General features: G+C 62.8%; 43 protein-coding genes and 1 pseudogene (1 of these 44 running past the window's edge). 34 read left to right on the top strand and 10 right to left on the bottom strand.

What is annotated here, in order from left to right:
* Positions 1-564 carry the 5' portion of a GntR family transcriptional regulator gene (locus tag HMPREF3056_RS05590; protein WP_141759846.1) on the bottom strand. Its footprint begins 168 nt before the window's first position, so the window shows 564 of its 732 coding nt (coding positions 1-564); the start codon lies at positions 562-564; the stop codon falls past the left edge of the window.
* Between the two features lie 66 nt (positions 565-630).
* Between HMPREF3056_RS05590 and serS the strand changes: the two genes are divergently transcribed.
* The 8 genes from serS (at position 631) to HMPREF3056_RS05555 (ending at position 10,381) form a co-directional block, all read left to right on the top strand.
* Positions 631-1,893, top strand: a complete 1,263-nt coding sequence (gene serS / locus HMPREF3056_RS05585; protein WP_070517750.1) for a serine--tRNA ligase — start codon at positions 631-633, stop codon at positions 1,891-1,893.
* Positions 1,894-1,975: 82 nt separating this feature from the next.
* Positions 1,976-3,658: a lysophospholipid acyltransferase family protein gene (locus tag HMPREF3056_RS05580; protein ID WP_070754321.1), complete on the top strand. Its 1,683-nt coding sequence runs from the start codon at positions 1,976-1,978 to the stop codon at positions 3,656-3,658.
* Positions 3,659-3,826: 168 nt separating this feature from the next.
* Positions 3,827-4,021, top strand: coding sequence for a hypothetical protein (locus HMPREF3056_RS13450; protein ID WP_141745867.1), 195 nt, complete (start codon positions 3,827-3,829; stop codon positions 4,019-4,021).
* Positions 4,002-5,726: a glycerol-3-phosphate dehydrogenase/oxidase gene (locus HMPREF3056_RS05575; RefSeq protein WP_070510894.1), complete on the top strand. Its 1,725-nt coding sequence runs from the start codon at positions 4,002-4,004 to the stop codon at positions 5,724-5,726. The genes HMPREF3056_RS13450 and HMPREF3056_RS05575 overlap by 20 nt, the downstream gene beginning before the upstream one ends.
* 74 nt (positions 5,727-5,800) lie before the next feature.
* Complete coding sequence (locus tag HMPREF3056_RS05570) at positions 5,801-6,538, top strand: MIP/aquaporin family protein (RefSeq protein WP_070510896.1); 738 nt, start codon at positions 5,801-5,803, stop codon at positions 6,536-6,538.
* A gap of 36 nt (positions 6,539-6,574) precedes the next feature.
* Positions 6,575-8,122: a glycerol kinase GlpK gene (gene glpK, locus HMPREF3056_RS05565; protein ID WP_070510899.1), complete on the top strand. Its 1,548-nt coding sequence runs from the start codon at positions 6,575-6,577 to the stop codon at positions 8,120-8,122.
* A 189-nt stretch (positions 8,123-8,311) separates the two neighbouring features.
* Complete coding sequence (locus HMPREF3056_RS05560) at positions 8,312-9,157, top strand: Cof-type HAD-IIB family hydrolase (protein ID WP_070510901.1); 846 nt, start codon at positions 8,312-8,314, stop codon at positions 9,155-9,157.
* 123 nt (positions 9,158-9,280) lie between these two features.
* Positions 9,281-10,381: an HNH endonuclease signature motif containing protein gene (locus tag HMPREF3056_RS05555; RefSeq protein WP_070754325.1), complete on the top strand. Its 1,101-nt coding sequence runs from the start codon at positions 9,281-9,283 to the stop codon at positions 10,379-10,381.
* A 109-nt stretch (positions 10,382-10,490) separates the two neighbouring features.
* On the opposite strand, the gene HMPREF3056_RS05550 is transcribed toward HMPREF3056_RS05555, so the two are convergent.
* On the bottom strand, positions 10,491-12,437 hold the full coding sequence (locus HMPREF3056_RS05550; protein WP_070754320.1) for an N-acetylmuramoyl-L-alanine amidase: 1,947 nt from the start codon (positions 12,435-12,437) through the stop codon (positions 10,491-10,493).
* A 170-nt stretch (positions 12,438-12,607) separates the two neighbouring features.
* Between HMPREF3056_RS05550 and glf the strand changes: the two genes are divergently transcribed.
* The 18 genes from glf (at position 12,608) to HMPREF3056_RS05465 (ending at position 41,055) form a co-directional block, all read left to right on the top strand.
* Positions 12,608-13,804, top strand: coding sequence for a UDP-galactopyranose mutase (gene glf, locus HMPREF3056_RS05545; protein ID WP_070754319.1), 1,197 nt, complete (start codon positions 12,608-12,610; stop codon positions 13,802-13,804).
* An 80-nt stretch (positions 13,805-13,884) separates the two neighbouring features.
* Positions 13,885-14,082: a hypothetical protein gene (locus HMPREF3056_RS05540; protein ID WP_070754318.1), complete on the top strand. Its 198-nt coding sequence runs from the start codon at positions 13,885-13,887 to the stop codon at positions 14,080-14,082.
* 89 nt (positions 14,083-14,171) lie between these two features.
* A complete protein-coding gene (locus HMPREF3056_RS05535; RefSeq protein ID WP_070754317.1) occupies positions 14,172-14,780 on the top strand; it encodes a three-helix bundle dimerization domain-containing protein in 609 nt (202 codons plus the stop codon).
* A 407-nt stretch (positions 14,781-15,187) separates the two neighbouring features.
* Positions 15,188-17,140 (top strand): glycosyltransferase, encoded by a 1,953-nt coding sequence (locus HMPREF3056_RS05530; RefSeq protein ID WP_070545136.1) that lies wholly within the window; start codon positions 15,188-15,190, stop codon positions 17,138-17,140.
* A complete protein-coding gene (locus HMPREF3056_RS05525; RefSeq protein ID WP_070702726.1) occupies positions 17,130-17,657 on the top strand; it encodes a phosphatase PAP2 family protein in 528 nt (175 codons plus the stop codon). The genes HMPREF3056_RS05530 and HMPREF3056_RS05525 overlap by 11 nt, the downstream gene beginning before the upstream one ends.
* Positions 17,654-18,661, top strand: coding sequence for a decaprenyl-phosphate phosphoribosyltransferase (locus HMPREF3056_RS05520; RefSeq protein WP_070754316.1), 1,008 nt, complete (start codon positions 17,654-17,656; stop codon positions 18,659-18,661). Before HMPREF3056_RS05525 ends, HMPREF3056_RS05520 begins: the two co-directional genes overlap by 4 nt.
* Positions 18,662-18,672: 11 nt before the next feature.
* Positions 18,673-20,418 carry an arabinofuranosyltransferase AftB family protein gene (locus HMPREF3056_RS05515; RefSeq protein ID WP_070682249.1) on the top strand — a complete coding sequence of 582 codons (1,746 nt, stop codon included), beginning with the start codon at positions 18,673-18,675 and terminating at the stop codon, positions 20,416-20,418.
* 144 nt (positions 20,419-20,562) lie between these two features.
* Positions 20,563-21,594 (top strand): alpha/beta hydrolase, encoded by a 1,032-nt coding sequence (locus HMPREF3056_RS05510; RefSeq protein WP_175973789.1) that lies wholly within the window; start codon positions 20,563-20,565, stop codon positions 21,592-21,594.
* A gap of 295 nt (positions 21,595-21,889) precedes the next feature.
* A complete protein-coding gene (locus tag HMPREF3056_RS05505; protein WP_371441526.1) occupies positions 21,890-23,803 on the top strand; it encodes an alpha/beta hydrolase-fold protein in 1,914 nt (637 codons plus the stop codon).
* A gap of 8 nt (positions 23,804-23,811) precedes the next feature.
* Positions 23,812-24,330, top strand: a complete 519-nt coding sequence (locus tag HMPREF3056_RS05500; RefSeq protein WP_070754314.1) for a hypothetical protein — start codon at positions 23,812-23,814, stop codon at positions 24,328-24,330.
* Positions 24,331-24,396: 66 nt separating this feature from the next.
* Positions 24,397-25,329, top strand: coding sequence for a cutinase family protein (locus tag HMPREF3056_RS05495; RefSeq protein ID WP_049156975.1), 933 nt, complete (start codon positions 24,397-24,399; stop codon positions 25,327-25,329).
* A gap of 125 nt (positions 25,330-25,454) precedes the next feature.
* Positions 25,455-27,314: a FadD32-like long-chain-fatty-acid--AMP ligase gene (locus tag HMPREF3056_RS05490; RefSeq protein WP_070682258.1), complete on the top strand. Its 1,860-nt coding sequence runs from the start codon at positions 25,455-25,457 to the stop codon at positions 27,312-27,314.
* A 213-nt stretch (positions 27,315-27,527) separates the two neighbouring features.
* Complete coding sequence (locus HMPREF3056_RS05485; protein WP_070754313.1) at positions 27,528-32,327, top strand: type I polyketide synthase; 4,800 nt, start codon at positions 27,528-27,530, stop codon at positions 32,325-32,327.
* Positions 32,324-33,871 carry an acyl-CoA carboxylase subunit beta gene (locus HMPREF3056_RS05480; protein WP_371441525.1) on the top strand — a complete coding sequence of 516 codons (1,548 nt, stop codon included), beginning with the start codon at positions 32,324-32,326 and terminating at the stop codon, positions 33,869-33,871. The genes HMPREF3056_RS05485 and HMPREF3056_RS05480 overlap by 4 nt, the downstream gene beginning before the upstream one ends.
* A gap of 611 nt (positions 33,872-34,482) precedes the next feature.
* Complete coding sequence (locus tag HMPREF3056_RS13945; protein ID WP_080975128.1) at positions 34,483-34,791, top strand: DUF362 domain-containing protein; 309 nt, start codon at positions 34,483-34,485, stop codon at positions 34,789-34,791.
* 1,535 nt (positions 34,792-36,326) lie between these two features.
* The gene (locus HMPREF3056_RS05475; RefSeq protein WP_049156938.1) at positions 36,327-37,517 is read left to right on the top strand and encodes an MFS transporter; all 1,191 of its coding nucleotides are present in this window, start codon (positions 36,327-36,329) and stop codon (positions 37,515-37,517) included.
* A gap of 63 nt (positions 37,518-37,580) precedes the next feature.
* The gene (locus HMPREF3056_RS12990; RefSeq protein WP_168167372.1) at positions 37,581-39,935 is read left to right on the top strand and encodes an ATP-grasp domain-containing protein; all 2,355 of its coding nucleotides are present in this window, start codon (positions 37,581-37,583) and stop codon (positions 39,933-39,935) included.
* Between the two features lie 61 nt (positions 39,936-39,996).
* Complete coding sequence (locus tag HMPREF3056_RS05465; protein WP_168167371.1) at positions 39,997-41,055, top strand: ATP-grasp domain-containing protein; 1,059 nt, start codon at positions 39,997-39,999, stop codon at positions 41,053-41,055.
* Here the strand turns inward: HMPREF3056_RS05465 and HMPREF3056_RS05460 are convergent.
* The 5 genes from HMPREF3056_RS05460 to trmB are packed head-to-tail and all read right to left on the bottom strand — an operon-like array spanning position 41,052 to position 46,138.
* Positions 41,052-41,396 (bottom strand): DUF3054 domain-containing protein, encoded by a 345-nt coding sequence (locus tag HMPREF3056_RS05460; protein ID WP_070682275.1) that lies wholly within the window; start codon positions 41,394-41,396, stop codon positions 41,052-41,054. The genes HMPREF3056_RS05465 and HMPREF3056_RS05460 overlap by 4 nt on opposite strands.
* Positions 41,397-42,410 carry a lysylphosphatidylglycerol synthase transmembrane domain-containing protein gene (locus tag HMPREF3056_RS05455; RefSeq protein WP_070754312.1) on the bottom strand — a complete coding sequence of 338 codons (1,014 nt, stop codon included), beginning with the start codon at positions 42,408-42,410 and terminating at the stop codon, positions 41,397-41,399. It lies immediately after the preceding gene.
* The gene (locus HMPREF3056_RS05450; RefSeq protein WP_070754311.1) at positions 42,407-44,746 is read right to left on the bottom strand and encodes an MMPL family transporter; all 2,340 of its coding nucleotides are present in this window, start codon (positions 44,744-44,746) and stop codon (positions 42,407-42,409) included. The genes HMPREF3056_RS05455 and HMPREF3056_RS05450 overlap by 4 nt, the downstream gene beginning before the upstream one ends.
* A 7-nt stretch (positions 44,747-44,753) precedes the next feature.
* Positions 44,754-45,365 carry an NYN domain-containing protein gene (locus HMPREF3056_RS05445; RefSeq protein WP_070754310.1) on the bottom strand — a complete coding sequence of 204 codons (612 nt, stop codon included), beginning with the start codon at positions 45,363-45,365 and terminating at the stop codon, positions 44,754-44,756.
* Positions 45,365-46,138 (bottom strand): tRNA (guanosine(46)-N7)-methyltransferase TrmB, encoded by a 774-nt coding sequence (trmB, locus tag HMPREF3056_RS05440; RefSeq protein ID WP_070754309.1) that lies wholly within the window; start codon positions 46,136-46,138, stop codon positions 45,365-45,367. The genes HMPREF3056_RS05445 and trmB overlap by 1 nt, the downstream gene beginning before the upstream one ends.
* Positions 46,139-46,496: 358 nt before the next feature.
* Here trmB and HMPREF3056_RS05435 point away from each other — a divergent pair, with 358 nt between their 5' ends.
* From HMPREF3056_RS05435 to HMPREF3056_RS05415, 5 genes are all read left to right on the top strand, one after another.
* Positions 46,497-48,317, top strand: coding sequence for a phosphoenolpyruvate carboxykinase (GTP) (locus HMPREF3056_RS05435; RefSeq protein ID WP_049156952.1), 1,821 nt, complete (start codon positions 46,497-46,499; stop codon positions 48,315-48,317).
* A gap of 140 nt (positions 48,318-48,457) precedes the next feature.
* The gene (locus tag HMPREF3056_RS05430; protein ID WP_049156954.1) at positions 48,458-49,270 is read left to right on the top strand and encodes a class I SAM-dependent methyltransferase; all 813 of its coding nucleotides are present in this window, start codon (positions 48,458-48,460) and stop codon (positions 49,268-49,270) included.
* Positions 49,267-50,082, top strand: a complete 816-nt coding sequence (locus HMPREF3056_RS05425) for an MTB12 C-terminal domain-containing protein (protein ID WP_053089094.1) — start codon at positions 49,267-49,269, stop codon at positions 50,080-50,082. The genes HMPREF3056_RS05430 and HMPREF3056_RS05425 overlap by 4 nt, the downstream gene beginning before the upstream one ends.
* A 9-nt stretch (positions 50,083-50,091) precedes the next feature.
* Positions 50,092-50,829 (top strand): ABC transporter ATP-binding protein, encoded by a 738-nt coding sequence (locus HMPREF3056_RS05420; RefSeq protein WP_049156956.1) that lies wholly within the window; start codon positions 50,092-50,094, stop codon positions 50,827-50,829.
* The gene (locus HMPREF3056_RS05415; protein WP_049156979.1) at positions 50,826-51,587 is read left to right on the top strand and encodes a hypothetical protein; all 762 of its coding nucleotides are present in this window, start codon (positions 50,826-50,828) and stop codon (positions 51,585-51,587) included. Before HMPREF3056_RS05420 ends, HMPREF3056_RS05415 begins: the two co-directional genes overlap by 4 nt.
* A 14-nt stretch (positions 51,588-51,601) precedes the next feature.
* Here HMPREF3056_RS05415 and HMPREF3056_RS05410 read toward each other — a convergent pair whose 3' ends face one another.
* Entirely contained in the window at positions 51,602-52,357 is a 756-nt protein-coding gene (locus HMPREF3056_RS05410) for a class I SAM-dependent methyltransferase (RefSeq protein WP_049156958.1), read from the bottom strand.
* 24 nt (positions 52,358-52,381) lie between these two features.
* Between HMPREF3056_RS05410 and HMPREF3056_RS05405 the strand changes: the two genes are divergently transcribed.
* Positions 52,382-53,464 carry a glycosyltransferase family 4 protein gene (locus tag HMPREF3056_RS05405; protein ID WP_070754308.1) on the top strand — a complete coding sequence of 361 codons (1,083 nt, stop codon included), beginning with the start codon at positions 52,382-52,384 and terminating at the stop codon, positions 53,462-53,464.
* On the opposite strand, the gene HMPREF3056_RS05400 is transcribed toward HMPREF3056_RS05405, so the two are convergent.
* Complete coding sequence (locus HMPREF3056_RS05400) at positions 53,388-54,866, bottom strand: MmpA family trehalose lipid delivery protein (protein WP_070754307.1); 1,479 nt, start codon at positions 54,864-54,866, stop codon at positions 53,388-53,390. The two genes, HMPREF3056_RS05405 and HMPREF3056_RS05400, sit on opposite strands and share 77 nt — an antisense overlap.
* Before the next feature lie 6 nt (positions 54,867-54,872).
* The gene (locus HMPREF3056_RS05395) at positions 54,873-55,847 is read right to left on the bottom strand and encodes a PorA family protein (protein WP_070754306.1); all 975 of its coding nucleotides are present in this window, start codon (positions 55,845-55,847) and stop codon (positions 54,873-54,875) included.
* 53 nt (positions 55,848-55,900) lie between these two features.
* Between HMPREF3056_RS05395 and HMPREF3056_RS05390 the strand changes: the two genes are divergently transcribed.
* Positions 55,901-57,115 carry an acyltransferase family protein gene (locus HMPREF3056_RS05390; RefSeq protein WP_070754305.1) on the top strand — a complete coding sequence of 405 codons (1,215 nt, stop codon included), beginning with the start codon at positions 55,901-55,903 and terminating at the stop codon, positions 57,113-57,115.
* 258 nt (positions 57,116-57,373) lie between these two features.
* Positions 57,374-57,671, top strand: a pseudogene (locus HMPREF3056_RS05385) (transposase); the annotation flags it as partial.

Raw genomic sequence — 57,671 nt, 5'->3', positions numbered from 1 at the left:
GACGGCCGTGACCGTCTGCTCGGCCTCGGTGATGGGAACCTCGAAGGTGCTATCCAAAATCGCGTAGACGGAATTGTAGATGTCATTCTCCAGCAGCGACGGCGCAAAGGTGGAGTTGTACCAGCCATCGTCGATGGAATAGGGCTCGCCATCGCCTAAGCGCAGGCGCCGCAGGTGGGTATGGGCCACGGTGGTTTCCGTGCCGAAAAACTCGCAGACCTCACTGGGGGCGGTGCTGCGCTCGCCCAGCAGGATCCGCGAGGAAGCCTGTACCTTTTGGTAGCCCATCTCATCGGAAAAGGACGCCAGGTGGAGCCGGGAGACCAGTGGATTCGGAGCCACGAAGGTACCTTTACCGCGCACGCGGCGCAGGCGGCCCTCCGCCACCAAGTCACCAATGGCGCGGCGCACGGTGATGCGGGAGACGCCGTAAGTTTCCTCGAGAATGCGCTCGCCCGGGAGGATGTCACCAGGTTTGAGGGTGGTGCGGCAGAGCTCGGAGAGAATATCCCGCAGCTGAGCGTGCTTGGGCACGGGGCCGTCGGTAATAATGTGAGCTGCCATGTTATCCATGATAGCCAGCTGGTTATGACCAGCGCAAAGGTGTGGCCGTGCGCTAGACTATCCGGCGTGATTGATCTCAAATTTCTTCGCGAAAATCCCGATGTCGTCCGCGCCTCCCAGGTAAACCGTGGGGAGGATCCCTCTTTGGTGGACCAGCTGCTCGCTGCTGATGAACAGCGCCGCGCGGCCATTGTGAAGGCTGACCAGCTGCGCTCGGAGCAGAAGGCCTTTGGCAAGAAGATTGGCCAGGCCTCCCCGGAGGAGCGCCCGGCGCTGCTGGAGGGCTCCAATGAGCTGAAGGAAAAAGTCAAGGCGGCCGGCGAGGAAGCGGCCGCGGCCGAAGCCAAGGTAACGGAGCTGCAGTACCAGCTCTCCAACGTGGTGGAGGGTGCCCCGGCTGGTGGCGAGGATGATTTCGTCGTGCTCGAGGAGGTCGGTGAGAAGCCGCAGTTCGACTTTGAACCGAAGGATCACCTGGAATTGGGTGAGACGCTGGGGCTTATCGACGTCAAGCGGGGCGCCAAGGTCGGCGGCGCACGTTTTTACTACCTCACCGGTGATGGCGCCTTCCTGCAGCTGGGCATGCTGATGCTGGCTGCGCAGAAGGCCCGTGAGGCCGGCTTTAGCCTTATGATCCCGCCGGTGCTCGTGCGCCCGGACGTGATGCAGGGCACCGGTTTCTTGGGTCAGCATGCGGATGAGGTCTACTACCTGCCGGCGGATGATCTCTACCTGGTCGGTACTTCGGAGGTGGCTCTGGCTGGCTACCACAAGGAAGAGATCATCGACCTGTCCAAGGGCCCGCTGCAGTATGCGGGCTGGTCCTCCTGCTTCCGCCGCGAGGCGGGTTCGCACGGCAAGGACACCCGCGGCATTCTGCGCGTGCACCAGTTCGACAAGCTGGAGATGTTTGTCTACTGCAAGCCGGAAGACGCCGAGGAGATGCACCAGAAGCTGCTGAACATGGAAAAGGACATGCTCGCGGCGATGGAGCTGCCCTACCGCACCATCGACATCGCGGGCGGAGACCTCGGTTCTTCTGCAGCCCGCAAGTTCGATAACGAGGCGTGGGTGCCCACCCAGGGCACGTACCGCGAGCTCACTTCGACCTCGAACTGCACCACCTTCCAGGCGCGCCGCCTCTCCACGCGCTACCGCGACGAGAACGGCAAGACCCAGTACGCCGCCACGCTCAACGGCACCCTGGCTACCACCCGCTGGCTCGTGGCCATCCTGGAGAACCACCAGCAGGCAGACGGTTCCGTGGTGGTTCCGGAGGCATTGCGCCCATTCGTGGGTAAGGACGTTCTTTACCCCGTAAACTCCTAGAAGAATGACAGGAGGCGCCGCAGGCGCCTCCTCTGATCCCCGGTTGTGCCCTCTTAAGGCCCTAAATCCTCCCTGGAGCATCATGAGCGTTGTGACTAATTTCCTCTACCGGCAGATTACGCACATTGGCCGCGGGGTGACCTTGGCCCAGGGGCTGAAGATGCGCCTGTCCGGCGAGGAGAATATCCCGGATAAGGGCGGGGCCGTCATCGTGTGCAATCACACCGGCTACATGGATTTCCTCTTCGGGGCCTTCTTGGCTTATCGCAAGCGGCGTTTGGTGCGCTACTTGGCTAAAGCCTCCATCTTCCAGACGCCGGTGGCCGGTCAGCTTTTTCAGGTGATGGGGCATGTTCCGGTGGATCGCATCGATGGCGGGGCGTCGATTGTCAAAGGCATCGAGCTGGCCAAGAATGGCGAGCTCGTGGGTGTGTTTGCGGAGGGCACGATTTCCCGCAGCTTCGAGATTCGCAGCATGCGCAACGGTGCGGCGCGTATCGCCCACGGCGCGGGTGTTCCGATCATCCCGCAGGTCATCTTCGGCTCCCAGCGCATTTGGACGAAGGGCCAGAAGAAGCACCTAGGCCGCACCAAGACCCCAGTGCTGATCACGGCTCTTGAGCCCTACTACACCACGGGCGATTTCGATGCGGATATCGCGGAGGTGCGCCGCCGGATGCAGGAGGCTCTGGAGGGGCTGTGGGCTCAGTACGAGGAGGAATTCGGCCCGATGCCGGCTGGCGAATACTGGGTACCGGCCCGTAAGGGTGGGGGCGCGCCGACGCTGGAGGAGGCCGAGGCCCAGGACTCCGAGGTGGAGACTGAGCGCTACCGTGTGCGCCGGCTGCGCGATGATCTGACCAATCTCAAGGAGCACGTGTCCGAGGCCACCGTGGAGCTCATGCGCGACCGGATGGCGTTGATGAAGCCGGGTAGTAATGAGGAAACCGGTACCGCAGAAGCCGGAGCCGAGGCCGCCGAGAAGGACCGCCCGCGTACCGCGCCGGAAACCCTTGAGTGGATCAAGGAAAACCTCAACTCGGTGGTCGAAGAGGCCATGCGCGGTGTCGAGGAGGGCCGCGACAAGGTCACGGGGGTGATGGCGCAACTGAAGTCTGATGTCATGGAGGCCCAAGCTTCCATGGCTGCGAGCAGTAAGGAAATCTTCGCTGGCTCCGTGGTGGAACAGGGGTTGCTCTCCGCGGCGACGCAATCTCGGCTCATTGTCTCGCGCCTGCCCCACCGCGTGAAGGCGCAGTATTCCGAAGTGCCGCGCGTGGTCGTGGCGGATCAGAGCGCGCTGAGCATGGAAAACGGGGAAATCTCGGCGCGGCTCCAAGAAGCGCTGACGCAGCTCCACCCGCAGGTTGAGGAGTTTGTCGTGCTCTCGCCGCAGGGCGAGGTACTGGACGCTGCCGCCTTTGGGGACCTTCCGCAATCGTGTTGGCGCATCGCCTGCTCGGACGGTGCCGAAGGGGTGCAGTTCAACGATGCCCCCGGGGGAGTGGTGGCGACGGCCTCTTCCCCCGCGGAGGGGCTGGCGGCCGTGGTGAAGAAGATTGGGGCCGAGCCGAAGGATCTCTTGTTCTTTGCCAATGAGCCGGGGGATGAAACCTTTGCGGAGGGCGGGGACGGCGTCGCCGTGCGCATGGTGGCGCTTGAGACTGCACCCATTGAGGTGATTAAGGCTGCGCAGGCGGTGACGTATTCCACCGAGCGCTACGGAATGGCCGAGGTGCTGGAGGCGATGGCGCGCTTGCAGTAGGAGAAGAAATAAGTCTTGACACCCTGGACTTAAGAAGCGTTCGCAACGCCCGTTAACACCCCCGGAAGGGGGTGTTATTTTATTTTGTCATCCTATGAAACGGCTTAGAAACTCCAGCTTACGGCGGCGGAACTTACGTGTGAGTAGCGTCTCCAGAGAGAATTTGGCGTGATCTATAGCATTGGCCGTGGGAGAAAACTTCTTCTTCATTCGCCTTTCGAGCAGGTGGCCGAGGTGTCGGTGCACAGGACGCGCGTGGTGGATGAGCGCAACATGCTGCGCACACCGTCAACTGGACAGGACTTTCTGACGCCGTGCAGCGAGAGAGGAGACTCGGTCAACAATGACCACGACGAGTATTAACAGCTTCAACCCTGAGTATTTTGAAAAGACGTGGAACGACTACTCCACCGAGGACTATGACGTCGTCATCATCGGCGGAGGTTCCGTAGGCGCCGGTGCTGCACTGGATGCGGCCACTCGTGGCCTGAAGACGGCTGTGCTGGAATCCCAAGACTTTGCGGCGGGCACGTCTTCGCGTTCCTCCAAGATGTTCCACGGTGGCCTGCGCTACCTGGCAATGTTCGACTTCCGCCTCGTTGCGGAGTCCCTCAAGGAGCGCGAGCTCAACATGTCGACCCTAGCGCCGCACCTGGTCAAGCCGCTGAAGTTCATCTTCCCGCTGACCCACCGCGGCTGGGAGCGCGTCATGATGTTCGGTGGCTTTACCCTCTATGACCTGATGGGCGGAGCCAAGAGCGTCCCGATGCAGAAGCACCTCACCCGCAAGGGCGTGCTGAAGGTGACCCCGGGCCTCAAGGAGGACGCCGTCGTCGGTGGCGTGCGCTACTATGACACGCTTGTCGACGACGCCCGCCACACCATGACCGTCCTGCGCACTGCCGCCGAGTATGGCGCTAGCGTGCGCACCGGCACTGAGGTGATTGGCTTTGAGAAGGACGGCCGCGGCCGCATCACTGCCGCGAAGGTCCGGGACCTGGAAACAGGCCGCGAGACCACCGTGAAGGGCAAGGCCTTCATTAACGCGACCGGTGTGTGGAACGACAAGATTCAGGAGATGGCGGGCGCTGAAGGCAAGTTCACCGTCCACGCTTCCAAGGGCGTTCACATCGTGGTCCCGAAGGATGCCCTCGACGCCGACGCCGCGCTGTGCTTCGTCACCGAAAAGTCCGTGCTCTTCGTCATCCCGTGGGGTGAGTACTGGATCATCGGCACCACCGACACCGATTGGGAGAAGGGCCTGTCCCTGCCGGATCCGGCGCCGACCAAGGCGGATATCGACTACATCCTGGATGAGGTCAACCAGCGCGTGCGCGACAAGATCACCCGCGATGACATCGTCGGCGTGTACTCCGGTCTGCGCCCGTTGCTGTCCGGCAAGTCCGATTCCACCACTAACCTGTCGCGCAACCACGCCGTTGCCCGCGTCGCACCGGGCATGGTGTCCGTCGCCGGTGGTAAGTACACGACCTACCGCGTCATCGGCAAGGACGCGGTGGATCTGGCCGCGAAGGAGCTGGGGACCAAGGTGGCTGAGTCCGTGACCGAGCGCACCCCGATTCTGGGTGCGGACGGCTACCACGCACTGGCTAACCAGGTTCCGGCACTGGCCCGCCGCTACAACCTCGACGAGGACCGCATCGAGCACCTGCTCGGCCGCTACGGCTCGCTGATCGGTGAGGTCCTCGCCCCGGCTGCTGACGACGCCACGCTGCTCGAGTCGGTTCTGGGTGCCGAGAGCTACATCTGGGCAGAGGTGCGCTACGCCGTGACCCACGAGGGTGCCCTGCACATCGACGACATCGTCTCCCGCCGCCTGCGCGTGGCCATCGAGTTCGCCGACCGCGGCGTCGCTGCCGCACAGCCGATCGCTGAGTTCGTCGCCCCGCTGCTGGGCTGGGATCAGACCGATATCGAGCGGGAAGTCTCCCACTTCACCAAGCACACTGAGGCAGAGCTCGCCGCTGAGGCAGCGCTGACCGACCGTGAAGCAAACGACATCCTCGAGCGCGCAGGAAGCGCACGAGCCACCAAGGAAGAAGCCTAAAAGTCACGGGGCCTAGCGAGCGGTGGATATCCCTCGCTGGGCCCTTGGCCTAGGCAGATAAGAAAGGACATCTTATGACCGGAATGGATGCATTCCTGTGGGAGTTCATCGGCACTGCACTGCTGCTCCTGCTCGGCAACGGCGTGTGCGCCGTTGTGAACCTCCGAACTTCTGGCGCGCGCGGTTCGGACTGGATCGTCATCGCTATGGGCTGGGGCCTCGCGGTTTTCATCGGCGCTAGTGTCGCGGACCCCTCCGGCGGTCACCTCAACCCGGCGGTCACCATCATGCTGGCGGTGAACGGTTCCCTTGAATGGGGCCTCGTTCCCTACTACCTGCTGGGGCAAATTCTCGGCGCCATGCTTGGTGCATTCCTTGCCTGGGCTACGTTTAAGCAGCTTTTCGACGCCAACAACCTCGATGAAGCCGGCAACGTCACCGGCGCCAACAAGAACACTGGGGGGATTTTCTTTACCGCCCCGGCGCACCCGAACAACGGCTGGAACGCAGCCACCGAGTTCATCGCTACCTGCGTACTGCTCATGTTCATCGCCTTTGGCCCGGCCGGCGGCGAGTTGGGTCCGCTGAAGTACTTCGCCGTTGCCTTCGTCGTCGTGTCTGTGGGCCTGTCCCTCGGCACCGCTACCGGCTACGCGATCAACCCGGTCCGTGACCTCGGACCCCGCATCATGTACGCCTTCGTCCTCCCCATCAAGGACAAGGGCAGCGCCAACTGGGGTTATGCCTGGGTTCCGGTGGTTGCACCGACCTTGGCGGCCGTCGCTGTCGGCCTGCTGTCCATGGCTCTCTAAAAATCAGACCTTCACTACTCAGAAACGGAGAACACAATGTCTACCAAGCGCTACGTTGCAGCGATTGACCAAGGAACTACGTCCACCCGCTGCATCATTTTCAACCACGACGGCGAGCAGGTGTCCGTCGGCCAGCTCGAGCACGAGCAGATTTTCCCGGAGAAGGGCTGGGTCGAGCATGACCCGGAGGAAATCTGGAGCAACACCCGCCGCGCTGTGGGTGAAGCTTTGGCCAACGGCGACATCAATGTCGAAGATATCGCAGCACTTGGCATTACCAATCAGCGTGAGACCACCGTCGTGTGGGACAAGAACACGGGTAAGCCGGTATACAACGCCATCGTGTGGCAGGACACCCGCACCACCGAGATTTGTAAGGAACTCGCTGGTGATGAAGGTGCGGACAAGTGGCGTCGCCGCACCGGCCTCATCATCAACTCCTACCCAGCCGGCCCGAAGGTGAAGTGGATCCTCGATAACGTCGAGGGCGCCCGCGAGCGCGCGGAGAAGGGCGAGCTGCTCTTCGGCACCATCGATACCTGGCTCCTGTGGAACCTCACCGGTGGCGCCGACGGCGACAACGGCCAGGAAGCCCTGCACGCCACCGATGTCACCAACGCTTCCCGTACCCTCCTCATGGACATCGAGAAGCTCGAGTGGGATGAGGAACTGTGCAAGGAGATGGGGATTCCCACCTCCATGCTGCCGGAGATCCGCCCGTCCCTGGGCGACTTCCGCACCGTCCGCGAGCGCGGCTCGCTGTCCGGTGTGCCGATTCGCGCCATCCTGGGCGACCAGCAGGCCGCCATGTTTGGCCAGGGCTGCTTCCGCCCGGGTTCTGCTAAGAACACCTACGGGACCGGTCTGTTCCTCCTGCTCAACACCGGTACCACCCCGAAGTTCTCCGAGAACGGTCTGTTGACTACCGTGTGCTTCCAGCGCGAGGGCGAGCGCCCGGTGTACGCGCTCGAGGGTTCCGTCTCCATGGGTGGTTCCCTGGTGCAGTGGCTGCGCGATAACCTGCAGCTCATCCCGAACTCCGCGTCCATTGAGAACCTGGCTCGCGAGGTCAAGGACAACGGCGGCGTCTACATCGTGCCGGCTTTCTCGGGACTTTTCGCTCCGTACTGGCGCCCGGATGCCCGCGGTGTCATCGTTGGTCTGACCCGCTACGCCAACCGCAAGCACCTGGCCCGCGCCGTGCTCGAGTCCACCGCGTACCAGACTCGCGACGTCGCCGATGCCATGGTGGCGGACTCCGGCGTGGAGATCACCGAGCTGCGCGTCGACGGCGGCATGACCATGAACGAGCTGCTCATGCAGTTCCAGGCGGACATGCTTGGCGTGGAGGTCCACCGCCCGAAGAACGTGGAGACCACCGCTACCGGTGCGGCCTTCGCTGCGGGTCTCGATTCCGGTTTCTGGGATGACCTCAGCGTACTGGGCTCCCAGCAGGGCGACTTCAAGGTCTGGAAGCCGCAGCGCGAGAAGGACGAAGTCGAGGCTCTCTACCGCGACTGGAAGCGCGCCATCAAGCGTTCCCTGAACTGGGAAGACGTGGACGATGACGACGTTATCGCTTAAGGGCTAAGTAGCAGTCTTTGCAGGCAAGCGCGGCTGTCACGAGCATTCTCGTGGCGGCCGCCTTCGTCGTTGTGCGAGTGGCGGGCTGCGGCACGGTGGTGGGGAGCCAACGCTGCAGTGGACGTTGTTGTGGCCACCAGCGTTGCGGGTGCGCTCTTGTGTGCATCGCTCTGACGTAGACTCAGGGCTATGGCCAGTGACGTATTTTCGGACCGCGCTCCGCGCCTCATCATCAGTGACATCGATGGTACCTTGTTGGACCGGAACCACCGAGTTCCCAGGCGAAACCGCGAGGCAGTGGCCCGAGCAGTTGCCGCGGGCAGCGAGTTTGCGCTGGCGACCGGCCGGCCCTTCCGCTGGATCATGCCCGTACTGGAGCAGCTGACCGTGCGCCCGGTGTGCGTGACATCAAATGGCGCGGTGATTTATGACTCGGCAGAAGACCGCGTGCTCTCCGCCCACGAGCTCTCGCCTGAAGCCCTCGCGGAAATCGTGGAGGTGGCCACGAAGGTACTCGAGCCCCATGGCGGTGTTGGCTTCGGCGCGGAGCGCACGGGAGGCTCGGTCTTGGATCCGGTGGAGGAACTCTTCGTGGTGGAATCGCACTATTCGGAGAACGCGCTTTTTGAAGGCTTCGGCCTCGTGAGCGTCGGCGAATTGGTGTCCCGACCGGCGGTGAAGCTGCTGATCCGCAACACCGCGTTCTCCGCACCGGAACTCTACGAGCTTATTGCTCCGCACATCGATTCCGAGCTGGCCCACGTGACCTACTCAATGTCCGAGGGGATCCTCGAGGTGGCGGCCCCCAACGTGACGAAGCGGCGCGGAATTAAGTGGCTGGCCGAGCATCACGGTATCGCCCGCGAAGACATCATCGCCTTTGGCGATATGCCCAACGATATCGAGATGCTCGAGTGGGCAGGTTGCGGGGTTGCCATGGAGAACGCTCACCCAGAGGTCATGGAGGCGGCAGATGCGGTGACGGTAGCGCATCACCAGGCAGGTGTGGCAAAGGTGCTTGAGCGATGGTTCTAGTGCTGCTGTACCCCGCCGCGCTGTAGCCGTGAAGCCCAGCGCTACCTGCCCTTTTTCTAGCAGATTCTGAGAGTTTTCTGCCTCCGGTTGCGGGGTGTGTGGTGGTGTTTTAGTCTCGTGGGCATGGGGGATTTGGAGACTTATTTCTCCTATCGCAGTTCGGGGTTGGATCTTGTGGGGCTTGCGGTAGGCAGTGTGGATGATTTACGCGCGCGTGGTGCTTCTGTGGCTGATGCTGCGGAGTTGACTGGGCTGCATGCGGTGTATTTCGGGCCGACGCGTTTTAGCGGCAAGCAGCGCCAGGCGCGTGCGGCCGCGGTTTCTCAAAGGCATGATCTGGCGACGTTGAGCTTGATTGAGTCGTATACCGGCAGGGTGAAAAAGGAGTTGGATGCGTGGAATCTGCGCGTTCGGCTTGCGGCGACTCCGGCACACCGTATCCCGAAAGTGGCGAAGGAACGGTTGAAGCAGTTGCGGCCGCGGCGGGTGCCTGAACCTGGGGTGCGGTTGACGTATCGAAAGTCGGGTCCGCATTCGTTGACGATTACTGATTCAGCCTTGCGCATTAGTGAGATGCGCGGAACCTTGGAGTCGATTAATTCGGCTGATTTGTTGGATGCGGCAGGCCAGGTGTTCTTTGCTAAGGCTCATGGGGGAAGCAAGCCTGCGGTAGCGACCAATGTGGTGGTCACCTTGGATGAGTTGGATCAGATCGTGCGCGGTGAGGGCGATGATATTGAGCTTGTGCTTACCAACGGTGGGCGGATGACGGGTCGGGAGTTTGTAACCTATAAGTTTGCCGAGGTTGGGTATGTGACGTTGGTGCATCCAACGATTGGGCCGGTGTGGTTGCATCGGGTGCGGCGTTTAGCTGGGTTTGAGCAGCGGTTAATGGCCAGTGCGGAGCATCCGACGTGTGCGCGTGAAGGGTGCAATAAGCCGGCTGATTATTGTCAGGTGCATCATTTGGTGCCGTGGAAAGCTGGTGGGGCGACGGATCCGCCGAATTTGACGATGTTATGTGCGTATCACAATGGCATCAATGATGATGACCCGGATAAGCCGACTGGTGCTGGCTATGTCTTCCGGTTGCGGGGCGGGGTGGATTATGTGCCACCCTGGGCGGAGCCGATTACTTCCCAGGCGGCCTACAAGGCAGCACAAGCAGCGTTGAAGCAGCAGGCCAACGGGGGCGTAGTGGGCGGATCCCCGCCGGATACCTAAATCCAATAGATAACATGCCGAAGCGGGAGCCACCGAGGTGGCTCCCGCAATATCGGCGATCCCACAGGGCTGTGCGCGTGAGTTTTGCGCACACGCGGTGCGGCTGGGATTAGTTCGTGAAGACCTGAATCTGCTCAGTCTCCGGGTTGTAGACAATGGAACCGCCCTGGAACTGCACGCGGACTTCCTTGCCGAAGCCGGTGGGGAGTTCGTCGGAGGTCGGTAGGCCGAGCGTCGCCGCGTTGTTGCCCGAGGCCCATTCCTTCGCGATGCGTCCCACCAGCGCGTGCGTACCGGTCTCTTCGGAGCTCAGCACGACGCCGTTCTGGAAGAGCTGGTAGATGATGCCGGCCGACTCATCCGGACCGCCAACAGCCAGGCCCAGAGCCGGGCCGAAGGCGTTAAGGACTGCCGTCCACGTTTCCTTCAGGCCCTCGTTCTTGCTCAGGGAAAGCACCTTGGTCACGATCCCCGGGATCTGCTCCACCGGCAGGCCATTGACCGTCTGGTTCATGTCAACCTGGTGCTCGGAGCGGGCATACATAATGGCGAAGAGGGTGCCAGCCAGGCCGACTAGTGCGGTGATGGTGCTCATCGGGATTTCAGTATCGCCCAGCGAGGACGTTGCCTCCTGTGCGGGAGCTGCCGGTGCAGGAGCGGAAGGCGCGTGGTTGTCGTTCGGCGTGGAGTCGGAGGTATCCGGCGTAGGGGTATCCACGCTGCCCCAGTCCGTGGAGGTCGAACCAGACGCGCCCGACTTGATGGCGAGGTACTTCTTATGCGCTGCCGCACGGATCTGCGGCCAGCGGGCAATGGTGTACTGGCCCGGGCACGCGGTGTAGTGAACGTCGCTGTGGCCGAAGAAACCGTAGACTGGGGCATCCGAACCGGCCGGGTACTTCGAGCCGCGGAAGTTCTCCGCCGAGCGCAGGGAAACGCGGGAGGTCGGATCAACACCGGAAATCGCGCCCTTCCAGCCGGCAAGATCGGTGACGGACTCCAGCAAGGCCTCCGTCGGCTGGGCCGTCTCGTAGTTACCAATCATGGAAATGCCCCACGTATTCCGGTTGAAGCCACCGATGTGGGCGCCCTGCACGGCTTCATCGAGTCCGCCGTAGCGGCCCTCGTAGATGGTGCCGTACTTATCCACCAGCGCGTTGTATCCGATATCGCACCATCCCAGGTTCTGCGCATGGTACTTGTACGCGGCGCGCACCTGCGCGGCCGCCTGCGCGCGGGTGTAGTTATTGGAACCCGCGGTGTGGTGTAGCGCAATGGCCTTCACGCCGTCGTCATAGTCAGCGCCCTTGCAACGGATATTCTCATCCGCGCCCCAACCTGCGCGCGAGACCACGCGCGGCATGCCATCGGTCTCAGCGGTCGGCTCAATAACCTCGCCCTCCTGGGCGTTGCCGTCCATGAAGACCGCCTCGAGGCCTTCCACGTCGCTATTGGCGGGAAGTTCTTCGGTCTCAGCGACGGGGGCGATGTCGCCGACGTTGAAGGAGGCGTCGTCAAGCGCGGCGTCCTCAACGGGGGTTTCGGTGAACTCTTCGTCCAAGTTCGAGCCAGTCACCAGATCCACATTGTTGATGGAGACCTGCACGTCGTTGGTATCGCCCACGAAGATGAGCTCGGTGCCATTCGTAGCGTTGGGGTCATCGTTGTTGTAGGACATAGAGTCCATGTCGTACCACTCGGACCAAGACCCGTCTGGTTGCTTGGCGCGGGCGAAGGCTGCGACGTCGCGCGCACCCTTCCACGTGACGGCGAAAGAAGAGAAGGTCTCATCGCGGTGGAATTGCTTGACGGCGCGCGGGCCTTCGCCCTCGCCCTGGGCGGCGATGGCCGGGTCATCCACCACGACCGTTTCGCCCGACCCGAATGATTCAGAGGCCGAGCTTACTTCGATGGGGCCGCTGCCCGCTTCCTGGGTATGGATAAGGGTTTGGCCGCCCACGGCTGCGGCAGCGACCACAGCGATCGAGGTGACCGTGGCGATAACCGGCGTAGACCACGTCGATTTCGCGGGAACAAGACGACGTTTGAGGTGCACTATTACTCCCTAGGATGGTGTGCGCCACGAGGTTAAGAGGAGCGCAAAAAGTTAACTAACGGGACAAATGTTACGCCAGGTGTTGGAGTGAAAGAAGGTGTGACACGCGAGTTTTCTCGCTTGGGTGTCACCCGCCGTTCTGTGCGCGTTACTGCTTTAAGCTGATGCCCATGACTGCATATGACCTCATCGTTGTTGGATCTGGATTCTTTGGCCTCACCGTGGCCGAGCGCGCAGCCTCCCAGCTGGGCAAGAAGGTGCTCATCGTCGAGCGCCGCGAGCACCTGGGCGGTAACGCCTACTCGGAGGCCGAGCCGGAGACCGGCATCGAGGTTCACAAGTACGGCGCGCACCTCTTCCACACCTCGAATAAGCGCGTGTGGGAGTACTGCAACCAGTTCACCGATTTCACCGATTACCAGCACCGCGTCTTCGCCATGCACGATGGCACGGCCTACCAGTTCCCCATGGGCTTGGGCCTGATTAACCAGTTCTTCGGCCGCTACTACTCGCCGGATGAGGCGCGCCAGCTCATCAAGGAGCAGGCTGGTGAGTTTGCCGTGGATGAGGCGAAGAACCTGGAGGAGAAGGCCATCGCGCTCATTGGCCGCCCGCTCTACGAGGCCTTCATTCGCGATTACACCGCAAAGCAGTGGCAGACCGATCCGAAGGAGCTGCCGGCCGGCAACATCACGCGCCTGCCGGTGCGCTATACCTTCAATAACCGCTACTTCAACGACACCTACGAGGGCCTACCCGTTGACGGCTACGCGGCCTGGCTAGAGAAGATGGCGGAGCACGAGCTTATCGACGTCCGTCTCAACACCGACTGGTTCGACGTGCACGAGGAGGTGCGAGAGGCGTCGCCAAGCGCGCCGGTGGTCTACACCGGCCCACTGGATCGCTACTTCGACTTCGCCGAGGGCGAGCTGGGCTGGCGCACGCTGGACTTCGACCTGGAGGTGCTCGAAACCGGTGACTTCCAGGGCACCCCGGTGATGAACTACAACGATGCGGACGTGGACTACACCCGCATCCACGAGTTCCGCCACTTCCACCCGGAGCGCGCCGATAAGTACCCCAAGGACAAGACGGTGATCATGAAGGAGTACTCGCGCTTTGCCGAGAAGGGCGATGAGCCGTACTACCCGATTAACACCCCGGAGGACCGCTCCAAGCTGGAGGCTTACCGCAAGCTCGCTGCCGCTGAGGCCCGCGAGAACCAGGTCCTCTTCGGCGGCCGCCTGGGCACCTACCAGTACCTGGATATGCACATGGCCATCGCGTCCGCGCTGAGTATGTTCGATAACAAGCTGGCCCCGTTCTGGAATGAGGGCAAGGCCCTGGAGCAGGAGCGCGGCCACTAGGTTAGGACGCGTGCGGGTTGGTTCCCGCAGCGTAGCGTGGCGCGCTATGCTGAAACACCTCGATGGAAGGAGGTGACGGCATGGCCCAGCGCAAGAAGAAGCGTGCGGACCGCAGCATGTGGAAGATGTCCCCGGAGCGGCTCGAGGAACACCTCAAGCTGCGCAGTCGCGCAACGCGCATTCCCGATAAGAAGAAGGAGCAATCCAAGAAGGCCTGCCGGAACACCCGGCGGGCCTTTGGCCGTTTATGGGGAGGTTTCGCCAGCGTATGGAACTAGACCAAAGAAAATAAAACTTGTGGCCTGTCCAACAATCGCTTAAGGTTAACAGTAGGTTAACAATAGGCGAACAGAAAGTGAGTTTAGAGATGACTTCCCCTAACGCCCGCCGTTTCGATACGTTGCGCCAGGATTTACACGCAGATTATGGCCACGAGTACACCGCGCAGGAGATTGACTCCTTCCTCGATGCCACCATTGAGCGTCACGAAGCTGGTGCGACCTTAGATGAATTTGTTCCCGTGATGGTGGAGCGTGAGGTGCGCGAGCACTTCGGCACCCACCGCATCCACGTGCGTTTCTCCGCAGGCGCCGACCACGCCCTGGCGCAGGCTGCCGTGGCGCTGACGAAGAAGTACGCCGGCGATGCCCTACTTGTCGACGCCGCCGTGGCCCACCCCGAAAACGACCCGGACTCTCACATGGCCCACGTGCTGCAGGAGCGCGGCATGGCGGAACACCCGGACCGCTACGTCGAGGACCTGCGCTTGGTGACGATCCCGGATTACATCGTGTATCTGGGCCGCGAGGTCCCGCGCGATGAGGCCGGCAAGGACGTCAAGATTTGGGACATCGCCACGGCGGAAACCGTCGAGGAGACCCGCGAGCTGGCCGATGACCTCGGTGCCCGCGTGCTCTACATGCTCAACCGCCTGGGCATCGAGCCCATCTCGGAGGATGCGCCGGTGACGGCCTAAATCCCCGAGAGCTGTGATCTGACACTAGTTGATCTGACACTAGTTGGGTCGAGCATTCCAGTGCCATAAGCATTTCCCCAGACCTAGAACCCGAAACATGCAGGTCGGCGTCGTCAAGCACTGTGGCCTAGTTGAGCAGTGAACTGGAGGTTTCGGGTTCCAAGTCTGGGGATCTGGCGCACCAGGACGTAAAGGGTTCCACCAGCCTCTGGTGTGAAACCTTTCGCCAAGGCGCACCGTTCTTGCGCAAAGCTCGGCTGACGTGGACGTTGCAGTAGATTAGGGCGCGCGGATGCGGACGAGGAGTCACGTAAGAACAGCCGCGTGGGAACTCAGTGCAGCAGTGCTTAACCACTAATCTGGGGTTCTGAATACTGTCGAAATCTGTGTGGAGAACCGAAGATATCGTGACTGCCAACAATTCTGCTGCGTACGAACCCGTACAGCGCATCCTGCTGCCCAAGCGTGGCGAGCCGGTCGACGTCCGCATGCTCTACCTCATCGAGTCCGAGCAGAACCGCGAGCGCCTCAGCTGGAGCGGCCGCACCTCCGTGACAATCCCGGCCGGCGAGGAAGCATCCTTCGAGACTTACTTCAACGCCTTCCCGGCCGCCTACTGGCGCCGTTGGTCCCAGCTGAAGTCCATCGTGCTGGCGATGGACGTCGAGGGCGAGGCCAACATTTCCCTCTACCGTTCCAAGCAGGACGGCCAGCGCATCGCCGTGGCCAACCACGTGGTAACCACCGGCCACCACGAGTTTGAGCTGCCCCTGAAGAACTTCGAGGACGGCGGCCTGCTGTGGTTCGATGCCTCTGCTGTTGAAGACACCGTGCTTAGCGACGCCGCCTGGTGCGCCCCGCACGCCCCGAACCCGCAGCTCCTGCCGGACGGCAGCGAGTACCCGGCGCAGGAGAAGCGCGTCGCCGTAGGCATTCCGACCTTCAACCGCCCCACCGACGCCGTCGCGGCGCTGCAGGCGCTGGCGGAGGATCCGGTGGTGGACGGCATCATCGACTACGTCCTCATGCCGGACCAGGGCAACCAGCACCCAGCGGACGAGCCGGGCTACGACGAGGCCGTGGCCCACTTTGGTGAGCGCTTCCGCGAATTCCGCCAGGGCAACCTGGGCGGCTCGGGTGGCTACTCCCGCATCATGTTCGAGGCGCTGGAGAATACAGACTCGCCCTACATCCTCTACATGGATGATGACATTGCCATCGAGCCGGATTCCATTCTTCGTGCGGTCCAAGCAGCGCGTTATGCCGCCAAGCCCTTCATCGTGGGCGGGCAGATGCTCAACCTGCAGGAGCGCTCCCAGCTGCGCACCACCGGCGAGCGCGTGAACCGCGCTGACTTCATGTGGGGCGCGGCCGAGCACGCCGTCTACGACCACGACTTTGCCAAGTACCCGCTGCGCGCCATCGGTGATACGCAGTCCCGCCTCGACCCGAAGAAGTATGACTCCCGCGCGCTGCACCGCCGCGTCGACGTGGAATACAACGGCTGGTGGATGTGCCTCTTCCCGCGCGTCGTCGCGGAAAGCATCGGGCAGCCGCTACCGCTGTTTATCAAGTGGGACGACACCGAATACTCCCTGCGTGCTGCCGCCCACGGTTTCCCCACGGTGACCTGGCCGGGCGCGGCCATCTGGCACATGGCGTGGGCGGATAAGGACGATGCCATCGACTGGCAGGCCTACTTCCACCTGCGCAACCGCCTCATCGTGGCGGCCCTCTACCACGAGGGTGATGCGCGCGGGATTACCAAGTCGATCTTTAAGTCCACCCTCAAGCACACCATGTGCATGGAGTACTCCACCATGGCCATCCAGTTGGAGGCTATGAAGGACTTCCTGGCCGGCCCGGATCAGCTCTTCGACATCTTGGAGTCCTCGCTGCCGCGCATCGCCGCAATCCGCAAGGAGTTCCCGGACGCCGTCATCATCGATTCGGCGGATCAGCTGCCCGCGCCCACCGGCGCGCCGGGCGTGCCCACCCGCAATGTCGGTGGCCGCCTGGGCAAGATCAAGAAAATTCCGTGGCTTATCAAGTCCGCCAAGCACCTGGTCACCAAGGAAGACCCGGCACACCACGAAGCACCGCAGCTCAATCTCACCCCGGAGGAGGCCCGCTGGTTCACGCTCTCCCGCGTGGATTCCGCCACCGTCTCCACCGCGGGCGGCACTGGCGTGGCCTTCCGCAAGCGCGACCGCGAGCTGGCCCTCGAGCTGGTGAAGTCCACCCGCGAGCTGCTCAAGGAAATTGAGGATAACTTCGACGACCTGCGCGCCGAGTACCGCGCGGCTCTGCCGGAGCTGACCTCCCGCGAGTCCTGGCGAAAGGTCTTCGATGCCCAATAAGCTTTCTGTCGCCGAATCCCGTGTCCTCGAGAAGATCCAGGATGCGGCCTTCGATGCGCCCGGCGTTCTGCCCACCGCGCGGGGTTTAAGCCACTTCGGCGAGCACGCCCTGGGCTGGCTGGCGCTCTCCGGCTTAGGTGCCGCCGTGAATTACCAGAATCCGGCGCGCCGCCGCCAATGGGTAGCTGTCGGTGCGGGTGCTTTCACGGCGCACGCGGCCAGCGTTGTGATCAAGCGCATTGTGCGGCGCAAGCGCCCGGACTATGACTACGTCAAAGTCGGCGTGAAAACCCCTTCTAAGCTGTCCTTTCCTTCTTCGCACGCGACGTCGACAAGCGCGTTCCTCGTGGGCGCCGCTTACGTTCTGGGAACCCCGGCACCGCTCGTTGGTGTGCCGGTCATGATGGCCTCGCGTATGGTGCTCGGGGTACATTACCCATCCGATACGGCGATCGGCGCCCTGCTGGGAGCCGCCACCGCGGAAGCATGCCATCGCTATGAAAGGAAGACCGCATGAGCGAACGTCCTAACCGCGTCGACGACGGTGAGCAGAGAGTCTTCCACTCTGAGCCGCACACCTCCGGTATCGATACCGGCCGCAAGCGCAAGCCGCCGAAGAACCTCGCCGACGGCATGGTGAAGGCCCTGCGCCCCAAGCAGTGGGTCAAGAACGTCCTCGTTCTCGCCGCCCCTGCGGCCGCGGGCGCGGATTCGCTGTTCCACACGCGCGTGCTTCTCGACGTCCTCCTCGCCTTCATCGTCTTCTGCATGGGCGCGTCCTCCATCTACCTCATCAATGATGCCCGCGACGTGGAGGCTGACCGCGCGCACCCGACGAAGCGCTTCCGCCCCATCGCGGCGGGCGTGCTTCCAGTGAACTTGGCTTATGCCATGGCGGCGGTGCTCATCATCGGTTCGATTGGTCTGTCTTTCTTGGCCACGGCTGGTCTGCAGCTCGCCATCGTCATGGCCATCTACATCGGCCTGCAGCTGGGCTATTGCTTCGGATGGAAGCACATGCCGGTGATCGATATCGCCCTGGTGTCCTCCGGATTCATGCTGCGCACCATGGCTGGCGGTGTGGCCGCGGGCATCGTGCTCTCCCAATGGTTCCTGCTGGTGGCCGCGTTTGGCTCCCTGTTCATGGCCTCGGGCAAGCGCTACTCGGAGATCCTTCTGGCGGAGCGCACGGGCGCCAAGATCCGTAAATCCCTGGAGGGCTATACGCCTACCTACCTGCGCTTCGTGTGGACCCTGGCCGCCACCGCCGTGGTCATGTCCTACTCCCTGTGGGGTTTCCAGCTCTCCAACGAGTCTGATGGCCCGGCCAGCGTGTGGTACCAGGTGTCCATGGTGCCGTTTACCATCGCCATCCTGCGCTATGCCGCCGACGTGGACCGTGGCAACGGCGGTGCCCCGGATGAGATTGCCCTGGAGGACCGCGTCCTGCAGATCCTGGCCCTGCTGTGGCTGGCCTGTATTGCCATGGCGGTGTACATCATGCCGGTCATGATGGGCTAGACTCTCTCCTCATGCGAAAATCCGAATCACGTACCGCGGCGGCGCTCAGCGCGCTGGCCTCGGTCATCGTGATCGGAGTTTTCTCGTTTTGGGGCGGCTTCGCGCGCCGCTGGATTTCCGACGACGGCCTCATCGTCCTGCGCACCGTGCGCAACCTGGAGGAGGGCAACGGCCCCGTTTTCAACGCGGGCGAGCGCGTGGAGGCCAATACCTCGACGCTGTGGCAGTACCTCATCCTGCTTGCCCGTTGGGTCACCAACGCCCCGCTGGAGTCCATCGCCGTCAACCTGGGATTGCTTCTGGCGGTCGCGGCCATGATGTTGGGGGCGTGGGCCACAGCCCGGGCCTTCTTCCGCTCGGGCCAACTCGCCACTCCGCTTCTGGCGCCCGCGGGCGCGCTGGTCTACCTCGCGCTGCCGCCTGCCCGTGATTTCTTTACCTCCGGACTCGAGTGGGGCCTGTCCATCTTTTACCTCGCCGCCCTGTGGGCGTTGCTCCAGCACTGGGCGCAATCTCGCGATAACGCCAGCGCCTACTGGCTGGCACTGTGGGCGGGGTTGTCCTGGCTCGTACGTCCGGAATTCGCGCTCTACGGCGGGCTGGCTGGCCTGCTCCTCTTGGCGGCACACCGCAACTGGAAAGTCTGGCTCGGTATCCTCGGCGCGGCCCTGCCCATCCCGGCGGGTTACCAATTCTTCCGCATGGGATATTACGGCCTGTTGACGCCGCACACGGCGGTGGCCAAGTCGGCGTCGTCAAGCGCGTGGGGCAGCGGCCTGGACTATGCCGGTGACTTCGTTGGGCCGTATGCCCTGTACCTGCCCGTTCTCGTGTTGGCGGGTGCTGCGCTGTGGACCTTCCGTGCCCATCTGCGCCCGGCGGCCCTGCGAAGCTCCACGACCGTCACTTACCTGCTGGTCGGTGCAGCGGTGGTGCATGTGGTGTACGTGCTGCGCGTCGGCGGTGACTTCATGCACGGCCGCATGCTGCTGCTGCCGCTGTTTGCCGCCCTCCTCCCAGTCTTCGTGCTGCCGCTGAGAGGCCTGGTGTCTGTGCTCGCGGCGGCCTTCTGCGCGGTGTGGGCCGTGGTGGTCGTGCTGCGCGGGCACCCGACGGACTGGGAGGCCTACGAGCAGCCGCTGTCCATCGTGGATGAGCGCGACTTCTGGACCTACGCTACGAACCGCGAGGCGGGTTACCCGCCGCGTTCGGCACGGGACTACATGACGATGAAGTTCATGCGCGGATACGGGGAAGCCACCGAAAAGTTGGCGCACGGCGATGCGCTGGGTGTCATCTACGTAGAGGACAAGGAGAAGGACCAGCTCAATTGGCTCACCGTCCCGCGCGAGCCGGGCGCGGAGGAGCCGCCGACGGTCTACCTGGTCAACCTGGGAATGACCTCAATGAACGCGCCGCTCAACGTGCGGGTGCTCGACACCATTGGTCTGGCCACGCCGCTGGCCGCACGGATGCCCCGCGAGGAAGGCGGACGCGTGGGCCACGACAAGCACCTCGAACTGGAGTGGCAGGCGGCGCTGACCGGCGCGGACATTGAGTACCTCCCGCCGTGGTATGACAAGGACAAGACTCGGCAGGCGCGGGCGGCGCTGGCGACGCCAGAGGTGCAGGAGCTTGTTGCTTCCTACAGCGAGCCCCTGACGTGGGAGCGCTTCCGCGCGAACCTGGCCTTCTCTTTGACCACGGGGCGCACCCTCATGTTTTCTGCCGATCCGGCCGATTACCCTGCCCACTAGCTTGGGGCGGGCTGGCAAATACCCCCACGGGGAGGCAAAAATTGCCAGGGTGCGTTACGCTACAAAAGATTCTCGTTATTAATCCGTAACTATCGCTGGCGTGTTGGCGATGTAGTAATGGCAGTAAAAATGTTAAGGAGAAACATGAGTTCACTAAGCTCTGGCCTGCGGACTCGGGTCCTCTCAGTGGTGGCCGCTATCGCCGTGGCCTTGGGCCTGGTCGTGACCGCCGGCACCCAGGAAGCATCCGCGGCTCACCGTGACTGGCTGCGCGCGGACGCCACCGGCACCTGCGAGTGGGATCGCGTTGGCTTCTGGGTGCAGCGCTGCGATGTGTGGTCCCAGGCGATGGGCCGAAACATCCCGGTGCAGATCCAGCCTGCCAAGAACGGCGGCAACGCGGGCCTCTACCTGCTCGATGGTCTGCGCGCGACCGATTCCACCAACGCGTGGATCCATGACGTCAACGCCGCGCGCACCTACGTGGATCACAACATCACCCTGGTGATGCCGGTGGGCGGCGCTGGCTCCTTCTATGCAGACTGGAACGGTCCGGCTACGTACGATCTGGTCAAGCCGGTCAACTACCAGTGGGAGACCTTCCTGACGCAGGAGTTGCCGGCTTACCTTGAGGGCAACTTCGGCGTGGCCCGCAACAATAACTCCATTGCTGGTCTGTCCATGGGCGCTACCGCAGCGATTACCCTCGCTGGCAAGCACCCCGAGCAGTTCCGTCAGGCGCTGTCCTACTCCGGCTACCTCACCACGACGTTGCCGGGAGCCCAGACCTTTATGCGCCTGGCGCTTCTCGACGCCGGCGGCTTCAACATCAACGCCATGTACGGCTCCGTCATCAACCCGAAGCGCTTCAGCAATGATCCCTTCAACCTGATCCCGGATCTGGCTGCAAACGGAACGGATGTTTACGTGTCTGCTGCCTCGGGTGTCCCGGGGCCGCTGGATCAGCAACGCTACCTGCCGCAGCACATCGCGTCCGGCATGGCGTTGGAAGCTTTCGCCAACGGCACCACCCGCCTGTGGGAGCTCAAGGCTCGGGCGATGGGTGTTCGCCTGCAGACGGATTACCCGGCCCAGGGCCTGCACAACTGGGAGCAGTTCGGTTACCAGCTGGAACGCTCCAAGCCGCAGGTGCTCAACGTTATGAACGCCTGGTAACTAGCTAGCCGCCGTGCCCTTGGGTGTGGCGGCTTTTTCATCCCACCGCTGGGCGTGTCCCCCTACCGAAAGTCTCAAGTTAAACTTAAACTTGAGAACACACTAGACCGCTCACCACGCGTGCGGCGGCGAGTTCCGCAGGAGGGGAACCTGCGGAGCTCGCTCGCGGTACCGCGTGCCCTTATCTCGATATACCCCTTAAAAGGACTCTTCAATGCCGAACACTGCGTCATCTCAGCCTCGCCGGTCCGCTAAGGATTCCGGCCTGCGTTCCCCGTCCGCAGCCCGCAAGGGCCTGACCATCGCTGCGCTGCCCACCGCCGTGGCAGTGGGCTTTGCGTTGCTGCCTATCGCAAACGCGCAGTCCTCAAGCTCCTCGAGCGAGGGCATTACCGACCTGCTGGGAAGCTCTAACTTCTCCGATTCCTTCGCGCCGTCCAACCCGCCGCAGCGTACTCCGGTGGAGACGGAGTACCCGAAGATTGAGGGCCTGCCGGAGGGCGTGTCCGTCTCCCGCGTGGAATATCTGACCAACCGCCACCTCAAGGTCTACATCAAGTCCGCTGCGATGCCGGACAAGGAGCAGGTCGTGCAGATTCAGCTCGCGCGCGATTGGTACTCCAGCCCGGACAAGACCTTCCCGGAGGTCTGGGCACTCGACGGCCTGCGCGCGCGTGACGATGAGTCCGGTTGGACCATCGAGACCAACATCCTGTCCCAGTACGCCGACCGCAACGTCAACCTCATCATGCCGGTGGGCGGCGAGTCCTCTTTCTACTCCGACTGGCAGAAGGAAGACAACGGCACCCACTACATGTGGGAGACCTTCCTGATGAAGGAGCTCATCCCGATCCTGGAGAAGGGCTACCGCTCCAACGGCAAGCGCGCCGTGACCGGTATCTCCATGGGTGGTACCGCCGCCATGAACCTGGCCGAGCGCAACCCCTGGGCCTTCAAGTATGTTGGCTCTTTCTCGGGTTACCTCGACACCACCACCACCGGTATGCCGGAGGCCATTACCGCCGCGCAGGCTGATGCCGGCGGATTCACCTCCACCAACATGTGGGGCGAGCTCTACTCCCAGGACTGGATCGACCACGATCCGAAGCTGGGCATTGAAAACCTCAAGGACATGAAGGTCTATGTCTCCGCCGGCAACGGCAAGGACGACTACGGCCAACTCGGCTCCGTGGCGAAGGGCCAGGCCAACATGGCCGGCGTGGGCCTGGAAGCAATCTCGCGTATGTCCACCCAGACCTTCGTTGACTACGCCAAGCGCGCCGGCGTTGAGCCGGTCGTGAAGTTCCGCCCGACCGGCGTCCACAGCTGGGAATACTGGCAGTTCGAGATGACCGAGGCATGGCCCTACATCGCCGACTCTCTCGGCTTGGACAAGAGCGACCGTGGCGCGGATTGCACCCCGGTTGGCGCCATCGCTGAGGCCACCAAGTCCGGCATCATCGGTTCCTGCGTGAACAACGAGTATGACGTCGCCGAGCGCGGCAAGGCCCAGGACTTCCAGGCCGGTACCGCCTACTGGTCCCCGGAGACTGGTGCGCACGCCGTTATCGGCCGCATCGGCGCACGCTACTCCGAGCTCGGTGGCCCGACCTCCTGGTTGGGCTTCCCGAAGACCGGTGAGGAGAAGACCCCCGACGGTCGCGGACGCTACGTCCACTTCGAGCATGGCTCCATCTACTGGACCCCGGAGACCGGCGCCTGGCCTATCTCGAAGGACTTCTTCGACGCCTGGGGCAAGAACGGCTTCGAGGGCGGCGACCTCAAGTACCCGGTAGCCGAGCCGCGCAAGGTCGGCGACGGCGAGGTCCAGGAGTTCGAGGACGGCGTGCTGACCCGCAACCCGGATGGCTCCACCCACATCGTGCACGGTGCTATCGGCGCGAAGTACAAGGAGCTGAAGGCTGCTGACTCCGAGCTGGGCTTCCCGGTGGGTGAGGAGAAGGCCGTCAATGGCGGCTTCTTCCAGGAGTTCGAGCACGGCAACATCTACTGGTCCATGGACTCCGGCGCGCACTACATCCTCAAGGGCGAGATCTTTGATGAGTGGGGCAAGCACGGCTACGAGCAGGGCGAGTTCGGCTGGCCCACCGAGGATTATGCGACGATCCCGGCCGGCGGGCTGACGCAGACCTTCCAGCACGGTGTTATCCGCAAGGTCATGGGCCAGGTTCAGGCGGATAAGAAGTAGGGACGGCTATGCGATTTTTCTCCGCCCGTCCCGCTGCGACAGCCGGCGCGGCCGTGTTGCTGGCCGCCGGTGCGCTGTTGACCGGCTGCGGTTCCGCCACCGTCGAGGAAGGTGAGGCCACCGAAACATCGGTGGCGCCGCTGGAGCGCTCCTCGGGGGCGAGCGGTGAATCGTCGTCAAGCAAGGCGTCGTCCAGCTCAGCGTCGGCGTCGCCCTCCGAGCAGAGTGAGCGAGCGCAAGGCGACGAGCCGGAGGACCGCGGCGCGCGCGAGATCTCCGAAATTCCCGCGCCCGCGCCTGAACAGGGCCCGGACCAGGACTTCCTGGCCACAGTGGCTGAGAAGGGCGTGAACATTGACGGTGTGGAGGACCAGCTGGTGGGTGCCGCGCAAGCCTCCTGCCAGGGCGATACCGTCACCGTGCCCGCGGTGGCCGGGCAGCTCATCGAGCAGGGCCGCAGCGAGCTCAGCCACGAAGAACTCGTCCAGCTCATCACCGAGCAGGGCCGCGCGCTCTGCGCTCAGTAATGTGGCAGGGATTCCCCAGGGAATCCCGCACCTTTCCAAGGTAGAAATTTCTTCATGCGTAAAACCATGCGTAACACACTGACCGTCCTTGCCGTGGTCGTCCTCCTCGCCCTGATTGGCGGGGGAGCGGTTCACTTCCTCAACACCCGTGAGGAAGGGGAACAAGGAAACCTTGCGGAGCCTGCCCCTTCCCAGGAGGAGGACAACACGGCCCCCGAGCAGCCGGACTGGTGCCCGCGCGTGGAATTCATCTCCGCGCCGGGAACGTGGGAATCCGCCGCGGACGATGATCCGATCAACCCGGGCGCGAACCCGAACTCCTTCATGCTCTCGATCACGAATCCCCTGAAGGAGGCCTACGTCCCCGAGGACGTTAAGGTGTGGACGCTGCCGTACACCGCGCAGTTTAAGAACATCAACGCGCAGCACGAGATGAGCTACGACGATTCCCGCAACGAAGGCACCTCGCGCCTCGAGGGCGAGCTGACCTACATGCACGAGACCTGCCCGGACACGAAGTTCATCCTGAGCGGATTTTCGCAGGGAGCGGTCATCGCGGGTGATGTGGCGGACCGCATCGGCGGCGGCAATGGACCCATCCCCGCGGAGAGCGTGGCGGGTGTGGCCCTCATTGCGGACGGCCGGCGCCAGGACGGCGTGGGCATTAACCCGGGTGCGCACGTCGGCGGCGTGGGCGCGGAGATTGCCCTGCAGCCGGTGTCGACCTTGATTCAGGGCATCGTCCCGGGCGCCACCATGCGCGGTGCGCGCGCCAATGGCTTTGGGGAGTTGGCGGACCGCACTTTCCAAATCTGTGCGCCGAATGACTCTATTTGTGATGCGCCCCTGGACGTGAGCAACGGGCTCGAACGAGCGCGTGACCTCATCGACGCCAACGGCGTTCATGCACTGTATGCCTACAATCCGGACGTTATCGAAGGGGTCACCACCAACCAGTGGGTCACGCAGTGGGCTAAGGACACCATCGACGCGCAGTAGCGCTTGACGACGTCCCGCCCGCGCGCCATGTAACGTTCGGCACACTCCTTCTGATATTTTCAATGTCAAAAGTACGTGAAGCAGGGGTGCGCGCCCCTCTCTACCCTACGAAGGAGCTTTCCCACATGGACCTGAAAGCCTTGATCGGCCAGTTCTTCGACGACAAGGGCAACATCGCCCTGCCGCCTCACCTCACGTTGGCGGGGCTCGCCGAACACGTCTATGCCGCGGAGCAGCAGGCGGGAATCCCGGATCGCCCGGTCATGCGCCAGTGGGTCTATACCGATAATCCGGAGGGCACCCCGCGCGATATCACCCGCTCCCAGGTCAATACCCGCATCAAGGCGGTAGCAGCGCGCCTGCAGCAGGTGGGCAAGATGGGGGATCGCGTGGCCATCCTGGCGGGCAACTCCCCCGAGTACATCTTCGGCTTCCTGGGCGCGATGTACGCCGGTATGACCCCGATCCCGCTCTATGATCCGAACGAGCCCGGCCACACCGATCACCTGCGGGCGGTCTTCGGCGATGCCAACCCGTCGATCGTGCTGACCAACAACACGTCCGCTGCCGCCAACCGCGCGTACTTCTCGGACCGCCCAGCAGCCGAGCGCCCGCGCATCATCTCCATCGACTCCCTGCCGGATTCGCTGGCACAGAGCTGGGTCAACCCGCTGGAGACGGAGGAAGGCAAGGCCGCGCTTGCCGCGCTACAGACCGCGCCGCTGGACCAGCCGGCCTTCCTGCAGTACACCTCCGGTTCCACCCGCACCCCGGCCGGCGTGCTGCTGACCAACCGCAACATCATGACCAACGTGCTGCAGATCTTCACCGCGGTACAGATTAAGCTGCCGGCCCGCGTGGTTTCTTGGCTGCCGATGCACCACGACATGGGCATCATCCTGGCGGTTTTCGTGACCATCCTGGGCGTCAACCTGGAGATCATGACGCCGCGTGACTTCGTCCAGCAACCTAAGCGCTGGATTGACCAGCTCAAGCGTCAGCCCATCGATGAGCAGCTGCAGGGAACCTACGCCGTGGTTCCCAACTTCGCCCTCGAGCTTGCCGCGCGCTACGGTGCTCCGGCGGCGGGGGAGACGCTGGACTTCAGCAACGTCGATGGCATCGTGATCGGCTCGGAGCCGGTCACGGAGTCCGCGGTGAATTCCTTCTGGGAGGTCTTTGGCAAGGAGGAGTACGGCCTGCGCCGTGAGACCCTGCGCCCCTCCTACGGCATGGCGGAGGCCTCGCTGATCGTCACCACCCCGCAGACTCTGGAGCGCCCGATCATTTCCCACTTCGACCGCGAGCGTCTGGCCGAGGGCGAAGCAGTCATCGTGGAGAAGTCCGCGGACTCCGTGGCCTACGCCTCCTGTGGTCAGAGCGTCGTGGCCCAGCACCTGACCATCGTGGACCCGGAGACCAAGGTCGAGCTGCCGGATGGCCGTGTGGGCGAGATCTGGCTGCATGGAGAGAACCGTGCCGCCGGCTACTTGGACCGCGCGGAAGAAACTGCCTCTACCTTCCACAACACGCTGGGGGAGCGCCTGGCGGAGGGCACCCGCGTGCCGAACGCGCCGGAGGACAACAACTGGCTGGCCACGGGGGACCTGGCGGCCATCGTGGATAACCAGGTGTACATCACCGGTCGTCTCAAGGACCTCATCGTGGTGGCTGGCCGCAACCACTACCCACAGGACATCGAAGGCACCGTGCAGGAGGCCTCGGACCACGTGCGCGCGGACTCCATCGCGGCCTTCTCCGTGGAAGGCGGCAGCACCGAGGAGCTCGTGCTGCTCATCGAGCGCGCCGACGACGCCAACCCGGCCGATGACGCCGCCGCATCCGAGGTCATCCGCTCCGCGGTCTCCGCGAACCACGGCGTGACCCCGGCCGTCATCCAGTGGTTCGGCGCTAACGAGATCAAGCGCACCTCCTCGGGCAAGATTGCCCGCCGCGTGGCCAAGAAGAGCTACCTCGCCTCTTAAAGGCCCCGCACCATTCAACCCCCGTTCCCCGCGTGAGCCGTGGGGGCGGGGGTTGCCGCTGCCTGTGGGTATGTCGGTTATGAGACCTAAGTTAACAAAGTGAGATAATCGTCCGATAACCCCTATAGACGCATCGATGTGCGCGCTTTTGTGCTGCGCAAAATCGACCGCATAGATAGAAAATTTTAGTCCGCGTAAGAAAGCTAGAGATTTATGACCGTTGAAGAGCTTCGTGGCTGGCTGCGCACCTGGGTTGCGCAGACCACCGGCCTGTCGGCAGAGGAAATCACGGACACCAAGCCACTGGAGAATTTCGGGCTGTCCTCGCGTGACGCAGTAGTCCTCTCCGGCGAATTAGAAAACCTCCTCGGTATTAAGCTCGAGCCCACCGTGGCCTACGAGTACCCCACCATCGCGCAGCTGGCCGAGCGTCTCGTCAACGGCGCCGCCGGCGCCCCGGCAGACAGCGCGCCGGGAGCGGCGGCACCACGCTCGGCCGCCATCGCGGGCGGGGACATCGCCGTCATCGGCTATGCCGGCCGCTTCCCGGGCGCCAAGAATGTCGACGAGTTCTGGAACATGCTCGTCGAGGGCCGCGCCGGCACCGGCCCGCTGCCCGTTGGCCGCTGGTCGGAGTACTCCTCTGACCCGATTACCAGCGAGAAGATGGAGCAGCAGAACACCGACGGCGGCTACATCGAGGACATCGCTTCCTTCGACGCCGAGTTTTTCGGCCTCTCCCCGCTGGAGGCGGCCAACATGGACCCGCAGCAGCGCATTCTCCTGGAGGTGGCGTGGGAGGCCCTCGAAGACGCCGGCCTGCCCGCCAACCAGCTGCGCGGCACCGCCACCGGTGTCTACATGGGCTCCACCAACAATGACTACGGCATGCTGATTACCGCCGACCCCGCCGAGATGCACCCTTATGCCATGACGGGCACGTCCTCGGCGATCGTTGCCAACCGCCTGTCCTATGCCTTCGATCTGCGCGGGCCTTCCCTCAACGTGGACACCGCCTGCTCCGCCTCCCTCGTGGCGGTCAACCAGGCGGTCAAGGACCTGCGCGTAGGTGCAGCTGATACGGCTCTGGCCGGCGGCGTGAACATCCTCGCTTCGCCGCACGCCTCCATCGGTTTCAGCGAGCTGGGTGTCACCTCGCCCACCAGCGCCATCCACGCCTTCTCCGACGACGCCGACGGTATCGTCCGCGCGGACGCTGCCGGTGTGCTCGTGCTCAAGCGCCTCGAAGACGCTGAACGCGACGGCGACACCATCCACGCCGTCATCAAGGGCTCCGCAGTCAACTCCGACGGCCACTCCAACGGCCTGGCCGCCCCCAACCCAGACGCGCAGGTCGACGTCCTCGAGCGCGCTTACGCCGACGCCGGCATCCGCCCGCAGGACGTCGACTACGTCGAGGCCCACGGCACCGGCACCATCCTCGGTGACCCCATCGAGGCCACCGCGTTGGGGCGCGTGCTGGGCCCGGGCCGCCAACCGTATAACCCGACCCTGCTGGGCTCCGCCAAGACCAACATCGGCCACTCCGAGTCCGCGGCCGGCGTGGTGGGCCTCATCAAGGTCATCGAGGGCATGCGCCACGGCGTTATCCCGCCAAACATCAACTACGCGGGCCCCAACCGCTATATCGACTTCGACGCCGAGCACCTCGAAGTCGTCGAAGACCCGCGCGAGTGGCCCGAGTACTCCGGCCAGAAAATCGCTGGTGTCTCCGGCTTCGGCTTTGGCGGCACCAACGCCCACGTGGTACTGACCGACTACCGCGGGCTGACCCACCAGGACGCCCCGCAGGTCGCCATCGGCGAAGGCCACCCGGTGGCCCTGCCCGTTTCCGGCCTGCTGCCCTCGCGCCGCGCCGCAGCCGCAGCCGACTTAGCGGACTACATCGAAGCCGAGAACCCGAACCTGCTCTCCCTGGCCCGCACCCTCGCGCGCCGTAACCATGGGCGCTCGCGGGCGGTAGTGGTGGCGTCGTCAAGCGAAGAAGCTGTCAAGCGCCTGCGCCAGGTGTCCGAGGGAACCGTCTCCGTCGGCATCGCCGCGGCGGATTCCCCGACGGTGCACGGCCCGGTGTTCATGTACTCCGGTTTCGGCTCCCAGCACCGCAAGATGGCCAAGGACATGATTGCCCTTTCGCCGCAGTTCCTCGCGCGCTTGGAGGAGCTCGACGCCATCGTGCAGCGCGAATCCGGCTGGTCCATCCTGGAGTTGGTGCGTGATGACGAGCAGACCTATAACACCGAAACTGCGCAGGTGGCCATCACCGCCATCCAGATCGCGCTGACGGACCTGCTGGCCACCTTCGGCGTGCGCCCAACCGGCGTTATCGGCATGTCCATGGGTGAGATCGGCGCGGCCTACGCCGCGGGCGGCATCACGGCGGCCGACGCCATGCTCATCGCCTGCCACCGCGCGCGCCTCATGGGGGAGGGCGAGGCCTCGCTTCCCGACGACCAGCAGGGCGCCATGGCCGTCGTCGAGCTCTCCGCCGAGGAGATCGACGCTCTTCCGGGTTCCATCGAGCCCGCCGTCTACACCGGCCCCGGCATGACCACCGTGGGCGGCCCGCGCGAGGAGGTCCTCGCGCTGGTGGAGAAGCTCGACGGCGAGGGCAAGTTCGCCCGCGCGCTCTACGTTAAGGGCGCGGGCCACACCTCCGCTGTGGATCCGCTGTTGGGTGAACTCTATGCGGAAATCGCCGGCATGGAAGCTGCTCCGCTGCATACGACGCTCTTCTCCTCCGTCGACCGCGGCAAGGTCTACCGCCCGGGTGCGGTGCTGCACGATGAGGATTACTGGATCCGCATGACCCGCAAGCCCGTCTACCTGCAGGATGCGACGGAGGCGGCGTTTGCGGCTGGGCACACGCAGATCGTGGAGATCTCCCCGAACCCGATTGCACTCATGGGTCTGATGTCCACCGCCTTTGCCGCGGGCAAGGCGGATGCGCAGCTGCTTTACAGCCTGAAGCGCAAGGTGGATCCCACCGAGTCGCTGCTGGACCTGTTGGGCAAGCTCTACGTCACGGGTACTCCGGTGGACTACACCAAGGTCTTCGGCTCCGGTGCGCTTGTCGCCGCCCCCCATACCCGCTTCCGCCGCCAGCGTTTCTGGACGAACGCTCGTCCTTCTTCGGGCGTATCCGGCCTGCCGGGAGCGCGCGTGACGCTGCCGGAGGGCGCGGTGGCGTTCTCCACGAACGCCGACCAGGCGCCGAGTGCACTGGCCATCCTGGAGGCAGCCGCCGAGGCCGTGACCCCGGGCGCCCACATCGCGGCGAGCGAGGAGCACCTTGACCTGCCCGCGAAGGGCGAGGTCACCACGATTGTCCGCCGCACGCTGGGCGGGCTGTCGCTGGCGGTGCACTACGTGGATGGTGCGACGACCAAGCTCATCGCGGAAGGTTTTGCGTCGACGCTCAACCTTGCCGAACCCGCTGCGACCCCGGAGCCGAGCCTGCCGCAGGCGGTGACCGCGCCGCAGTTCGCTGACCCCGATGTGGGCGCCGATGCCGTGCGCTGGGACCCGGAGAAGGAGAGCGTGGAGGAGCGCTTGGCGCTCATCGTGTCGGAGTCCATGGGCTACGACGTCTCCGATCTCCCGCGTGAGCTGCCGCTCATTGATCTCGGCCTGGATTCGCTCATGGGCATGCGCATCAAGAACCGCGTGGAGAATGACTTCCAGATTCCGCCGCTGCAGGTGCAGGCGCTTCGCGACGCCTCCCTCGCCGACGTCATCACCATGGTCGAAGATGCCGTGTCCGAGCAGCCCGGTGCTGCCGCGCAGGCGCCGGCCGACGCGGCCGCTGATGCGCCCTCCGCGGACGACAACTCCGCTGAAGACTCTTCCGCTGCGAGCGCGAAGGAAGCTGCGGGACAGGGAGCGGCCGAGGAGGCTAGCACGGGCGTAGGCGTCGCACCGCGCGATGCCTCCGAGCGCATGGTCTTCGGCACCTGGGCCACCTTCACCGGTAAGGCCGCGGCCGGAGTGACCTCCGCGCTGCCGCAGGTCAGCGATGAGGTGGCTGAGAAGATTGCCGAGCGTCTCACCGAGCGCGCCGGCATCGAGGTCACCGCGCAACAAGTCTACGAGGCCGAAGCACTGGAGAACCTGGCGGATCTGGTCCGCGAAGGCCTGGAGACCGAGGTCGAGGGCAATATCCGTGTCCTGCGCGAGGCCGATGGCCCCGCCGTCTTCATGTTCCACCCGGCCGGCGGCACCACCGTGGTTTACCAGCCGCTGACTCGCCGCCTGCCTGCCGACGTCGCCGTCTACGGCGTGGAGCGTCTCGAGGGCAGCCTGGAGGATCGCGCCGCCGCCTACATCGAGGACATCCTGCACTACGCGCGCGGCCGTAAGGTCGTGCTCGGCGGCTGGTCCTTCGGTGGCGCGCTGGCTTATGAGGTGGCCTACCAGCTCCAGGAGCGCGCCGCCCGCGGCGAGGATGCGGCCGAGGTGGCCTTCATCGCGCTGCTGGATACCACCCAGCCGGCGCATCCGGCCCCGAAGACACTGGAGGAAACCAAGGCCCGCTGGGGGCGCTACGCCGCCTTCGCCAAGAAGACCTATGGCCTCGACTTCGAGCCGCCCTACGAGATGCTGGAGACCGTGGGCGAGGATGCACTCATGGCCATGCTCGCGGAATTCCTTAGCTCCACCGACGCCTCTGAGCACGGCCTGTCCGCCGGCGTGCTCGAACACCAACGTGCGTCCTTCGTGGATAACCAGATTCTGGGCTCGCTGGATATGGGACGGTGGGCGTCGGTAAGCGTGCCCGTCATCCTCTTCCGCTCCGAGCGCATGCATGACGGCGCCATCGAGCTCGAGCCTGCCTATGCGGAGATTAACCCGGACGGTGGCTGGGGCGTTATCGTGAAGGATCTGGAGATTGTGCAGCTGCCGGGCGACCACCTGGCGGTTCCCGACGAGCCCGCAATCGGTATCGTGGGCAAGCACATGGAGGAATGGATCGAGGAGAAGATTCGGAAGTGACTAGCACCGCTGACAAGCTAGCGGACCTACGCGAGCGCCTCGAGCGCGCCCAGGACCCCGGCAGTGAACGCTCCCGGGCCCGTCGCGATGAGGCCGGCCGCTCGACTCCGCGCCAACGCATCGCCGCGCTTCTCGACGAAGGCTCTTTCGTCGAAACCGGCGCCCTGGGCAAGACCCCCGGTGATCCGGACGCGATTTACTCCGACGGCGTGGTCACCGGCCACGGCCGCATCAACGGCCGCCCGGTGTGCATTTATGCGCACGATAAGACCGTCTACGGCGGTTCCGTGGGCGTGACCTTTGGCAAGAAGGTCACCGACATCATGGATCTGGCCATCAAGATTGGTTGCCCAGTTATCGGTATTCAGGATTCCGGTGGTGCGCGCATTCAGGACGCGGTGACGTCTTTGGCTATGTACTCCGAGATTGCCCGCCGCCAGCTGCCGCTGTCCGGCCGCAGCCCGCAGATTTCCATCATGATGGGCAAGTCCGCCGGTGGCGCGGTGTATGCGCCGGTGACCACGGACTTCATCATCGCCGTCGATGGTGAGGCGGAGATGTACGTGACGGGTCCGAACGTGATCAAGGAAGTCACAGGCGAGGAGATCTCTTCCCATGACCTCGGCTCTGCGCGCCAGCAGGAGCTCAACGGCAACGTGTCTGTTGTGGTGCCCTCGGAGGATGAGGCCTTTGACTTGGTGCGCGATTTGCTGGATCACCTGCCGCTGACCTGCTTCGACGAGTCTCCGGTCTTCGACGCACCTTCTGATGACGAGGTGGCTGAAGACACCGAGCTGGATTCCTTCATGCCGGATGACACGAACGCCGGCTACGACATGATGGACCTGCTCACACAACTTGGCGACGATGACGATCTCATCGAGATCCAGGAAAACTACGCCCCCAACGTCATTACCGCCTTTGGCCGTATTGATGGCAAGGCCGTGGGCTTTGTGGCGAATAACCCGATGCATTCGGCGGGTTGTATTGATGCGGACGCTGCCGATAAAGGCGGGCGTTTTATCCGTATTTGCGATGCCTACAACATCCCGCTGGTCTTCGTAGTGGATACGCCGGGCTACCTGCCGGGCGTGGACCAGGAGAAGGCGGGCTTGATTCACCGCGGCGCGAAGTTTGCGTTTGCGGTGGTGGAGGCCACCGTGCCGAAGGTATCGCTCATTGTGCGCAAGGCTTATGGCGGTGCTTATGCCGTGATGGGTTCGAAGAACCTGACGGGTGACATCAACCTGGCGTGGCCGACGGCCCAGATCGCCGTGATGGGATCGGCCGCCGCCGTGGTCATGATTGCCGGCAAGCAGCTCGAGGCCGCCGAGACCCCAGAGCAGCGCGCTATGACGAAGAAGATGTTCATGGACTTCTATGACGAGACCATGACCGCGCCCTATGTCGCCGCGGAGCGCGGTTACCTCGATGGCATGATTAAGCCTTCCGAGTCGCGTCTAGCCCTGCGCCGCGCGCTGCGCCAGCTTGCCGATAAGCAGGAGAAGGACCTGCCCAAGAAGCACACCATCTCCCCGCTCTAGCCCATCGCCAGCGCCGGCGGGATGGTTGCCCTGCCGAATTCTCTACTGGGGCGGTCAACCTTGTAGCTTGCCGCGGTGCTGGGTAGGAGCTGTGGCCGGTTAGGGCCATTCCCCAAAAACCTGCCGGATTTTTCGCGTAAGGCGTAACGTCAGAGGCATACTCGCACGATAGACATTAAGTCTAGGTCATCGAATAAAGGAGAACTCTCATGCTGTCTAGCGTTATTGACCTCAGTGGCGACATCATCAACCTCGTCATCATGCTGCTCAACCGCGCCGGTGTTACCGTCTCCGGTTCTTCCCTGAGCTCGAAGTAAGCTCTACGCGAACAGCACCCCTCTGCACGGACCCTTCAGGCCGTGCAGAGGGGTTTCGTTTTATGTTCGATTGGTTGGCGTTTCTGGTGAACACGACGGCACTAGGCTTATGCTGGGCGAACTCCGGACAAATCGGAGGTTGCTAGGCGCCATTTTGCCCTTTGGAGAAGCTCAATCCGTGGTTTCGCTTAAGATAAATAAAACAAATCGCGTGTAATGGTGGACACTAGCTACAACGCGCTGTAATGTACCTCACTATCAAAAATATTGTGAGAGAGACGAGGAGAATGCCTCATGGCGTTAGACTTGACAGCTCGTATTCAGCAGCGAAAACCTGATCCGCGCTGGAAACGCCCTCCGCGTTTTATTGCGGGGGGCGAGTGTATAAATTGTCAAGAATGTGTTAGGCGTTGCCCAGCTGCTTTTGCAGCAATCGTGGTTCTAGATCACGGACCTGTAATCATCCCCGAACTCTGCTCAGGTTGTCCGCAGTGTGTGAAAGCATGCCCAATGGATTGCATATATGAGGATTTGGAGGGACAGCGTAACGGTACCCCGGAAGGGCTTTGGAAAAAGGTAGAGCAACGTGAAGAAGCAATTTAGCCGACTTCCAAGTCGAAAAGGTGTGGAAGCAGGGGGCTCAAGACCGAACTGTTTGGACGTTGAGTCGAGGTTTCATTCACTCTGGATTGCAATGGAACGTCAGGTGGGTGAGGGAATTGAGGTCTCTCGCTGGGTGGACAAACTGCTTTCATTTGACGGGCGTTTGACCAGAAGTGAGGCGTTGATCAGTCTTTCCCCGCGTGAGAAGGTCTTACGACGATTGTTTCGCGATTCTGATTGGAACCCTTGTGGTGAAAACAGAAATCAGGTCATGCTACGAGTCTCCCTGCTAGTACACGGAAAGGTCAAGCTAGAGATTTCCCCAGCTGAGGAGAAAGCAGATTACCTCCGCGAGGACGAAATCGGATGTCGGACTGTATTTTGCCCTGATCTACCCCAAGCGGTTGAACGTGAATTGGAGAAATGTCAGAGCAGTTCGATTTCCATGAGTCGTCGCGTATCTCTTGCGATCGAGGAATATCATCAACAAGGAGAACTTGCCGTAAGGGTTCGAAGTGTGAATCAAGCGCTCCGGGAAATCCCACCGGTTTGTTGCTATTGGAATGGCGAAGCTGTTCAGAATTTCAGGGAGCCTAGGTCTCTACCAAGTCAGCAAGACTGCTCAGCTCACACCTTAGACTTTACGGAAGAGGAGGTTCTCGGCCCGGTTACTGTACGAGTCTTATATTTCTTCTGGGCCTGTGAGCTCTCGAAAGCTGGCGGTCCGAATTCGCTCGAAACTCTCAACGGCCAAGACCTTGGGAGCATAACGAAGCTTCGGCCTCAACAAGATTTAGAAAATGAGCAGTGTCGACGGATCGAGGGGGTTACCCGTCGCAAGATTGTATCGGTAGTGGAAGCTACTAGCTCCCCCGAGGGTGGTACGAATCCCTCGAAGCTCTGTGATGACGGCGAATTCACGCTCGCGGGTTTTGTCGAGCTGGCCTCTGAAACCATTGAACGGATAAAGTGCCAAACGCGAAGTGATGTTGTTATGACCAGGGGATTTAGGGAGATTGGAGCTCTAAGGAAAGCTTTAGAAGAAGGGGCGATTGAAGAGCTTTCCGACTTTGACATGTACTCACATTACTGTTGGGTACTAGGCGGGGATCGGCATACTGAGGACGAGCTACACGCAATTTCGTCTCGAATGCGATACAACTCGTGGCATCTTCAGCCTTGGGGAAACACTTCGCCGGCGGAAATGCGTCCGATGAGGTATCACCCAGCTACTCTGCCAGATATTTCGTCTAACCTGGACTTTCACCATACTGGACACATTCGGTACTCCGTAAGGCATGCGATTCGAGCCCCCTATTCTCTGAGCCATGGAGGAGAACAGCTTCTTGGTTTCGGTGATATTAGAGCAATGCGCCAATCCGGAGAGCGCTATACCGATGAGGACCTCATGAATTGTGTCACGGCTTCGCGCCGAATGGGGGAATACCTCAGTACACTGTTGGAGCAATCATCTGTGACTGAGTTTTCGGCTGAAAGTAGTCGTTTACCTGAATCCTTGGGTGATCGGATAGCAAATGGTTGTTGACGCACGTGTGACGCGGCTGGCTCGATACAGTTTTGTGTTTGACTATTTTCTGTCGCATCTCGGCTACTTCGCTGTGATGCCGATTCTGGCGCTCTGGCTTCCTGATAAGGTTTCTCCGTTCATCGCTGGTTGTGCGATGGCTGCCTTTGGTATTTCGGTAAGAGCATCAACCTTGGTGATGGGGAGACTCCTACGGTTGCTTCCCTTCGCTGCGGCCATGCAGATCGGCCTAGTTGCGGCGTCGGTTTCTTTCTTTGTCATCGGTCTCCAACCTAATGCGCCACTGCTGGTCGTTGCCTTGCTCTTGGCCGGAGCAGGGATAAACATGAATGGATCGAGTATTCGGCACTACCTTGTTGAATCCGAAGCATCTGAGACGACTAAGTTAGAGATTTTTGGATCGATCAATATTGCGGTGAACGTCTCAGCAGCGGTCGGGCCAGTCATCGGCAATGTCCTGTTCTCAGCGACGTCGAATGTGATCTTTTTTTATACCGCTGCGTGCTACTTGGCCGCTGCAGTTGTACCGGCGTTGACGTTGTCATACAAGCTAAGACCTCGGAAAGCTGATGTCCGGGGTTCCTTTGCTCGTAGGGTAATTCAGCCCCTAGGCAAGGCAACTGTGCGATGGGTTGTTCTCGGCGTGGTGGTTGGCTACATGCTTTATAGTCAGCTCTTTTCTTCCATAGCGGTAGCAGTCAGTGCGCATTACACGTCGCCGGTCATCCGAGGAACGGTATTTGCCGTAAATGCCCTTTCGGTGGTACTGCTTCAGCCTCTGGGTACGCGATTGATTAAGAAAGCACGAGATAGCGGACTATCGAATCAGACGTTGGTGCTGGTTTCTCCTTTAGTTTTTGTAATTGCCCTGGTCGCGGTGAAGATTAACCCGTTTCTTGGGATAATCATTTTTTCCTTCGCGGAGACTCTTTTTATTCCGCTGGTGGACGCAGCGCTTCTTTCGTTACCAATGACTGGTTCTTTAGAAGCGGTTCAGGCGCGACAGTTAGTGGTTGCCACTGGGGAAGGAATCGGTCTTGGGCTTGGTGTCATCGTTGCTCCTCAATGGATCGCGTTGTCTGCTGCCGTGCTTATTGTCTGCTGCTTTGTTGTGCGCTTAATGAGTGGAGAACATGACGCTAAACAATGCGACAAGGTTCCATCCTCGGCTAAGCATTGAGAGCGCGGCTATTGACACTGAAACTGACAAACCAACAAACAGATCAATGAAAAGGCGATGAATATGAAATTGAACGACCGCTCTGCAGATGGTTCCGGCAGTTCTCCTCGAACGCTGACGCTAGTGATGTTTGGCTATAATCACGAGGCCCTTTGCGCTCTTGCCGAGGCAGACACAGAATTCTGCGTCATCGTGGTGGAGGAGCGTTCACTGTATGAAAAGAAGGGACTTGAAAAGCGATCTGCTGACCCTCGAATTCGATCTGTTCTTTCGCGGTGGGAGTGGTGCGAATACCAGAACAATTCTCCTGCAGCCGTCGAGTGTATCCGTGAGATTCTAAAGGGTACGCATGTTGATGGCATCGTGCCGGGCTTGGAGTATGCCGTAGGTGCTGCCAATGCTGCAGCTCGCGCCGTCGGCCTGCCGCATGCAGGGGAAGATGCTCCCTTGCGAGATAAAATTGCGTTCCGCCGTTGTGTGGGCGGAGTTCAATGGACTGAGGTTAAGAGCGAAAGCGACATCTTCGAGCCGCCCTGTGTGATTAAGCCGGCGAACCGTCAGGCCTCACTTGGTGTCTCAATCATTCGTTCATCTGAAGAGGTTTCGAAGGCGTGGACTCATACGTCGACCGCACGCGAACCTCGCCAGGAAGCGGGCCGACCATGGGATACTCGCTACATTTGCGAGAGCTTGATAGAGGGAGATGAGACGTCGGCCGAATGCCTCGTAGTCGATGGTGATGTGGTGTTCCTGAACATTACGAGCAAAGAGACTAGCGGTGCCGTGGAATTAGGACACGAAGTAGGACAGCACAATCCCGGGGTGGAGGAGGCCATGCGGGACCTGGTGTCGAAGTTGGGGGTGCAGACCGCTCTACTGCATGCCGAATTCAAGGGCACCACACCCATCGAATGCGCAGGCCGCCCACCAGGCGACCGAATCATGCTTCTCATTAATCGGGCGTGGAAAGTAAATCTCTATGAGCAGTGGGCACGTGCACTGTGCCAATATGCGGTCTCAGTGCCACAACAACCTAGTTCTTCAGCAGCTATTCGCTTCATTCATGCGCCGCGGGGTTTGGTACGGAGCGTTGAAGATCCAACGGGACATTGCGTTATCACAGTTGAACCTAATACCTGGGTCTCCGAACCAGCATGCTCTTGGGACAGAGTAGGTTTCGTGGAAGCTGATACGCACGCGGACGCAGTTCGCCACGCATCGCAGGTTCGGTTCAAGATGGCCAACGATGTAGTTCTCTATCTCAACCACCGGAGAACTGCCGCGGAATGGACACCAGCGTTCGAAGCATCTGATGGTGCGGTGCTTCTCACTGACAAGGAAGTTCGACCTGCTGGCATCGTAGAGACAGTGCAGCTCGATACCAATGACCACGATGCTGTCATTGCAGCAGTGGATGAATTGTCATCCCGCTACGACATCCGTGGAGTTGTCACTTTCAGCGACCGTGATGTAGAGACGGTGTCCTTGCTTGCCGATAAACTCGACCTTCCTGCACCATCGCAGACCGCTGCTCTGAAGGCACGGAACAAATTTGAGATGCGAAAGGCCGTACAGAGTATCGCACCGCAGATGGTTCCTTCATTTTCGTTTATTGAGCCGGGGGATAATGCGCAATCGGTAATGGAGGGTGCAGGAATCACGGTCCCGTGTGTGGTTAAGCCAGTGGATGCTTCTGGATCTCGAGGGTTTTCCCTGTGTCATACGGCGGAGGAAGTTTCGGCTGCAGTGTCCCGATGGGGCGGCCCGATGGTAGTGGAGGAGTTACTGACCGGAAGTGAACACAGCGCTGAGGGATATGTGTACGAAGGGGAAGTTCATCTCATAGGCGTGACAGATAAAACGACTACAGCTAAGTTTCGATTGGAAATTGGACAGGTTTTTCCATCGGCCGTAGAGGGAATTCAGGTTGCGGTGAAGCCGCTTCTACAGGCGACAATTAAAGCCCTCGGAATCAATAATTGTGCGTTCCACATGGAATTCTTCTTTGATGCTAGAACATCAACAGTTAAATTGGTCGAGATTGCTGCTCGACCAGGTGGAGACTACATTGCCTCCCACTTGGTACCGCAGGTAACCGGTGTATCCTTCGCTCGCGATTTGGTACGCATTGCAACGGGGCAGAGACCTTCATTTGCGGTGCCCCGCGATGGCTATGTGGCGGCAACATTCAAGCTACATACTGAAAAAGAGGGAGTGCTTAAATCTATGGGTCAGCTTCCTACTGCTCCTATTGTCGTAGAATCCCAACAACACGTGCATGTCGGCGATTTGATTAGGCAACCCCCTGCTGACACCTTGAGTTCAATCCTTGCGGAAGTTGTAGTAGTTGCGGCGTCCCGGAGAGAGATTGAAGCTTTTGAATCGAGGCTTCGGGAAGTGGAGGTAGTCGTTGAATAAGCAACGAATAGGCTTGGTCGGGGCATTTCCTCGGATGCCGCACGGTCATCATCAGCTAGGCATGCTTCGAGATGCCGCTGCTCGCCAAGGTGTAGAGCTCATCGAATTAGACGGGAAGAATCTCGACGAAGCGCTCGCTCGGAAGGAATCAACTGGATACAGTGACTGTGAAGGTTACGTATGCTTCCGCGAAGACTACACATATCAGACCGCTCTTCTCGACGATTGTGGCAACGCTCCAGAGTATGTAGCTAGATTGAAGCGGAAGGATGAGGCTCGTCAATGCTTGCGTGATGCTGGCTTCGAACAACCTGCGACGGCAGAGGAACCGCGAGATATAACAGGTCCTTGGGTCGTGAAGCCACGCAGTGGGTCAGGCAGCGCTGGAGTGAGTGTTCACACTGATCTCGAGAGTGCGAGGGAGGCACTCCGAACACTGTCGGACGGCTTCGTCGAAACATTCGTCCAAGGCACTGAGTTTTCAGCGGAGGGATATTTCTATGCTTCCGAACCTGTCGTGGTTGGTATCACTGATAAGAGGCTTGAGGGCGTGGTGGAAATCGGCCACCGTTACCCTAGCGTCCTTCTCTCCGATCATGAAGAAGAGATAGCCGCATCTGTCGTTTCTGCCCTAAACGCATGGGGACTGAGCGCGGGGCTCTTTCATGTCGAGGGCTGGTGGGTGGACGGCCAGGGGGTGGTTCTAGGTGAAGGGCACGTGCGCCCAGGCGGCGACTTCATTCACCTACTCGTCAGTTCTGTGCACGGTGTGAACATTTTTGATCCTCTCATTGCAGATGCTTTGCATCAGCACGGTAGAAAAAACGCTCTTAACGATGGATTTGTCTTTCCTCAACGGCGCGATGGTCACAGTAGCGCTGTCCGCTATATCCAAGTCCCTCCCGGCACTATCACAGCCGTTAGTGGGGTCGAGGAGGCGCTATCAGAACCAGGAATCCTCGCTGGCTATTGCACAGCAGAACCTGGTGTAAGGGTGCAGACTGCGAGCTCCTCAACAGAGCGGCTTGGTTGCCTCGTAGCGCACGCGTGCGGCGGAGAAGATCCGGAGGATATTCTGGACCGAGCAATGGGTAGGTTGCGGATTACCGTGAGCGATTAGGAACGCCGGGCTGCAAAGGCCGCGATGGCTCGCCAGCCAAAGAGCAGCAGCGCCGACATCACGGTGGCCACGATGAGGAAGGACCAGTGCGGCAGCCGGCCATTGACCAGCATCCACAGAGCCATGCCGCCAATAATGGCACTCAGCCACACGACGACGCCCTCCCGCCACAGGCCGCTCAGCTTCGCTGCCATGATGATGACCCAGCCCACGAGCGCGCCCACGGTCCACGGCCAGAAGGCATCGACCCAGGAGCTAAAGCTCAGGCCGCCGTGCGCCAGGCGGGCGAGGATGGCGAAGAGGACGAGCGAGATGACGTCGATAAGCGGGGCAACGCGCATTTAGGATTCCTTCCGGTTCAACGCCGCGTAAGAGAAACCATCGCGGGCGTAGTGGGCGAAGTAGATGACCCATCCAATGATAGTGATCAGCGCAAAGGAAATAAGCCGGTAGATGATGGCTGCGGAGGTGGCATGCACCGCGGTGAGGCCCGTCGCCACCAGCGGGGCGATGAGCGCGGCCTCCACCGTACCCACGCCACCCGGGGTGACCTGCGCGGAGCCAGCCAGCTTCGCCGCCAGGAAGGCCAGTGCGACGCCTGCCAGGGTGGTGTGATCGGCGCCGGCACGCAGCCACGGAATCTCGCCGGTTACCGCCCACACCGAAGCCCACAGGGCGGCCATATCGGCCAGGCGGTGCACAAGGGAGGCCCCGGCAACCACAGCGAAGGAGCCACGCGAAAGGTGGACCTCGCCGAGGTTGCGCATCTCCTGAATCGCGCGGTCCCGCTTCGGCCCCGGCCGCAGCTTGCGCAGCCAGCGCTCAAGGGTCACCGGGTGCGAGGTCAGCCAGAAGATGCCGCCGAGTGCCGCGAGCATGAGGACAACCGTGGTGATCAACGAGCCCAAAGCCATGTCGGCGTTGAGGAAAAACACCCCGCCCAGGCCAATGAGCGCGAGGAACATCGAGCTAATAATCGAGGACAAAAACAGGAAGTAGCTGCACAGCGCCACCGACGCACCCCAGCGGCGCTGCACCTGGAAGGTGAGCAAAGCCGAAAAGGCAGGGCCCGCCGGCAGAGTCGTGGACCAGGCATTGGAGGCCAGCGTGATGGCGTAGGTTTCGCGCAGCGGCACCTTGACGCCGCCGGCGCCGATGAGCCGCTTCATTACCTCCGCCATGCCCGCGATGGACAGCAGCGCGAAGAACACCACCAGCACCACGGGGAAAGGTTCAGCGTGGCGCAGGCGGCGCAATCCCTCGGAGATAAAGTCCAGCTGGTCGCGGAAGAACCACGCCAGCGCGGCCAGAATCAGAAGGGAGATTATCCAGGTCAGCCAGTTCTTCTTATTCATCGACCGTCCGTGGACTTCAGGCGCTGCACCAGCTCGGAGAAGGGGATGAGCTCGGTGTCGGTGTCGGCGCTGCGGTCCCCGCGTACAGGAGCTTCGCTTGCCGACGCCTCCTCCGTCCGCACCTCAGGATCCTCCGGTGTGCCTGCCTGCTCGGTAGGCGCGGCCTCTTCATCGCTCAGCGCTGGGGTGGTGGGCGCCGGTGCAGCAGCGGATGCGGTGGCCAGGGCCGGCTCGGCAGCCGGGGCGTTGTCGCCGCCGAGGCGATGGGTTAGGCGGGTGAGGAAGCGCGGGGCCCACCAGTTGTCCTCGCGCAGCAGGTGCATGACGGCGGGGACGAGGAGCATGCGGACGATGGTGGCGTCGATAAGCAGTGCAAAAATCATGCCGAAGGCGATGTACTTCATCATCACGATGTCGGAGAAACCGAAGGCACCTGCGACCACGATCATGATGAGCGCGGCCGCCGTGATGATGCCACCGGTGTGCGCGGTGCCCGCAGCGATGGCCTCGTCCGTGGAAGCACCGCGGCGGCGGGCCTCCACCATGCGCGAAACCAGAAAGACTTCGTAGTCCGTGGACAGGCCAAAGACGATGGCGATGATGAGCACCAGAATCGGGCTCATGAGCGGGCCGGCGGTGAAGTTGAGCAGGCCGGAGCCGAGGCCGTCGACGAACATGAGCGTCAAGATGCCCAGCGTCGCACCCAGGGAAAGCAGCGTCATGATGATGGCCTTCAGCGGCAGGATGAAGCTGCCGAAGACCAGCGCCATGAGGATGAAGGTGGCCAGCACCACGTAGAGCGCCATCCAGGGCAGCGTGTCGAAGAGCGCGTCGAGGGATTCGACCTCCATGGCTGGGGTGCCGCCGACATAAAGCTCCACGCCTTCGGGTGCCTCAATGTTCTCGAGCTCGTGGACGATCCGCGCGTAGTCATCGCGGTCTTGGATGCCGGCGCCGAGGACGGTGGTGCCGTCAACAGTCGCGGTCTTCGGGCCCATCGGTTCGGTCAGACCCTGGATGGAGCGGGCTTGCATGACGACGTCAACAAGTTGCTCGTTCGTCGCGTTCTTCACCACCAGCTTGACCGGCTCGGTGCGGAAGGAAGGGAACTGCTCGTTGAACTGGTCTTGCGCCACGCGCGCGTCCTGGTTGGGCGGCAGGTAGGTCTCGTTGATACCGCCGAACTTCACGCCCAGCACCGGCAGGGTCAGCGCGATGAGCAGGGCGCAGATGGCGGTGGTCATCAGACCTGCGCGGCCCATGGCCCAGCGCGGCATCCGGTACCACCAGGTGTCCTCGATGCGGCGCCCGCGCCGGGAGGTCTTGCGCACGGTCCACTTATCGATGTTGTGACCCAGCATGCCAAACAGCGAGGGCAGCACCATCACCGAGAGCAGAGCAGCGAGGCCGACGGCGGAGATGGAGCCGTAGGCCACGGATTTGAGGAAGGCCTGTGGGAAGAGGAAAAGCCCGGAGAGGGACACGGCCACCATGGCGGCGGAGAAGACCACAGTCTGGCCGGCGGTGGCGGTGGTGATCGCCACGGCCTCCTTGGTATCGCGGCCCTTGTCCAGCTCCTCGCGGAAGCGCGAAACCATGAACAGGCCATAGTCGATGGCCAGGCCCAGGCCCAGCAGCGTCACGACGGCCTGCGCAAACACGTTGACCTGCAGGAAGCCGGCCAGGATGGAAAGGATACCCAAGGAACCTAGGATGGACAGCCCGCCCACCACGAGCGGCATGAAGGCCGCAACGACGGAGCCGAAGACAATCAACAGCAGCAGCCCGACGAGCGGCAGGGCGGCCTTCTCCGCGCGGGAGATGTCCTTGGCCATACCCTCGTCCAGCGCATCGGCCACGGCAGTGGCACCCGCTACCTGCACGGGCAGCCCGCTGGAGTGCAGCGACTCCTCGATGGCGCGGAAGTCCTTGAGGGTCTGCTCGCCGTCTCCTTTGAGCCCGATGGCGGCGAATGCCGTGGAGTGGTCCTGCGTGATGAGGTTCGGGTTGCGCTTATCAAAGTAGCTGGTGACGGAGTCGATCTGTTCCGGATGCTGAGCCTTGAGGTCATCCAGAAAGGATGTGGCCTCGGCGGCGTGGGCATCGGGGCCGTCGAAAAGCAGGATGACGTCGCCGGAATTGTCCCGGCCGAAGGTCTCCAACTCGATTTGTGCAGCGCTTGTCGACGCCGCCCCCGGGTCCTCCCAACCCTCCTGGCTCATGCGCTCCTCAAGGCGCGTGCCGAAGCCAAAGAAGAGGCCCAGAATGAGCCCGACGATGAGGAGCGGGATGACCTTGCGGTGGGCGTAGGAAAAACGGCCCCAAGAATAAAACATGCGGCTCCTAACTGTGCTCGGGCGCGCGGTCCGGAAGCAGCGCGGACAGCGGGCGGAAAGGCTGCAGCCAGGCGCCGCCTGGAGGCAGATTATCCAGGTTCACGCGCGGCAGCGGCTCGCGGAAAACTCCCTCGATGTCTTCGAGGTCGACGAATTCGATGTCGGGGTGAGTCAGCGCCCAGGAGGTGTGCTCGTGGAATCCAAGCACGCAGGTGGGCAGGCCGGAAGCGGAGAGCTGTTCCAGCAGGTGCTGGAAGTTCTGGCCGTCGGCTGAGGCGACGATGACACCGGAGAGGTTCTCGCGGTTGGCCTTGATGTATTCGACCATGTCGGGGTCGACGTCATCGTCCTCGTGCAGCTTTGGCTTGGCAAAGACGGCAAATCCAACATTGCGGATGGCTTCCACCCATGGGCGGATGACGTCGGCGCCGCCGGGAGTGACGTTGGTGAAGACGGCGGCTTCGGGAGTGGCGTCGTTGTCGAAGGCCAGCTCCACCAGCCAGCGGCCGATGGCGTCGAAGCGCGGGCGGTAGGCGGCGGTGGGGCGCCCGCCGAGGATGGCGCCGAGTCCCATGTCCATGTTGGGCGCATCCCACACCAAAAGGTAGGTGCCGGCCATTACTTCTTCTCCCAGAGGTACTCGGTGATGACGTGTTCCTTATCCAGGCCTTTGCCCTCAAACTTGGTGATGACCTGGCGGTCGGTGAGGATGGGGCACTCCGGCCAGGGCCAGCCCTTGCAGTCGAGGGAGGGCTCGACCTCGACGAGCTCGTTGATCCACTCGGCGTAGCCGGCGTGGTCGGTGGCCACGTGGAGCACACCGCCGGGTTTTAGGCGGGAGGCGAAGAGGTTGAGCGTGCCGGATTGGATGATGCGGCGCTTGTGGTGGCGGGCCTTGGGCCACGGATCCGGGAAGAAGATGCGGATGCCGTCGAGGGACTCGGGCGCGAACATGCGCATGAGAACTTCGATGCCATCGCCGCGGACCATGCGGATGTTCTCAATATCGTTGCGGACGATGGAGCCCAGCAGCTTGGCTAGGCCCGGCTTGTAGAGCTCGACGGCAACAATGTTGGTGTCCTTTTCCAACGGGGCCATCGCGGCAGTGGAGGTACCGGTGCCGGAGCCGATCTCGACGATGGTCTTGGCGCCCTCGCGGCCGAACCAGGCGGGGATGTCGAGGGGTTCGTCGGCAAGCAGGCGTCCCAACTGAGGCCAGTGCTCCTCGAAGAGGGCGTTCTGGTTGTCGGTGAGGGTGCCGCGACGGAAGGTCACGTTGCCGAGGCGTGGGTAGTCCAAATCATTGTTGAACTCGGCGTTGAAATCCGTCTGGAGGCCGCGGCCATGAGGCATCTGCGCGGCGGGATTCTGGGAGGAGTCTGCACTATTCATCAGTTGACATTGTTCCCTTAAGCAGGGGTGAGGGGCAACGTGCCGCGCCGTGGAGGGCGGAGGGGCGTCCAGGTGGAGGCCACACAGGACGCCGTGGGGGTAGCGGGACGGGCGTACGGGATGGACAACCCAAAGAAAATCCACCCCTGTGCGGGGGTATCTTTGGTGGTTGCGTGCCCTATTTCACACTTCGTTGTCCTTGGGTTAGTCGGGTTAACCAGGGTGGATATAACCGGGGTGGGCTGTATTACACATTCTGTTATCGCCAGTATCCGTACTCTGGTTGGTGAAACGTCGATAGGGGAAACCTTCGGCGATATAAAGCACCCTGGCCACACCGACCACAGGAGAATGTGAGATGACCGCAACCATTAAGGGCCTTGTAGGTGAACTGCCCACGAAGAACGAGAAGCTTATTTCGTGGATCAGTGAGAGTGTCGAGCTCTTCCAGCCGGAAGAGGTCGTCTTCGTAGATGGCTCCCAGGAGGAGGCTGACCGTCTCGCCGCTGAGCTCGTGGAGAAGGGCACCCTGATTAAGCTCAACGAGGAGAAGCGCCCGAACTCCTACCTGGCGCGCTCGAACCCGTCGGATGTCGCGCGCGTGGAGTCCCGCACCTTCATCTGCACCGAGACCGCCGAGGACGCCGGCCCGACCAATAACTGGGCCCCGCCGGCAGCCATGAAGGAAGAGATGACCGAGGCCTTCCGTGGCTCCATGAAGGGCCGCACCATGTATGTGGTGCCTTTCTGCATGGGCCCCATCAGCGACCCGGACCCGAAGCTCGGCGTGCAGCTTACTGATTCCGCTTATGTCGTGCTCTCCATGCGCATCATGACCCGCATGGGTCAGCAGGCTCTGGACAAGATTGGTGAGAACGGCGATTTTGTCCACGCCCTGCACTCCGTTGGTGCTCCGCTGGAGCCGGGCCAGGAGGATGTCGCGTGGCCGTGCAACGAGAAGAAGTACATCACGCAGTTCCCGGCGACCAAGGAGATTTGGTCCTACGGCTCCGGCTACGGCGGCAATGCCATCCTGGCCAAGAAGTGCTACGCGCTGCGTATCGCTTCCGTCATGGCGAAGGAAGAGGGCTGGATGGCAGAGCACATGCTCATCCTCAAGCTCACCAACCCGGAGGGTAAGAAGTACCACATCGCGGCCGCCTTCCCGTCTGCCTGCGGTAAGACCAACCTGGCCATGATCGCCCCGACCATCCCGGGCTGGAAGGCTGAGGTTGTGGGCGATGACATCGCCTGGATGAAGCTGCGCGAGGACGGCCTGTACGCAGTCAACCCGGAGAACGGCTTCTTCGGTGTGGCGCCGGGCACCAACTACGACTCCAACCCGATTGCCATGAAGACGATGGAGCCGGGCAACACCCTGTTCACCAACGTCGCGCTGACCGACGACGGCGATGTCTGGTGGGAGGAAATGGGCGAGGCCCCGGAGCACCTCATCGATTGGCGCGGCAACGATTGGACCCCGGCTTCCACCACCAAGGCGGCGCACCCGAACTCCCGCTACTGCGTGCCGATTACGCAGTGCCCGTCTGCTGCTCCGGAGTTTGATGACTGGAAGGGCGTCAAGATTGACGCCATCCTCTTCGGTGGCCGCCGCGCGGATACCGTCCCGCTGGTGACCCAGGCCTTCGACTGGAACCACGGCACCATGATCGGCGCCCTGCTCTCCTCTGGCCAGACCGCTGCCGCTGAGGGCAAGGTCGGCGCCCTGCGCCATGACCCGATGGCCATGCTGCCGTTCATGGGCTACAACGCCGGTGACTACCTGCAGCACTGGGTAGATATGGGCGAAAAGGGCGGCGACCGTATGCCGGCTATCTTCCTGGTGAACTGGTTCCGCCGCGGTGAGGACCGCCGCTTCCTGTGGCCGGGCTTCGGCGAGAACTCCCGCGTTCTCAAGTGGATTGTGGACCGCATCGAAGGCAACGTCGACGCCGTCGAGACTGTCGTGGGCCACACCGCCCGCCCGGAGGATATCGACCTCACCGGCCTGGACTTCGACATTGAAGACGTCCGCGAGGCACTTGCCGTGAACCCGGCCGATTGGGCTGGCGACATGGAAGACAACAAGGAGTACCTGACCTTCCTGGGCTCCCGCGTGCCGTCTGAGGTGTGGGACCAGTTCAAGGCCCTCAAGGAGCGCGTTGAGGCTGCCTCCTAACGCCGCTTTCCGCGCCGCTGCTTTCCGACGCCCCTCCACCCAGCGGTGGCGGGGCGTCGCCGCGTTCTGGCATGTTAGGTTGGCCACAATAAGGTTAGGGTAACCTTTTAAATGGAGAAAGTCTCGCATATTCTGGCTGTATGACAACTTCTTCTTTGCCCATGCACGATCGTCCCGACTCCGAGGTTGGTGGACACTGGCTCCTCGCCCGCCTGGGAAAGAAGGTGTTGCGCCCCGGCGGGCTGGAGATGACCACCACGCTAATCGACGCCGCCGAGCTGAAAAACAAGGACGTGGTGGAGCTGGCCCCTGGACTCGGGCTCACTGCCCGCCAGATCGTGGCGGAAGGCCCGCGCAGCTACACCGGTGTGGACGAGGATCCTGATGCCGTGGCGCGCACGAAGGCCAGCCTCGCCGGCGCTTCCTCGGCTACCGTGGTGGTCAATGACGCCAAGGCCACGGGTTTGCCGGATAACAGCACGGATGTCGTCTTTGGCGAAGCCATGCTCACCATGCACGGCGAGAAGGGGAAGGCCGCGATCATGGCGGAGGCGTTCCGTATCCTGCGCCCGGGCGGCAGGTATGTCATCCATGAGCTGTGCCTGGAGCCGGACACGCTTGACGACGCCCAGAAGCTCGAGATCCGCCGCGCGCTGGCCACGTCCATCCGCGTCAACGCCCGCCCGCTGACCACAAAGGAATGGGACGGCGTGGCACGGGAGGCTGGCTTCGAGGTGACTGAGCGCCACTATGCAGATATGGCGCTGCTGCGCGCCAAGCGCAACTTGCAGGACGAGGGTGTGCTGGGCGTGGCGCGTATCGCCTTTAACGTCTTGCGCATGCCCGACGCCCGCCGCCGCGTTTTCGCGATGCGTTCGGTGTTCAACAAATACAGCGACAACCTGCAGGCCATCGGCGTGGTGCTGACCAAGCCGGCCGCGGCTGCTCAATGAGTTTCGGTGAGAGCGGTGACGTTGCCGGCGGCGTGCCGGACGGCGTGATGGAGGCCCGCCCACGTGGGATCAGCTGGCCCACGGTTGGCGTATCTGTGGTGAGCAGTTGCGTCGCCGCTGCGCTGGTCTTGGGTTTCGGCGTGCAGCTCAGCCAAGGCAAGTGGGAACAGGCGGCAGCCCAGGGTGCCGCGATGACGCAGCCAGCCGAACCGAGCGTGCCCGTGAGCAGCGACTCCGCAGCGCCGGCGGCTGCGGCAACAACGGCACCAACAACGGCGGCGTCCGCGGCGTCGCCAAGCGTTGCGCAGGACGCCCCCGCTGTGGCGTTGGAACCGGCACCGCAGGAGAATCAAGCGGCAGACCCAGCGCCAGAGCAGGCGGTGGATGAGACGGTGGAGGACCCCAACACCGGCTGGTACCCCAGTGGGGATTTCAGCGCGAGCTTTGCGGCTACTAACCCGGAGCCGACGCTCGATGACCTTAACGGCGTCCTGCACGCGCTCGTGGCCACGCCGGGATCCGATGCGGACAAGGCACACAACCTCGAGGCTGGTCTGCCGGGGACGGTGGTGCCGAGAACCATTTACAACCTGGGGATATTCCGTCCGCCGCTGGGCTGGAAGCGGATTAGCGGGCCACTGACGGTGGAGGGGAACACCGCGAGTGCCACGCTCAACGCGAGCTCGGCCGGGCGTCCCACGCTCTCGTTGCGGGTGGAGTTCCGCTACCTCGACGGGCGCTGGAAGCTGGCCACGAACTCGCTGCGCAACGGCATCGATGCGGTGGGCCTGCCCATCGCGGGCGCGTTTTAAGGCGGCGGCGTGATTGACGTTGACAACCTGAGCCACTGGTATGGCTCGCGCCGCACAGCCGCGCCTGTGCGCGACCTTTCTTGCACCTTCGCTGATGGCCGCATCAATTACGTCGTGGGGCTTAACGGCACCGGAAAGTCGACGCTCCTCGGCTGCCTTTCCGGAAGCTTGCGCCCGCGCGGCGGCAGGGTCCTGGTGGACGGGCGGGAGCTGCGCGGTACCGACTATCCGTTGCGCCACGTGGGCAGCTACTTGAGCGCAGAAGATTTCTCACCGCAGCACACCGGCCTGCGCCACCTGCAGTGGATGTGCGCCCTCGCAGGCGCGCCGGTGGAAAAGGCGGAGGCGCTGGTGCGGGCCGTCGGGCTCGAGGAGGCCTCGCGGCGCCCCATCGGAGGTTACTCGTTGGGCATGCGCCAGCGCCTGGGGATCGCCAGCGTCTTGGCGGGAAACCCGCGCAACATTGTGCTGGATGAGCCGCTCAACGGCCTAGATATCCAGGGCGTGTGGTGGCTGCGTGAGTTGCTTGCCGCGTGGGCGGAGGAGGGTCGCTGCGTGATCGTGGCCTCGCATCATCTGCGCGAGGTGGAGGCCACGACCGAGGTTGCCGACGCCTCGGTAACCATCCTCAGCCAGGGCACGGCTCTTGCCCACGGCTCCCTTGAGGACGTCATCGCCTCCACCGGCGCCCCCGACCTCGAATCCGCCGTGGCGGCGCTGATCCCGGAGCTAGGGGCACGGGCATGAAGGCGTGGCAACGCTGGCGGATAAGCCTGCGCGCCGAGTCTGTGCGCCTGGGCGGGGCGCGCGGCCCGCTGGTGCGGGTCGCCGTGCCGCTGGGGTTTGCGCTGCCGCTGGCGGTGACCTTCGGGGTGGCAGCGGTGGCGGAGCACGTCCAGTCCGCGGGAGGCATCCTTCAGGCGCAGTCCGTGGACACTACTAATGCGGCGTATTGGCCCATCTACCTGGGCAGCATCGTGTTTGCGGCATTGGGGGCGTGGGCGCAGGCCACCGCCGGATCGCGGGCCTTGCGTGCGGCGGCGCCGTGGTCAGGGCTGGATCAGCTGGCCCGCTGGTGCTTCCTGGGCGCGCTCGCGGCGGCCGCGACACTGCTCAGCGTCAGCCTGTGCCTGCTGCTCCTGCCCACGTTCTTCCCGGTGCTCTATGGGCAGGTGAACTTCTTCGCGGGCCTGCGCATGGTGGCTCTCGGCCCGGTGTACGCGTGGTTGGCGGTGGGCTACGGTGTGGCGCTGGGCCGGCTGCTGCGCTCCCCGGCGTTGAGCATCGCGGCGCTGACGGTCTGGGCGCTCTTGGTAGAAAACGCGCTGTGGCTCATCCCCGGCGGCGCGCGCCTCACCGGCTGGCTGCCCTTCCTCAACGGCGTCTTCGCTACCGGCCAGGACGTGGCGCTATTCCCGCCTTGGGGCCGTGACGGGGCGCTGGTGTACTTCGCGGCCGTGGGCGTGGCGCTCTGGCTGGCTTCTCTGCGCAGGCGCCTCGACTAAGTCTGACTCAGCCATCAGGCGCGCAGGACGATGACCAGGTTGGAGGTCACAAGCTCCCGCAGCACCGGCACCTTGGTCACCCACCAGGCCCAGGCAGGGTGGTAGCGAGGAAAGGCCGCGAGGAGCTGCGAGCCTTGCGACGTCACGCCGCGCGCCCAGTCCAGGCCTTCGCGTGCGGAAAGCGCAAAGAGCGAGGAGCCAAAGACGTTCTTCGGTGGGTGCCCATGGCGGCGGGTATAGCGGTCCCGGGCGAACTCGCCGCCCACGTAGTGCTCCCACAGGCCGGTCTCGTGCCCGCCGAAAGGTCCCAGCCACACCGTGTAGCTCAAGACCACCAGCCCGCCGGGCTTGGTCACGCGCAGCATTTCCTGGCCCATGTCCCACGGGTTGGGGATGTGCTCGGCCACGTTGGAGGAATACGTGATGTCGAAGGTGTCATCCGCGAAGGGCAAGCACGTGCCGTCGCCGCGCACGGCCTGGGCCACTGAGATGCCGGCGGCGGCCATTTCACCCACGTCCGGCTCCAGCCCCACATAACTGGCACCGCGCTGAGCAAAGGCGGACGCGAAATAGCCGGGCCCGCCCCCGACGTCGAGCACGCGCGCGCCGGTGAGGGACAAAGAATGATCGCGGGAGAGGGCGTCGACAAGCGCGGCGGTGTCCTCAGCCAGACCGCCATAAAAGATCGCGGGTGCTGTCTGCTCGAAGCGGAAGGAGCGCAGCAGCCGCCAGGAGCGGCGCAGGGTGGCCAAGGCGCGGGTGCGTTTCATAACCCACTAGGCTAAAGCATCGTCATGAAAATCCTTCTTTTATGTTGGCGCGATTCCACCCACCCGCAGGGTGGCGGTTCCGAGCGCTACCTTGAGCGCGTCGGCGAGTACCTCGCTGCCCAAGGCCACGAGGTGGTCTTCCGCACCGCGCGCCACATGAACGCCGCCAAGCGCGAGCGCCGCAACGGCGTGCTCTATTCGCGCGCTGGGGCCAAGTTCAGCGTCTACCCGCGCGCGTTGGTGGCGATGTTGTTCGGGCGCCGCGGTTTCGATGTCGTGGTGGATACCCACAACGGCATCCCGTTCTTTGCGCGCCTGGCCACCCGGGCGCCCGTGGTGATCCTGACGCACCACTGCCACCGCGAGCAGTGGCCGGTGGCCGGGCCCGTCCTGGCGCGGCTGGGGTGGTTCCTGGAATCTCGCGTGGTGCCCGCGCTGTATCGCGAGAACACGTGGGTGACGGTCTCGGAGGCCTCGAAGCGTGACCTGGAGAAGCTGGGGATTCACGGCGCGCACATCATCGAGAACGGCGTGGACCCCCTGCCGTCACACGTGCCTACATTGGAGCGCGAGGCTGACATCCACCTGGTGACGCTGTCACGCCTGGTGCCGCACAAGCAGATTGAGCACGCGATGGACACCGTGGCGCGGATTCCGGGCGCGCTTCTCGACGTCATCGGTTCCGGCTGGTGGGAATCTCACCTGCGCGAGTATGCGCGCGCCCACGGGGTGGAGGACCGCGTGCGCTTCCGCGGCCAGGTCACCGAGGACTATAAACATGCACTGCTCGCCCGGGCCGACGTTCACCTCATGCCGTCTCGCAAGGAAGGCTGGGGGTTGGCAGTCATGGAGGCGGCCCAACATGGAGTTCCCACGGTGGGTTATGCATTTGGCCTGCAAGACAGCGTCATCGACGGCAAGACGGGCGTGCTGGTCCACCACGAGTCCGAGTTCGCTCCGGCGGTGCGCATGCTTGTCGACGACCCCCTCCTCCGCACCCGCCTCGGCCAGGCTGCCCGCGAATTGGCGGCTACTTTTTCGTGGGAGAAGACCGGCGCGCGCTTCGAAGAATTACTAGAAGCGGAAGTGCGCACCAAGCGGCGCTAAGCCCCCACGGGGCGGGTGCCGGTTGCGCGTTCGTGGTGGCGGCGATGCGGCCGTCCTCGACGACCGCGCCCACGCCGAGTTCTTCCAACCGGTCGAGGTTGCGGTTGTCCCAGGCCTCTGCGGCCGCTAGGTAGCGCGGCGATGGCTCATCCACTGTCACACCGTCGACGGTGAGCTCGCCGGAGTCGAGCTTGTTCGCGGCCTTGGAGTAGGGGTCGAGGGCGATGCCGCCGTCGAGCGTGATCATGGCGGGGCGGTCGGCGAAGAAGGTGAGGCGCCCGTCGAGGTCTTCGACGAGCTGGCGGTCGATGCCCGTTTCGCGTGGGCGTAACACGGCGAGCTCCTTAGGAGCATCGGGGGCCTGCAGCAGGCAGGCACACAGCGCGAGTGCGGCCGGAAGCTGGCGCAGGGACGCGATGCCCGCCACGGCCAGCGGCAGGGCGAGCAAGGTGAGTTTGGAGGAATCGCGCAGCAAACCCGCGCCGGGGATGTGCTCGATGGCGAAGGCGATGAGACCGGGGGCGAGTGCGCCGAGGATGGCCAAGCCCATGCCGAGAACCGCCAGGGCCGCGAGCGGACGCAGCTCGCGCCGGGGAAGGCGGGTGGCGCCAAGAATGGCGAGCGCGGCGACGGCAAGTCCCGCTAGGGCGAACCCCTGCTCGCGGGAGGCCGGCACCGCCGCGGCATTCCAGATGCCGCTGAAGCCGAGCAGCGAGCCGACCGCACCCACGTAGGCCTCCGCGCGCGGGGCGAAGGCCGCGGCCTGGGCGGCGGGGTCGCCGGGGGTTCCCGGATTTCCGGCCACGAGGCTTGGAACTAGCCACGGCAACCACAACAAGACTGAGCCGCCCGTCCAAAGCCACCGCCTTTCGCGCTCACAGACAACCGCGATGAGTCCCCCGAAGAGCCCGCCGGTGGGCGTCAAGGACGCGGCCCACAGCGCCAGCCACGCCACGCGCGGGTGCGCATTGAGGCACCCCCACGCGATCACGGGCGCCAGCCAGGCCGCGACCGCGAGCGACCACTGGCCCTGCAGGAGACGCTCGATGACGAAAGGATTGGCCACCGCGCACGCCATCGCCGCGGCCGCCGCCCACGGGCTGAATTGTGGGCGCTGGTACGCCCACAGACCCGCCACCCACGCCGAGGCACTCGCCGCACCGAGGATAAAAACCCTGGCCAGCCACGCCCCGCCAACGAGGGCAAGCACCCCGTCTTGCGGAGCATTGCGCGCGGGCAGGTCACCGGCGCCGAAGGCAGAGGCGCTCAGAGCTGGGTTATCAATCAGCACCATGTCGCGCCACAGGAACTCGCCGGGCAGCACGAAGGGCCAGCACACCGCGAGCACGAGCACCACGCCCCACGCGATGAGGGCGGTGCGCCTCGCAAGGGAGGTAGTCACGGGCGCCTACGCGCTCTGGGCGGCATGACGGCGCATGAACATCGCGGCCGCTACCGCCAGCAACGCCACGCCTATGGCCTTGCCCAGCCAGCCGACGAGGCTCAAGACCGTGACCGTGTCGATGACCCTGCGAACCGAGTCGAGGCGTTCGGTGCGGGTGGAATCGGACCAGGAGAGGGGGACGTCGAGAAGCGCGCGTTCTTGTGTGTCATCGGCGTCGACCATGGCCTGGGCCTGGCTCGCATCCGTGGCCCAGAAGATGCGCGGGTGTTCCTCCTCGTCGACGATGGTGCCGGTCGTGGGCTCGACCCACACGGTGCGGCTCACGGCGTAGAAAGGCTCGAGGATGACGTGCGATTTCGCCTTGAGGTTGTAGCGCTCCAGGGATTCGGGCGAGTAGAAATCGCCCGCCGGGCCGGAGCGGCGAGCATCGAGGTCGAAGACCTCCGCGAGCGAAACCGGCGCGACATCCTGATGGAAGACGTAGGTGGGGATGCTGTCGAGCTTCTCATCGCGCAGGAAATCGATGGGCTCCGCGTCCTGGGTGAGAGGGTCGAAGAAAGGATAGGAACGTTGCTCCGCCCCGGCGGGGAAAAAGTAGCTGATGCCGTCGCGTTCGACCTGGTCCTCCATCTGCAGGTCAAGGGCGGGAAGATCGATATTCTGCGTCGTGTTCGGGCCCGCCACCGGGTAGGTGGACTCGCGGTTGAGTAGGGATTCCTCGGTGATGTGCGCGACGGTGTCGCCATCCAAGGTGAGCGTGGTGGTGGATTGTGCGCGGGCCACCGAATCCTTCTCCGCAGAGGCAGTCGAGGTGTGGCGGGTGAACTCGACCCCATCCTGTTCCGCGCGGACCGTGATGTCGAGGTCCCTGGGCAGCGGGCGGGACTGGTTGTTGTACAGCGGCGGAAGGATGGACCCGAGTAGGAGGAACACCGCGGCGGCAATCGTCACCTGCGCTAGGCGGGAGCGAAGGAACACGTCAGCTCCGATCGGTCGAGGGATTCACTGCAGAAATAGTATCGTAGTGGGCCATGCGCTTTCTCCCTGAGCTCGAAGGCGTGCGTGCGCTGGCAGCGTTGGCGGTCGTGATCACGCACGTGTCTTTCCAGACGGCAACCGGCTGGGCCTGGGCTGAGAGGCTGGATTATGGGGTGGCGGTCTTCTTCGTGCTCAGCGGTTTCTTGCTGTGGCGCCGGCGGCACGCGCACACGGCGGGGCAGTATCTTCTTTCCCGCGTGGCGCGTTTGGCACCGCTCTACGTCGTGTGCGTGGTGGCGGTACTCGCCTTGCTTCCCGACGCCTCCCCCTTAACCCTTCCGCAAGTCATCACCAACCTGACGGGCACGCAGCTCTATATTGCTGACGGCCTGGTTCCCGGCTTAACCCAATTGTGGTCGCTGTGCGTGGAGTTCGCTTTCTACGCGGTGCTGCCGCTGTTGGCGTTGCTGTTGGATAGGTTTTCGGCGCGTTTAAGAGTTGTGCTCATTGCGGTTGCTAGCGTGCTGAGCCTGTTCTGGGGCTTCCTGCCGTTTGTGGCCGGTTATGAATCCGGCGATATCAACACACAGATTTGGCCGCCGGCGTACTTTTCGTGGTTCGCGGTGGGAATGTTGGCCGCGGAGGCTGAGGCGGCTGGCGTGCGCCTGCGCGCCGGGCGCATTGTGCGGCCCGCTTGTTGGGTGGTGGCCGCGGGCTGCGTGTGGCTGGCCAGCCGCGAGTGGTTCGGCCCGCAGGGCTTGGTGCATCCAGAACCGGGTGAGTTTGCGCGCCGCATTGCTGTGGGCGCTGTGTGCGGGGCCTGCATCGTGGTGCCGGTAGCGCTGGCGCCTCGCGAAAGCTGGCTGGCCTCCGAGCGGATGCGGGCGCTGGGCCGCTGGTCTTATGGGGTTTTCATGTGGCATGTGGCGGTGCTGGCCATCGCCTTCCCGCTCTTGGGCGTGTCTGCCTTCTCAGGTGCTGCCTGGGATTTCGCGGTGGTGCTGGTCTTCACGGTGATCGTTAGCTGTGTGCTTTCTGCTGCGACCTACGTGCTTGTCGAGGTCCCCGGCCGCGACCTCATCCGCTCCCTCGTCTTTACACGCGGCCGCATCGCCGTTCCGCGTTCGTTGCCGCGCCAGGCAGATAGCCCTGCCGGCTCCGCTTCTGCGAGCTCTGCCAGTTCCGGATCCCATTCCGCTACCGTGGGCTCCGGATCCCTCGCCAGCGCCGCTGGCTCGACTGATTCCGCCGGTTCGGTGGGGTCGTAGACGCCACTTCACACATGGCATTTTCCAGAAGGCATTAGTCAAACGGTTTCCTTGCCCCCAAACAAACCTTTTACATCGCCGCAGATGGTTTCCTTGACCCCAAAGACACCTTCTGACTAATGCCTTTTGACCTGACTTAGGTCATGGGTGGGTGAGTAACGTCACTCTTGACACTGTTACCTGTTGGTTTTCGTCGGTGGGGAGGAATTTTTCCGCACTAAGTGGGTAGTGCCGGGGGTGTTCAGTAGTCTGATTTTTGTGAGTCCTTATATTCGCACTGTCAAGACCGCTTCTGGGGCGATGGCGGTGCAGGTGGTGTTCTCTGAACGCAAAGGTGCCAAAAGGATGAAGCATATCGGCTCAGCGCATTCAGAGTCTGAGCTTGCGCTTTTGCGGGCTGAAGCTCAACGCATCGTCGATGGTGACCAACTCGCAATGGACTTCGGCGAGGCTACACACACCCCACCGGCAACAGGCAGCGTTTCCAACCCGCTGCCTGTAGTCGGTCAGCGGGCCGGATACTTGCTGGACTGTATTGATGCGTGTTTCAACGAGT

The organism is Corynebacterium sp. HMSC056F09, assembly GCF_001815785.1.
GTDB lineage: Bacteria > Actinomycetota > Actinomycetes > Mycobacteriales > Mycobacteriaceae > Corynebacterium > Corynebacterium hiratae.
The sequence above is the reverse complement of the archived record's forward strand: the minus strand, read 5'-3'. Positions and strand labels throughout refer to the sequence as shown.

What these genes read in the sequence shown, in the direction of transcription:
- HMPREF3056_RS05415 (WP_049156979.1), top strand. Translation starts at nt 50,826, where the DNA reads ATGAAGGCGTGGCAACGCTGGCGGATAAGCCTGCGCGCCGAGTCTGTG.
- HMPREF3056_RS05580 (WP_070754321.1), top strand. Translation starts at nt 1,976, where the DNA reads ATGAGCGTTGTGACTAATTTCCTCTACCGGCAGATTACGCACATTGGC.
- HMPREF3056_RS05535 (WP_070754317.1), top strand. Translation starts at nt 14,172, where the DNA reads ATGACTTCCCCTAACGCCCGCCGTTTCGATACGTTGCGCCAGGATTTA.
- trmB (WP_070754309.1), bottom strand. Translation starts at nt 46,138, where the DNA reads ATGAATAGTGCAGACTCCTCCCAGAATCCCGCCGCGCAGATGCCTCAT.
- HMPREF3056_RS12990 (WP_168167372.1), top strand. Translation starts at nt 37,581, where the DNA reads ATGAAATTGAACGACCGCTCTGCAGATGGTTCCGGCAGTTCTCCTCGA.
- HMPREF3056_RS05510 (WP_175973789.1), top strand. Translation starts at nt 20,563, where the DNA reads ATGAGTTCACTAAGCTCTGGCCTGCGGACTCGGGTCCTCTCAGTGGTG.
- HMPREF3056_RS05540 (WP_070754318.1), top strand. Translation starts at nt 13,885, where the DNA reads ATGGCCCAGCGCAAGAAGAAGCGTGCGGACCGCAGCATGTGGAAGATG.
- HMPREF3056_RS05435 (WP_049156952.1), top strand. Translation starts at nt 46,497, where the DNA reads ATGACCGCAACCATTAAGGGCCTTGTAGGTGAACTGCCCACGAAGAAC.
- HMPREF3056_RS05465 (WP_168167371.1), top strand. Translation starts at nt 39,997, where the DNA reads ATGCTTCGAGATGCCGCTGCTCGCCAAGGTGTAGAGCTCATCGAATTA.
- HMPREF3056_RS05495 (WP_049156975.1), top strand. Translation starts at nt 24,397, where the DNA reads ATGCGTAACACACTGACCGTCCTTGCCGTGGTCGTCCTCCTCGCCCTG.
- HMPREF3056_RS05575 (WP_070510894.1), top strand. Translation starts at nt 4,002, where the DNA reads ATGACCACGACGAGTATTAACAGCTTCAACCCTGAGTATTTTGAAAAG.
- HMPREF3056_RS05520 (WP_070754316.1), top strand. Translation starts at nt 17,654, where the DNA reads ATGAGCGAACGTCCTAACCGCGTCGACGACGGTGAGCAGAGAGTCTTC.
- HMPREF3056_RS05390 (WP_070754305.1), top strand. Translation starts at nt 55,901, where the DNA reads ATGCGCTTTCTCCCTGAGCTCGAAGGCGTGCGTGCGCTGGCAGCGTTG.
- HMPREF3056_RS05525 (WP_070702726.1), top strand. Translation starts at nt 17,130, where the DNA reads ATGCCCAATAAGCTTTCTGTCGCCGAATCCCGTGTCCTCGAGAAGATC.
- HMPREF3056_RS05425 (WP_053089094.1), top strand. Translation starts at nt 49,267, where the DNA reads ATGAGTTTCGGTGAGAGCGGTGACGTTGCCGGCGGCGTGCCGGACGGC.
- HMPREF3056_RS05490 (WP_070682258.1), top strand. Translation starts at nt 25,455, where the DNA reads ATGGACCTGAAAGCCTTGATCGGCCAGTTCTTCGACGACAAGGGCAAC.
- HMPREF3056_RS05445 (WP_070754310.1), bottom strand. Translation starts at nt 45,365, where the DNA reads ATGGCCGGCACCTACCTTTTGGTGTGGGATGCGCCCAACATGGACATG.
- HMPREF3056_RS05410 (WP_049156958.1), bottom strand. Translation starts at nt 52,357, where the DNA reads ATGAAACGCACCCGCGCCTTGGCCACCCTGCGCCGCTCCTGGCGGCTG.
- HMPREF3056_RS05430 (WP_049156954.1), top strand. Translation starts at nt 48,458, where the DNA reads ATGACAACTTCTTCTTTGCCCATGCACGATCGTCCCGACTCCGAGGTT.
- HMPREF3056_RS05450 (WP_070754311.1), bottom strand. Translation starts at nt 44,746, where the DNA reads ATGTTTTATTCTTGGGGCCGTTTTTCCTACGCCCACCGCAAGGTCATC.
- HMPREF3056_RS05405 (WP_070754308.1), top strand. Translation starts at nt 52,382, where the DNA reads ATGAAAATCCTTCTTTTATGTTGGCGCGATTCCACCCACCCGCAGGGT.
- HMPREF3056_RS05475 (WP_049156938.1), top strand. Translation starts at nt 36,327, where the DNA reads ATGGTTGTTGACGCACGTGTGACGCGGCTGGCTCGATACAGTTTTGTG.
- glf (WP_070754319.1), top strand. Translation starts at nt 12,608, where the DNA reads ATGACTGCATATGACCTCATCGTTGTTGGATCTGGATTCTTTGGCCTC.
- HMPREF3056_RS05485 (WP_070754313.1), top strand. Translation starts at nt 27,528, where the DNA reads ATGACCGTTGAAGAGCTTCGTGGCTGGCTGCGCACCTGGGTTGCGCAG.
- HMPREF3056_RS05500 (WP_070754314.1), top strand. Translation starts at nt 23,812, where the DNA reads ATGCGATTTTTCTCCGCCCGTCCCGCTGCGACAGCCGGCGCGGCCGTG.
- HMPREF3056_RS05460 (WP_070682275.1), bottom strand. Translation starts at nt 41,396, where the DNA reads ATGCGCGTTGCCCCGCTTATCGACGTCATCTCGCTCGTCCTCTTCGCC.
- glpK (WP_070510899.1), top strand. Translation starts at nt 6,575, where the DNA reads ATGTCTACCAAGCGCTACGTTGCAGCGATTGACCAAGGAACTACGTCC.
- HMPREF3056_RS05455 (WP_070754312.1), bottom strand. Translation starts at nt 42,410, where the DNA reads ATGAATAAGAAGAACTGGCTGACCTGGATAATCTCCCTTCTGATTCTG.
- HMPREF3056_RS05555 (WP_070754325.1), top strand. Translation starts at nt 9,281, where the DNA reads ATGGGGGATTTGGAGACTTATTTCTCCTATCGCAGTTCGGGGTTGGAT.
- HMPREF3056_RS05570 (WP_070510896.1), top strand. Translation starts at nt 5,801, where the DNA reads ATGACCGGAATGGATGCATTCCTGTGGGAGTTCATCGGCACTGCACTG.
- HMPREF3056_RS05515 (WP_070682249.1), top strand. Translation starts at nt 18,673, where the DNA reads ATGCGAAAATCCGAATCACGTACCGCGGCGGCGCTCAGCGCGCTGGCC.
- HMPREF3056_RS05560 (WP_070510901.1), top strand. Translation starts at nt 8,312, where the DNA reads ATGGCCAGTGACGTATTTTCGGACCGCGCTCCGCGCCTCATCATCAGT.
- HMPREF3056_RS13945 (WP_080975128.1), top strand. Translation starts at nt 34,483, where the DNA reads ATGGCGTTAGACTTGACAGCTCGTATTCAGCAGCGAAAACCTGATCCG.